Annotated in this window: 64 protein-coding genes, 1 pseudogene, 1 riboswitch and 1 other annotated feature (2 of these 67 only partly in view); of the genes and pseudogenes, 51 read left to right on the top strand and 14 right to left on the bottom strand. The window is 39.2% G+C overall.

What is annotated here, in order from left to right:
* The 12 genes from M3175_RS19705 to M3175_RS19650 form a co-directional block, all read left to right on the top strand.
* On the top strand, window positions 1–400 hold the 3' portion of the coding sequence (locus tag M3175_RS19705) for a ribonucleoside-diphosphate reductase subunit alpha (RefSeq protein ID WP_251522726.1). It extends 1886 nt beyond the left edge of the window; 400 of the gene's 2286 nt are visible here — the last part of the coding sequence; its start codon lies beyond the left edge, outside the window; the stop codon is at window positions 398–400.
* Window positions 401–420: 20 nt separating this feature from the next.
* Window positions 421–1467 (top strand): ribonucleotide-diphosphate reductase subunit beta, encoded by a 1047-nt coding sequence (locus M3175_RS19700; RefSeq protein WP_251522724.1) that lies wholly within the window; start codon window positions 421–423, stop codon window positions 1465–1467.
* On the top strand, window positions 1448–1918 hold the full coding sequence (locus tag M3175_RS19695) for a flavodoxin domain-containing protein (protein ID WP_251522721.1): 471 nt from the start codon (window positions 1448–1450) through the stop codon (window positions 1916–1918). Before M3175_RS19700 ends, M3175_RS19695 begins: the two co-directional genes overlap by 20 nt.
* Window positions 1919–2032: 114 nt before the next feature.
* Window positions 2033–3226 (top strand): sensor histidine kinase, encoded by a 1194-nt coding sequence (locus M3175_RS19690; RefSeq protein ID WP_251522719.1) that lies wholly within the window; start codon window positions 2033–2035, stop codon window positions 3224–3226.
* Window positions 3223–3891, top strand: coding sequence for a response regulator (locus M3175_RS19685; RefSeq protein ID WP_251522717.1), 669 nt, complete (start codon window positions 3223–3225; stop codon window positions 3889–3891). Before M3175_RS19690 ends, M3175_RS19685 begins: the two co-directional genes overlap by 4 nt.
* Before the next feature lie 148 nt (window positions 3892–4039).
* Window positions 4040–4975, top strand: a complete 936-nt coding sequence (locus M3175_RS19680; protein WP_251522715.1) for an ABC transporter ATP-binding protein — start codon at window positions 4040–4042, stop codon at window positions 4973–4975.
* A gap of 12 nt (window positions 4976–4987) precedes the next feature.
* Window positions 4988–6187 carry an ABC transporter permease gene (locus M3175_RS19675; protein WP_251522713.1) on the top strand — a complete coding sequence of 400 codons (1200 nt, stop codon included), beginning with the start codon at window positions 4988–4990 and terminating at the stop codon, window positions 6185–6187.
* A gap of 13 nt (window positions 6188–6200) precedes the next feature.
* A complete protein-coding gene (locus tag M3175_RS19670) occupies window positions 6201–7361 on the top strand; it encodes an ABC transporter permease (RefSeq protein ID WP_251522711.1) in 1161 nt (386 codons plus the stop codon).
* 362 nt (window positions 7362–7723) lie between these two features.
* The gene (locus M3175_RS19665) at window positions 7724–8395 is read left to right on the top strand and encodes a cobalamin B12-binding domain-containing protein (protein WP_251522709.1); all 672 of its coding nucleotides are present in this window, start codon (window positions 7724–7726) and stop codon (window positions 8393–8395) included.
* Window positions 8370–9485, top strand: coding sequence for a two-component system sensor histidine kinase NtrB (locus M3175_RS25095; protein ID WP_251522707.1), 1116 nt, complete (start codon window positions 8370–8372; stop codon window positions 9483–9485). Before M3175_RS19665 ends, M3175_RS25095 begins: the two co-directional genes overlap by 26 nt.
* Before the next feature lie 121 nt (window positions 9486–9606).
* Window positions 9607–9753 (top strand): sporulation histidine kinase inhibitor Sda, encoded by a 147-nt coding sequence (gene sda, locus M3175_RS19655; RefSeq protein ID WP_251522705.1) that lies wholly within the window; start codon window positions 9607–9609, stop codon window positions 9751–9753.
* A 153-nt stretch (window positions 9754–9906) separates the two neighbouring features.
* On the top strand, window positions 9907–11355 hold the full coding sequence (locus M3175_RS19650; RefSeq protein WP_251522703.1) for a PAS domain-containing sensor histidine kinase: 1449 nt from the start codon (window positions 9907–9909) through the stop codon (window positions 11353–11355).
* Between the two features lie 31 nt (window positions 11356–11386).
* On the opposite strand, the gene M3175_RS19645 is transcribed toward M3175_RS19650, so the two are convergent.
* The 4 genes from M3175_RS19645 to M3175_RS19630 all read right to left on the bottom strand — a co-directional run bounded on the left by M3175_RS19645 (window position 11387) and on the right by M3175_RS19630 (window position 16060).
* Entirely contained in the window at window positions 11387–11674 is a 288-nt protein-coding gene (locus tag M3175_RS19645; protein ID WP_251522701.1) for a YxcD family protein, read from the bottom strand.
* Complete coding sequence (locus M3175_RS19640; protein ID WP_251522699.1) at window positions 11662–12108, bottom strand: hypothetical protein; 447 nt, start codon at window positions 12106–12108, stop codon at window positions 11662–11664. The genes M3175_RS19645 and M3175_RS19640 overlap by 13 nt, the downstream gene beginning before the upstream one ends.
* 124 nt (window positions 12109–12232) lie before the next feature.
* Complete coding sequence (gene brnQ, locus M3175_RS19635; RefSeq protein ID WP_251522697.1) at window positions 12233–13567, bottom strand: branched-chain amino acid transport system II carrier protein; 1335 nt, start codon at window positions 13565–13567, stop codon at window positions 12233–12235.
* A gap of 50 nt (window positions 13568–13617) precedes the next feature.
* Window positions 13618–13860, bottom strand: a binding site (T-box leader).
* Window positions 13861–13987: 127 nt separating this feature from the next.
* Window positions 13988–16060, bottom strand: a complete 2073-nt coding sequence (locus tag M3175_RS19630) for a peptidoglycan D,D-transpeptidase FtsI family protein (RefSeq protein ID WP_251522696.1) — start codon at window positions 16058–16060, stop codon at window positions 13988–13990.
* A 321-nt stretch (window positions 16061–16381) separates the two neighbouring features.
* Between M3175_RS19630 and M3175_RS19625 the strand changes: the two genes are divergently transcribed.
* Both M3175_RS19625 and M3175_RS19620 read left to right on the top strand, forming a co-directional pair.
* Complete coding sequence (locus M3175_RS19625; protein WP_251522694.1) at window positions 16382–16603, top strand: DUF1659 domain-containing protein; 222 nt, start codon at window positions 16382–16384, stop codon at window positions 16601–16603.
* A 37-nt stretch (window positions 16604–16640) separates the two neighbouring features.
* Window positions 16641–16859 carry a DUF2922 domain-containing protein gene (locus M3175_RS19620; protein WP_251522692.1) on the top strand — a complete coding sequence of 73 codons (219 nt, stop codon included), beginning with the start codon at window positions 16641–16643 and terminating at the stop codon, window positions 16857–16859.
* Between the two features lie 70 nt (window positions 16860–16929).
* On the opposite strand, the gene M3175_RS19615 is transcribed toward M3175_RS19620, so the two are convergent.
* Window positions 16930–17418: a hypothetical protein gene (locus M3175_RS19615; protein ID WP_119706639.1), complete on the bottom strand. Its 489-nt coding sequence runs from the start codon at window positions 17416–17418 to the stop codon at window positions 16930–16932.
* A gap of 196 nt (window positions 17419–17614) precedes the next feature.
* Between M3175_RS19615 and M3175_RS19610 the strand changes: the two genes are divergently transcribed.
* The 9 genes from M3175_RS19610 (at window position 17615) to M3175_RS19570 (ending at window position 25134) form a co-directional block, all read left to right on the top strand.
* Window positions 17615–17983: a GntR family transcriptional regulator gene (locus tag M3175_RS19610; protein WP_251522691.1), complete on the top strand. Its 369-nt coding sequence runs from the start codon at window positions 17615–17617 to the stop codon at window positions 17981–17983.
* Window positions 17983–18879, top strand: a complete 897-nt coding sequence (locus tag M3175_RS19605) for an ABC transporter ATP-binding protein (protein ID WP_251522689.1) — start codon at window positions 17983–17985, stop codon at window positions 18877–18879. Before M3175_RS19610 ends, M3175_RS19605 begins: the two co-directional genes overlap by 1 nt.
* Window positions 18857–19606, top strand: a complete 750-nt coding sequence (locus tag M3175_RS19600; RefSeq protein WP_251522686.1) for a hypothetical protein — start codon at window positions 18857–18859, stop codon at window positions 19604–19606. Before M3175_RS19605 ends, M3175_RS19600 begins: the two co-directional genes overlap by 23 nt.
* The gene (locus tag M3175_RS19595) at window positions 19603–20289 is read left to right on the top strand and encodes a hypothetical protein (RefSeq protein WP_251522684.1); all 687 of its coding nucleotides are present in this window, start codon (window positions 19603–19605) and stop codon (window positions 20287–20289) included. Before M3175_RS19600 ends, M3175_RS19595 begins: the two co-directional genes overlap by 4 nt.
* A gap of 231 nt (window positions 20290–20520) precedes the next feature.
* Window positions 20521–22398: a molecular chaperone HtpG gene (gene htpG, locus M3175_RS19590; protein ID WP_251522682.1), complete on the top strand. Its 1878-nt coding sequence runs from the start codon at window positions 20521–20523 to the stop codon at window positions 22396–22398.
* 97 nt (window positions 22399–22495) lie between these two features.
* Complete coding sequence (locus M3175_RS19585) at window positions 22496–22747, top strand: YueH family protein (protein WP_251522680.1); 252 nt, start codon at window positions 22496–22498, stop codon at window positions 22745–22747.
* A 207-nt stretch (window positions 22748–22954) separates the two neighbouring features.
* On the top strand, window positions 22955–24232 hold the full coding sequence (locus M3175_RS19580) for a glycosyl hydrolase family 28-related protein (protein ID WP_251522678.1): 1278 nt from the start codon (window positions 22955–22957) through the stop codon (window positions 24230–24232).
* On the top strand, window positions 24229–24825 hold the full coding sequence (locus tag M3175_RS19575) for a class I SAM-dependent methyltransferase (protein WP_251522676.1): 597 nt from the start codon (window positions 24229–24231) through the stop codon (window positions 24823–24825). The genes M3175_RS19580 and M3175_RS19575 overlap by 4 nt, the downstream gene beginning before the upstream one ends.
* A gap of 6 nt (window positions 24826–24831) precedes the next feature.
* The gene (locus M3175_RS19570; protein WP_251522675.1) at window positions 24832–25134 is read left to right on the top strand and encodes a 4a-hydroxytetrahydrobiopterin dehydratase; all 303 of its coding nucleotides are present in this window, start codon (window positions 24832–24834) and stop codon (window positions 25132–25134) included.
* 15 nt (window positions 25135–25149) lie between these two features.
* On the opposite strand, the gene M3175_RS19565 is transcribed toward M3175_RS19570, so the two are convergent.
* Window positions 25150–26346 carry an MFS transporter gene (locus M3175_RS19565; RefSeq protein ID WP_251522673.1) on the bottom strand — a complete coding sequence of 399 codons (1197 nt, stop codon included), beginning with the start codon at window positions 26344–26346 and terminating at the stop codon, window positions 25150–25152.
* Window positions 26347–26542: 196 nt separating this feature from the next.
* On the opposite strand from M3175_RS19565, the gene M3175_RS19560 reads away from it, so the two are divergent.
* Both M3175_RS19560 and M3175_RS19555 read left to right on the top strand, forming a co-directional pair.
* Window positions 26543–27661 (top strand): NAD(P)/FAD-dependent oxidoreductase, encoded by a 1119-nt coding sequence (locus M3175_RS19560; protein WP_251522671.1) that lies wholly within the window; start codon window positions 26543–26545, stop codon window positions 27659–27661.
* A gap of 171 nt (window positions 27662–27832) precedes the next feature.
* The gene (locus M3175_RS19555) at window positions 27833–28171 is read left to right on the top strand and encodes a cupin domain-containing protein (RefSeq protein WP_251522670.1); all 339 of its coding nucleotides are present in this window, start codon (window positions 27833–27835) and stop codon (window positions 28169–28171) included.
* Window positions 28172–28206: 35 nt separating this feature from the next.
* Here M3175_RS19555 and desA read toward each other — a convergent pair whose 3' ends face one another.
* Window positions 28207–29259 (bottom strand): Delta(5) desaturase DesA, encoded by a 1053-nt coding sequence (gene desA / locus M3175_RS19550; protein ID WP_251522669.1) that lies wholly within the window; start codon window positions 29257–29259, stop codon window positions 28207–28209.
* Window positions 29260–29513: 254 nt separating this feature from the next.
* On the opposite strand from desA, the gene mscL reads away from it, so the two are divergent.
* From mscL to M3175_RS19530, 4 genes are all read left to right on the top strand, one after another.
* Complete coding sequence (mscL, locus tag M3175_RS19545; protein WP_251522668.1) at window positions 29514–29903, top strand: large conductance mechanosensitive channel protein MscL; 390 nt, start codon at window positions 29514–29516, stop codon at window positions 29901–29903.
* A gap of 130 nt (window positions 29904–30033) precedes the next feature.
* Window positions 30034–30465 carry a DUF4395 domain-containing protein gene (locus M3175_RS19540; protein ID WP_251522667.1) on the top strand — a complete coding sequence of 144 codons (432 nt, stop codon included), beginning with the start codon at window positions 30034–30036 and terminating at the stop codon, window positions 30463–30465.
* Window positions 30466–30634: 169 nt separating this feature from the next.
* Entirely contained in the window at window positions 30635–31174 is a 540-nt protein-coding gene (gene lepB, locus M3175_RS19535; RefSeq protein ID WP_251522666.1) for a signal peptidase I, read from the top strand.
* A gap of 81 nt (window positions 31175–31255) precedes the next feature.
* A riboswitch (Lysine riboswitch) is annotated at window positions 31256–31436 on the top strand.
* A 112-nt stretch (window positions 31437–31548) separates the two neighbouring features.
* Complete coding sequence (locus M3175_RS19530) at window positions 31549–32973, top strand: amino acid permease (protein ID WP_251522665.1); 1425 nt, start codon at window positions 31549–31551, stop codon at window positions 32971–32973.
* 167 nt (window positions 32974–33140) lie between these two features.
* On the opposite strand, the gene M3175_RS19525 is transcribed toward M3175_RS19530, so the two are convergent.
* The 4 genes from M3175_RS19525 to M3175_RS19510 all read right to left on the bottom strand — a co-directional run bounded on the left by M3175_RS19525 (window position 33141) and on the right by M3175_RS19510 (window position 36193).
* Entirely contained in the window at window positions 33141–33884 is a 744-nt protein-coding gene (locus M3175_RS19525) for an amino acid ABC transporter ATP-binding protein (protein ID WP_251522664.1), read from the bottom strand.
* A gap of 18 nt (window positions 33885–33902) precedes the next feature.
* Window positions 33903–34586 carry an amino acid ABC transporter permease gene (locus tag M3175_RS19520; protein ID WP_119706659.1) on the bottom strand — a complete coding sequence of 228 codons (684 nt, stop codon included), beginning with the start codon at window positions 34584–34586 and terminating at the stop codon, window positions 33903–33905.
* A gap of 14 nt (window positions 34587–34600) precedes the next feature.
* Window positions 34601–35392 carry an amino acid ABC transporter substrate-binding protein gene (locus tag M3175_RS19515; RefSeq protein WP_251522663.1) on the bottom strand — a complete coding sequence of 264 codons (792 nt, stop codon included), beginning with the start codon at window positions 35390–35392 and terminating at the stop codon, window positions 34601–34603.
* A 153-nt stretch (window positions 35393–35545) separates the two neighbouring features.
* Entirely contained in the window at window positions 35546–36193 is a 648-nt protein-coding gene (locus M3175_RS19510; protein ID WP_251522662.1) for a GntR family transcriptional regulator, read from the bottom strand.
* A 188-nt stretch (window positions 36194–36381) separates the two neighbouring features.
* Here M3175_RS19510 and M3175_RS19505 point away from each other — a divergent pair, with 188 nt between their 5' ends.
* The 5 genes and pseudogenes from M3175_RS19505 (at window position 36382) to M3175_RS19485 (ending at window position 40870) form a co-directional block, all read left to right on the top strand.
* Window positions 36382–37593: a cystathionine gamma-synthase family protein gene (locus M3175_RS19505; protein ID WP_251522661.1), complete on the top strand. Its 1212-nt coding sequence runs from the start codon at window positions 36382–36384 to the stop codon at window positions 37591–37593.
* Window positions 37594–37654: 61 nt separating this feature from the next.
* Window positions 37655–37747, top strand: a pseudogene (locus tag M3175_RS19500) (excisionase family DNA-binding protein); the annotation flags it as partial.
* Window positions 37748–38597: 850 nt separating this feature from the next.
* On the top strand, window positions 38598–39413 hold the full coding sequence (locus M3175_RS19495; protein ID WP_251522660.1) for a basic amino acid ABC transporter substrate-binding protein: 816 nt from the start codon (window positions 38598–38600) through the stop codon (window positions 39411–39413).
* Between the two features lie 81 nt (window positions 39414–39494).
* Window positions 39495–40151 (top strand): amino acid ABC transporter permease, encoded by a 657-nt coding sequence (locus tag M3175_RS19490; RefSeq protein WP_251522659.1) that lies wholly within the window; start codon window positions 39495–39497, stop codon window positions 40149–40151.
* The gene (locus tag M3175_RS19485) at window positions 40148–40870 is read left to right on the top strand and encodes an amino acid ABC transporter ATP-binding protein (protein WP_251522658.1); all 723 of its coding nucleotides are present in this window, start codon (window positions 40148–40150) and stop codon (window positions 40868–40870) included. Before M3175_RS19490 ends, M3175_RS19485 begins: the two co-directional genes overlap by 4 nt.
* A 186-nt stretch (window positions 40871–41056) precedes the next feature.
* Here M3175_RS19485 and M3175_RS19480 read toward each other — a convergent pair whose 3' ends face one another.
* Window positions 41057–42052, bottom strand: a complete 996-nt coding sequence (locus M3175_RS19480) for a D-2-hydroxyacid dehydrogenase (protein WP_251522657.1) — start codon at window positions 42050–42052, stop codon at window positions 41057–41059.
* Window positions 42053–42132: 80 nt separating this feature from the next.
* Between M3175_RS19480 and M3175_RS19475 the strand changes: the two genes are divergently transcribed.
* From M3175_RS19475 to M3175_RS19415, 13 genes are all read left to right on the top strand, one after another.
* Window positions 42133–42891 carry a threonine/serine exporter family protein gene (locus tag M3175_RS19475; protein ID WP_251522656.1) on the top strand — a complete coding sequence of 253 codons (759 nt, stop codon included), beginning with the start codon at window positions 42133–42135 and terminating at the stop codon, window positions 42889–42891.
* 16 nt (window positions 42892–42907) lie between these two features.
* Window positions 42908–43357: a threonine/serine exporter family protein gene (locus M3175_RS19470; RefSeq protein WP_251522654.1), complete on the top strand. Its 450-nt coding sequence runs from the start codon at window positions 42908–42910 to the stop codon at window positions 43355–43357.
* 78 nt (window positions 43358–43435) lie between these two features.
* Window positions 43436–43594 carry a DUF1540 domain-containing protein gene (locus M3175_RS19465; RefSeq protein ID WP_251522652.1) on the top strand — a complete coding sequence of 53 codons (159 nt, stop codon included), beginning with the start codon at window positions 43436–43438 and terminating at the stop codon, window positions 43592–43594.
* A gap of 180 nt (window positions 43595–43774) precedes the next feature.
* Window positions 43775–43978, top strand: coding sequence for a hypothetical protein (locus tag M3175_RS19460; protein ID WP_251522650.1), 204 nt, complete (start codon window positions 43775–43777; stop codon window positions 43976–43978).
* On the top strand, window positions 43975–45087 hold the full coding sequence (locus M3175_RS19455) for a GerAB/ArcD/ProY family transporter (RefSeq protein WP_251522648.1): 1113 nt from the start codon (window positions 43975–43977) through the stop codon (window positions 45085–45087). Before M3175_RS19460 ends, M3175_RS19455 begins: the two co-directional genes overlap by 4 nt.
* Window positions 45084–46673, top strand: coding sequence for a spore germination protein (locus tag M3175_RS19450; protein WP_251522646.1), 1590 nt, complete (start codon window positions 45084–45086; stop codon window positions 46671–46673). Before M3175_RS19455 ends, M3175_RS19450 begins: the two co-directional genes overlap by 4 nt.
* Window positions 46670–47887, top strand: a complete 1218-nt coding sequence (locus M3175_RS19445; protein WP_251522644.1) for a Ger(x)C family spore germination protein — start codon at window positions 46670–46672, stop codon at window positions 47885–47887. Before M3175_RS19450 ends, M3175_RS19445 begins: the two co-directional genes overlap by 4 nt.
* A gap of 85 nt (window positions 47888–47972) precedes the next feature.
* Window positions 47973–49115, top strand: a complete 1143-nt coding sequence (locus M3175_RS19440; protein WP_251522642.1) for a DEAD/DEAH box helicase — start codon at window positions 47973–47975, stop codon at window positions 49113–49115.
* Between the two features lie 72 nt (window positions 49116–49187).
* Window positions 49188–50654: an amidase family protein gene (locus M3175_RS19435; RefSeq protein WP_251522640.1), complete on the top strand. Its 1467-nt coding sequence runs from the start codon at window positions 49188–49190 to the stop codon at window positions 50652–50654.
* A gap of 64 nt (window positions 50655–50718) precedes the next feature.
* Window positions 50719–50856 (top strand): protein YpzF, encoded by a 138-nt coding sequence (gene ypzF, locus M3175_RS19430; RefSeq protein ID WP_251522638.1) that lies wholly within the window; start codon window positions 50719–50721, stop codon window positions 50854–50856.
* A 123-nt stretch (window positions 50857–50979) separates the two neighbouring features.
* Window positions 50980–51306, top strand: coding sequence for a PadR family transcriptional regulator (locus tag M3175_RS19425; protein ID WP_119706675.1), 327 nt, complete (start codon window positions 50980–50982; stop codon window positions 51304–51306).
* Window positions 51299–51859, top strand: coding sequence for an HAAS signaling domain-containing protein (locus tag M3175_RS19420; protein ID WP_251522636.1), 561 nt, complete (start codon window positions 51299–51301; stop codon window positions 51857–51859). Before M3175_RS19425 ends, M3175_RS19420 begins: the two co-directional genes overlap by 8 nt.
* Window positions 51856–52809, top strand: coding sequence for a DUF4097 family beta strand repeat-containing protein (locus M3175_RS19415; RefSeq protein WP_251522634.1), 954 nt, complete (start codon window positions 51856–51858; stop codon window positions 52807–52809). The genes M3175_RS19420 and M3175_RS19415 overlap by 4 nt, the downstream gene beginning before the upstream one ends.
* Before the next feature lie 64 nt (window positions 52810–52873).
* Here M3175_RS19415 and M3175_RS19410 read toward each other — a convergent pair whose 3' ends face one another.
* Window positions 52874–54409 carry an FAD-dependent oxidoreductase gene (locus M3175_RS19410; RefSeq protein ID WP_251522632.1) on the bottom strand — a complete coding sequence of 512 codons (1536 nt, stop codon included), beginning with the start codon at window positions 54407–54409 and terminating at the stop codon, window positions 52874–52876.
* Between the two features lie 140 nt (window positions 54410–54549).
* Here M3175_RS19410 and M3175_RS19405 point away from each other — a divergent pair, with 140 nt between their 5' ends.
* On the top strand, window positions 54550–55362 hold the full coding sequence (locus M3175_RS19405; protein ID WP_251522630.1) for an Fpg/Nei family DNA glycosylase: 813 nt from the start codon (window positions 54550–54552) through the stop codon (window positions 55360–55362).
* Between the two features lie 35 nt (window positions 55363–55397).
* On the opposite strand, the gene M3175_RS24995 is transcribed toward M3175_RS19405, so the two are convergent.
* Entirely contained in the window at window positions 55398–55532 is a 135-nt protein-coding gene (locus tag M3175_RS24995; RefSeq protein WP_276131168.1) for a hypothetical protein, read from the bottom strand.
* A 121-nt stretch (window positions 55533–55653) separates the two neighbouring features.
* Here M3175_RS24995 and safA point away from each other — a divergent pair, with 121 nt between their 5' ends.
* The 3 genes from safA to M3175_RS19390 form a co-directional block, all read left to right on the top strand.
* A complete protein-coding gene (gene safA / locus M3175_RS19400; RefSeq protein WP_251522628.1) occupies window positions 55654–56268 on the top strand; it encodes a SafA/ExsA family spore coat assembly protein in 615 nt (204 codons plus the stop codon).
* 206 nt (window positions 56269–56474) lie between these two features.
* The gene (locus M3175_RS19395) at window positions 56475–56819 is read left to right on the top strand and encodes a lmo0954 family membrane protein (protein ID WP_119706681.1); all 345 of its coding nucleotides are present in this window, start codon (window positions 56475–56477) and stop codon (window positions 56817–56819) included.
* Between the two features lie 23 nt (window positions 56820–56842).
* Window positions 56843–56871, top strand: the beginning of a protein-coding gene (locus M3175_RS19390; RefSeq protein WP_251522626.1) for a PspA/IM30 family protein. It continues 616 nt past the right edge of the window; only the first 29 of its 645 coding nucleotides appear in the window; its start codon is at window positions 56843–56845; its stop codon lies off the right edge, out of view.

Below are 56871 nucleotides of genomic sequence, written 5' to 3'. Positions count from 1 at the left end.
TCGTAATGGCTGGTTAATGGCGATTGCTCCGAATTCTTCTACGGCAAAAATTGGTGGCTCTACAGATGGAATTGATCCGTTGTACGCGGTTGAATATGCGGAGGAAAAGAAGAACTTTAAGTTCAAGGTTACCGCACCTGATTTGAACCATCGTACATACACGTACTACCGAAGAGCAAGGCATGAGCTAGACCAAGTGTGGAGTATTCGCCAAAACGCGGCCCGTCAACGTCATATCGATCAGTCTATCAGTTTTAATTTGTATGTGAGACATGATATTAAAGCAAAAGACTTGCTAAATTTACACATAGAAGCTTGGAAGCAAGGGTTAAAAACAACGTATTACGTAAGAAGTACGTCACAGTCAGAGATTGAAGAATGTGAAGCTTGCCATAGCTAAGCCTGAAAGGAGAAGTGACAATGTCAATCAACGCACCATTGAACAAGATTAAGCTGTTGAACCCAACTTTCCCCAATCGTTCAACAGGCATTATTAACGGGCAATCTTCGGGTCTATTAAACTGGAATGATATCGCCTACCCGCAAATGTATGATCTGTATCAAACCTTGCTGTCTAATTTTTGGAAGGCGCAAGAAATCAATATGCAAGATGATATTAAACAGTGGGATTCTTTATCCTCCCACGAAAAGGATATCTTCCTAAGAGTAAATACGCAGCTTGCGTCCCTTGATAGCCTTCAAACACCAACGATGAGTCAAGTGCTCGATTATGTGACGGATTCTAGTTTTAAGGCCATCTTTGCGGTCATTGCTCAGCAGGAGGCCGTTCATAACGAATCGTATTCCTATATATTAAGTTCCTTGGTTCCAGTTAGTGAACAAAATGCACGCTTCAATCAGGCAAAGGATGATCCTATCGTACAAAAGAGAAATCAGCTCATCCTGGATGCGTATGAAAAGTTCCGTTCCCATCCATCTGCTCAAAACCTTTATGAACTAGGAATTAACTCGATTATTTTAGAAGGCATCTATTTCTATGCGGGCTTTGCGTTTTTCTATAATCTGGCTCGTCAGCAAAAGATGTTAAAGACGAGTACGATGATTAGCTATATCCAAAGAGATGAGATGCAGCATGCGTATTTTATTTCTCAGTTTGTGCGCATAATGTTAACGGAAAATCCAGAACTAAATAACTCAGCAAACATTCAATATGCATACGATCGCATCAAAGAAGCGGTGGAGCTTGAGAAGGAATGGGCAGGAGAAATTTTAAAAGAGATCAACGGAATTGACCTGGAAGAGTTCGGACAATATGTGGAGTATTTAGCCAATAAAAGACTTCGCCAATTGGGTCTGAACCATCTTTATGGTGACCGTGACAACTCGATGCCATGGATTCAAGTGTTTAGTGACGAAATGATCAATGACACCAAGTCAGACTTTTTTGAGCAGAAATCCCGTACCTATACAAAGGTGACACAGTCCAATGGCTTTGACGAATTATAATACAAAGGTAGCTATTATTTATTCATCGATTACAGGGAATACGGAAGAATTAATGAACTTGCTTTTTAGCTATTTTCAGTCTTATTCAGTAAAAGTGACGAAGATTAAAATAGAGGATTTTGACTTGCAAACAATTAGTGAGTATGATGTTATCGTTATTGGAACATACACATGGGGGAACGGAGAAATCCCGGCTGAATTGAGATCACTGTATCACGAATTTGAACGTCAATATGTAGGTCATCTTGTTACGGGTGTCGTTGGTACAGGTGACCGCTTCTATCCTAATTTTTGTGGGGCGGTAGATGAATTTAGAGACATGCTTTATGTACATACTATCTTAACAGCTACAATGAAGATTGAATTAACCCCACAAAAGCAGGACCAGTATAAATGTGAGAAATTTGTCCGTCTCCTAATGGAGCGAATAAAAGGGCAACGAAGTGCATAAAAAAGCAGCGCCAGGGGTCAAAAACCTGGTGCTGTTTTTTTCTATAGATGTGAAGGCTTTTTTGAATTGCTTCTAGAATTTAATGGTAGGATGATCAAGTAAAGGGGTGATTACTTGTTAATTTATACCCGGGTCATTATGTTCTTTTTATTAGGTATGGTTTTCTTTAATGATGTGCCTAAAGATAACCTTTACTTAAAAGGATACGTTATTTTTGCTGTTATTGTTTTCGTTTGTAATCATTTTCTCATCATATCGGAGAAACATGTGAGAATTTCGTTTTATCTTATATTACTCGATGGGCTATTGAGCTTTTCGTTTGGGATATTCTTTCCTCATATGACATTGTATTTAATATTATTCGGAATAGTAGCCGTTACGTTAGCGATTCATGAATCGAGTAAAATTCGATTGTGGATGGGTTTCGCTATGTTTTTTCTCTCTTGGGGAATAGTCATGGTCTACAGTGCGAGAGTCATGGGGGATTGGGCTATCTTCGAGAATTTGATAAGTGGCTCGTTTGTTGGCTTTGGAGCAGTGGTAGGGAGTTTAATTCGAAAATTATATGATGCTCAAGAAACGATGGATGCTCAGTATAAACAATTAAATGAGTCGCACGTGGCGTTGACGGATGCTCACCAGCAACTACGCCTCTATTCTGAACAAGTAGAAAGCTTAACAACTATACGTGAACGAAACCGGATTGCAAGAGATATTCATGATACGGTGGGACATAAAATGACTGCCTTGATCGTACAATTGGAATTGGCTCGTGAGCTACTCAAGTTAGATTCCAGAAAGTCGGAAGATACGTTAAAGACCTGTGACAATCTAGCAAGAGGGGCCTTACAGGAGCTGCGATTTTCTGTGCGGACGCTTCATGAGGATGAGGGTGAGGAGTATAGGTTCATTCCAATGATACGGACGATGCTCAATGATTTCCGTGAGTCCACTCAGTTGGAAGCGAAGCTAAGTGTTTCTGGAGATCCTGTTGTCGTTCCTATATCCCTTCAACCAACTCTTATCCGTATCATCCAGGAATCAGTCACAAATGCTAAGCGCCACGGAGGTGCCACTATTTGCCATATCAAACTGAACTGTTCGGAAGAAGAAATATTATTAGTGATAATAGATAATGGGATGGGAACAGGATTGATTTCCAAAGGATTTGGATTAATAAATATGAAGGAACGCATTGAAGAGCATGGTGGGTCTGTTACCTTTGAAAGTAATGAAGGTGAAGGGTTCTGCGTAAAGGTGCAATTCCCATTATTAGAAAGAACATGGACTGCGGGGAAAAAAGTATGATAAAAGTCATTGTTGTAGATGATCAGCCACTTATTAGGGACGGACTATCAACATTGCTCGGACTTAGGGAGGAGCTTGAAGTAGTAGGAACTGCTGGCGATGGTGCAGCCGCATTTGAAAAAGTGAAGGAGCTTGGCCCTGACATTGTCCTTATGGATATTCGGATGCCAGGAACAAACGGGGTAGAGGGAGCAGGACTGATTACAAAATATACAACGGGCACAAAGGTCCTTATGTTAACGACGTTTAAGGATCATGATCTTATATTTGATGCACTTGAAGAGGGAGCGAGTGGGTACTTGTTAAAAGATATGCCTACAGATACCATCGTTCAGGCTATAAAGACCGTGTACTCTGGTGGGATTGTGTTGCCACCTGATAGTACTTCCCAAATGCTTAAAGAATTAAAGAAAACAAAGGAGCTTGAATATGGAGCTTGCTCGGAGGCACCTAAGGAAGTAGAAGAGCTAACCGAGCGAGAGTTAGAGGTGTTGCGTGAACTCGGTCTTGGACTAAGTAATAAGGAAATGGCTGAGAAGCTTTTTATCACAGAAGGTACGGCAAAGAATCATGTTTCTAATATTATAAGTAAATTAGGGGTAAGGGACCGAACACAGGCAGCAATATTTGCAGTAAGATATGGAATTACGACCTTTCATAAATAAGTGCACATGACTTTTAGCATATGGGTATAATCGAAGACCTTTTTACAGGTCTTTTTTTCATGATCTAATTTCTATCTTGAGCTACATGGAATGATTCCCCTTTATCGCTAAGATAAAGGATAGCTAGTAAAGGGAAGGAGTGACATGCATGCTTCAAGTAGAAAATGTACTGAAAAGCTATGATAAAAATAAGGTTGTCCGTGGGGTGTCCTTTCATGTCCAAAAAGGAGAGAGCTTTGGTCTACTTGGTCCAAATGGAGCGGGAAAATCAACAACAATAGGAATGATTTCAGGCATTATTACCCCTGATCAGGGAGAAATAAAAGTCGATGGTTTATCAATAAAGAAGAATGCATTGGACATCAAAAGGAAAATTGGTGTAGTACCGCAGGAAATTGCCTTGTATCCCACGTTGTCAGCGAAAGAAAATTTAGTGTTCTGGGGGAAAATGTATGGATTATCTCGGAATGAGGCAGTAAAGCGTGCTACTGAGGTATTGGAATATGTGGGATTAGGTGAGCGTGCAAAAGAGAAAATTGAAACCTTTTCTGGTGGTATGAAGCGAAGAGTGAATATTGGTGCGTCTCTTATGCACAAACCGGAACTTTTAGTTATGGATGAACCAACGGTCGGAATCGACCCCCAATCGAGAAATCATATTTTAGAAACAGTAAAAGAACTTAATAAAAATGGAATGACCATTATTTACACCAGTCATTACATGGAAGAGGTTGAATTTCTATGCAACCGTATTGGAATCATTGATAAAGGGAAAATGATTGCCCTTGGAACAAAGAAGGATTTGTTTCAACGTGTAGCAGAGGGAACGATCATAAAAATAAGTGTTAGTCAACTGGATGAGTCATTCTTAAACATAGTAAAGGAGATCGACGAAGTAGGGAAGGTCATTCCACACCCTGAGGACCTTACTATCGAAATATTTGTTACGAACCATCAAAAGGTAGTAGGTGAAATCATTACACTTGCTGTACAGGCAAAGGTAGATGTTCAGTCATTGGAAGTGAATGAACCTAACTTAGAGAGCTTATTCCTTTCATTAACAGGAAGATCTTTAAGGGACTAGGAGGAGAGAAAAGTGAAAAAGAGTCTTCTAATTGCCTGGAAGGATTTTACCATTCGAATAAAAGATAGAAAAGGATTTATCACCATGCTGTTAACTCCACTTTTATTAACGGCTATACTTGGGTTTGCTTTAAACTCGGTAATGGGTGGAGAAGGGGGATTCCCTGAAACAAAAGTAGGAATTTATATAAGTGATGACGATAAATTGGCAGAGAATTTTGTGGTGGATGTACTACCAACTTTTTCCTTCGTGACCATAAAAGAAAGTAAAAGTGAAGAAGAACTAAAAGATCTACTTACCGAAGGAAAAGTCGATGTTGGAGTCTCCTTTCCTGAAGAGTGGAGCAGTGGGAGTAATCAAGGGGCCTTAAAGAACGTTACCATACTAGAAAAACCGGATCAAAGAACCAAAACCACTCTGATTGAATCTATGCTGAAATCGTATAGTGAGCAGGTTCAAATACATGCAGTAACGACGAGGACAGTAATGCAGGACATAAGTGCCTCAGTTGCAGCCTCTACCGATGAAATAAATATACAGCAAGTAGCCTCAGAAATTCAGCTAGAGCTTCAATCCATAACTGGAGGGGAGCTAAAGCAAGTATCTATTGGTGAGAAAAACGTTGGATCGATGCAGTATTATGCGGCAGCGATGGCTGTGATGTTTGTAATGTTTAATATGACACTGGGGGCCAAATCTCTTTTACAAGAACGAACAACAGAAACGCTCAAACGTTTATCGATGACACCCACGGGGAAAGAATCGATTCTATTCGGGAAATTTTTAGGGACGTTATGGTTTGCTTGTATCCAATTTATGGTCTTTTTTGGAGCAACCTCCACCTTTTTTAAAGTGGATTGGGGCTCTAACCTCTACCAGGTGATAACGGTTGGTTTCTGTTATTCCTTTGCCGTTTCAGGACTATCTATGACGATCGCTGCGTTTGTGAAAGAGGAGAAAACAACCGACGTCATTAGTAGTATCGGTATACAAATTCTAGCTATTTTAGGAGGTTCCATGCTTCCCATTTATTTATTTCCAGAGGGACTGAAAACAATCGCTAGTCTGACTCCGAATAAATGGGCTTTAACAAGCTTCTTAGACATTATGTCGGGGACTACTTGGAGTGAATTGTTTCCAGCCATTTCAATTTTATTATCGTTAGGATGTATAACCCTCGCCCTTGGAACATGGAAGCTGAAAACAAACTAAAGGAGGGAGATTCGTGAGGAAGATTGTAACGATTTGTGGTGTTGAGTTAAAGAGATTATTAAAAAAGAAACAAAGCTATGTTGTTATGTTTTTGATGCCACTTCTATTTACGTTTATTTTTGGCGGTCTTTCTTCAGAGGAGAGTTCAGAAAAAACGAATGTATTACTTGTTGATCACGACGATTCATCTCTTTCAAAGGAATTTACACAGCAACTTAAAGAATCAAATCAACTTTTTACAATAGAGACGGTAAGTGAGAGTAAGATGACCCTTTTACTAGAGTCAAAAAAAGTTGCAGCAGCACTTGTTATTCCTCATGGATTTGAAGAGGAGATTAAGACAAAGAAGGAACCTGAAATGACATTCCTGACAATACCCGAATTTACTTCAAGTGACCCAATAAAAGAGGTAGTCGGAAACCAGTTAATGAAACTTCGCTTACTGGTTTCAGCTTCCTCCGAATGGAGTCGATATAGTGGGGATGAATGGTCGGTTATGTATGAAAAAATAGAATCTAACGTTAGTGAGACTTCATTTCAAATAAATAAAATCAATGTAGAAGAGAAACATTCCAATGCGACTAGTAATGGAGCATCAAGGGTAGCGCCAGGTTTTTCAATTATGTTTGTCATGATTATGATTATGAGTGTAACAGGAACGATTCTAGAGGCAAGGAGTAGTGGGGTGTGGTCACGTTTGCTGATTGCCCCAGCATCTAGATTTGAGATAGCAGTAGGATATCTGTTGTTTTTCTTTGTCATAGGATTTATTCAGTTCTGCATTTTGATTGTGGCTACTCATTATTTATTTGGAGTTCATTGGGGCGACCCTCTGGCAGTACTATTACTTATGGTGGCATTATTGTTAGCAGTCGTCGGAATGGGATTACTCATTGCTACCTTAGTAAAGACGGTAGAGCAACAGGCTGCCATCGGGAATGTTGTTGTCGTTGCCACCTGTATGATCAGCGGGGTGTATTGGCCATTAGAAATTACACCGGAATTTATGCAAAAAATAGCACAGTTTCTGCCGCAAACTTGGGCCATGAGTGGATTTACCGAACTACTAACTAATGGTGGGGGAGTAGTAGACATCATTGACACTATTGGTTTGTTATTCGGTTTTGCCGTCCTATTCTTAGTAATCGGAATGAGTCGAGTAAAGTTTGAGTGAAATATATAGGAGGAGAGGTCATTTGTTAAAACAAATGGCCTTTTTACATGTCTCGCTCCGACGGCTATGGTGTTGTTTACCTTGAGCACAGTCACAAGTGACAGGTGCAATAAGTGCGATCTTCGGTGTTTACTATATTTATAATTTGGGTATAAGTGAAAGTCTCTTTCATTTATGGCTTCAATAATAGCTACAGAGTTTAAAAGAGGGACTGCATTAATGTGGCAGTTCCTCCTTGGTGTTTTCTATAGACAAATGCTAATAGAATAATCTACTATTATAGGTATATTCATATGGATTAAAATTCAAATTTTGTTTGGAAATACCATTCTTTGTTGAGATAAAGAGTGAGGGTAACACAGATGACGGATAAGCAAATGAATGAGCTTGTTAGTTTTTTACTAGCAGGAGATGAAAATAGCTCTTGGAACTTTATATGTAATTTGATAGAAGAAAAAGATAGCTTCTTCTTTTTTGAAGATATCTTAACAAGATGCATGCGTTATATAGGAGAGCTCTGGGAAAATAATGAAATATCGGTTGCTGATGAGCATGTAGCTTCAAATATTTGTAACCTTCTTATTTCCCGATATAATCTTCAATCCAATAACGAAACAACACCTCTTGTTGTAGAAGGTAAGCCGAAAGCGATGTTGTTTTGTATACAGGGAGAAGAGCATTCAATAGGTATGAAAATGGTATCTTCCATCTTTAAAGAAAATGGTTTTGATACCAGATACCTTGGCGCCAATCTTCCTGTTAAGGATTCAGTTATTTACGCAAACATTTGGAGACCGGATGTAATAGGGATTTCTTTATCGATCATATACAATCTTCCTACTCTTTTAGAATGCTTAAAAGAACTTAATCAGTTAGATTATAATCCTGAAATTATTGTAGGAGGGAGAATCACATCCTTGTATCAATTAAAGAGTTATTGTCCGAGTAACGTTGTCGTGATAGAAGGTTTGTACCAATTGCGTTCGTGGCTTACAGGGAACAAGTTATGTGAAAGAGTATATGTATATAGTTGAAAAATCCTTTCAAACCTTTCCGTTTCCATTTTTTGTGGTGGATCAAGATTTTACGATTATAGGAGTTTCGGAAGAGACGCAACTCCAATTTCCTAATGCAAGGAATTTTCTCGAGCTTGTTGATTTAGGAAGTAGAAAGAAAGCAGAACGATTCTTAAAGCCGGTATTCGCAAAAACGAAAGTAGAACTGAATTTAGTAAGAAAGGATTTCAATCTTACTTTATTCGATGTGTATACACAGTGGGAAGATGGTAATCGTTTATATGTGTTTTGCATAGAAAAACAGGAAAGTATTCAGCAAATTCAAACCATCATTCGAAAATTAGAAACTCAATTAGAGAGTGAAAATCTTACGTTGCTAGAGAAACAAGAACAGCTTGAAACCACCTTAAAAAGGATGGAGCAAGTGGTTATAAAGCATGAGAACCTTTCGAGTCTTGGGAAAATTGCTTCAATAATAGCCGGAGATTTGAGAAAACCATTAGTCAGTATTCGAGGCTTCCTTCAACTGCTAAAGCCATATTTAATCGAGACCGGTAAAGACCATTATGCTGATATTGCACTTGAAGAAGTAGAGTATGCAAATAATTTAATTTATGAATTTGTTAGTTCTACTCGACCAACCATTCCGAACAAACAGCAAGTGAATGTACATAAGGTATTAACCGAAGTAATTCAAACTTCCCAAAATGAAGCCCTGAAGATAAACTGTGAAATCAAATATGTGAAGGAACAAATACTCCCTGTTCAGGAACTAGATCCAAAGCAGATGAAACAAGTCCTGCTCAATTTGATTCGAAATGCAATGGATGCGATTCAGGTAAGTCAAAACAGAGGGAAAGGGAGCATTATTCTTAGAACGAGACTTAACAAGAATACCATTGAGATCTCTGTAAAAGACAATGGTTCTGGTATGGAAGAGGATACAGTTAAACGGATGTTTACTCCTTTTTTTACAACAAAAGAAAGAGGAGCAGGAATCGGTCTATCTGTATGTCAAAAGATTGTCGAAAATCATGGTGGAATTATTGAGGTTTCGAGTAAACCTGGGGAAGGTACGAACTTTATCCTTGTTCTACCTTTAGTATAAACAACCTACGTAAGGGTGAAGAAACCATCTAATAGTATTTACGCTGCATGAAGACATAACTGTAATTATTAAATTCTTTTCGGATTGCAGCAAGTTTATGGAAAAAGGAGTATAGTAAGTTTTGAAGATATCAGACAAAGAGTTGATGGATGCTTATGCTGCAGCGTTGAAATTGGCTTTAGATAATGAATTTTTACAGTTGTTAGAGGAAGAAATAGACAAAAGAAATTTAAGACATTTAATAGAAAACTATTCAGTTAAGCAGTGATTGACCTTTTGCCAAATACTATTAGATAAACAAGAAGACCTTTACGAGCAGGTATGGCAGGTTAAATTAATGAGAAGTAAGTGCGATTCTATAAATTTGCTGGAGCAAACCTTAAAGGGAATCCGATAATTTTCATTCATAGGGGATAGGGAATTGACAGAAACTTACTTGGAATTACATGCATTGGATAAAGAATTATTATTTGAGGCATTTGCCCATGCCCCATTAGGAATGGTGTTGTTTGGGATAAATGGAGAGATTATGAAAACTAACTCGTCCTTTTGTCATTTTACAGGGTATTCAGATGAAGAAATCATTCAATTAGGGCTAAGGTATTTAATGTATGAAGAAGACTATGCAACGATAGATTCAAATTATCGAAAGTTAGTTGTTGGAGAAGTGGATGCTTTTCAATTAGAAAAGCGGTTTATACATAAGAATGGTGAAGTGATTTGGGGTTCAATCAGTGCCCATAAAGTTAGTACGTCTCAAAGTGATTATATTATTGGCCATGTGGTTGATATCACATCTAGAAAAAAGATGGAACCAGAAATGGAGAGGCTAAAATCCCAACTAGAATCGTTTATTGACCATCATCTAGATCCAATATTAATCTTTGACGAAAACGGTATTTTAACAAAAGCGAACACCGCGTTTGAAGAAGAATTTGGTTGGAATCTTCAGGAATTACTTGGAGTTAACATGCGAGATGCGAGATTTTTGGCAGATGAAGAAGAAGAGAAATTAAAGGAAAAGGTCCTTCGTGGAGAATGTGTAGAAGGCTATGAAACAACCGTTAATAAGAAAAATGGAATGATGATGGATGTAATGATTACAAGCTTTCCGATTAAAGACCATCAGGGGATTAAGAACGGGATTGCTGTTAGTTTTCGTGACATAACAGACCGAAAACATGCGGAAGAACTAATGATTCAGTCGGAAAAGCTTTCTATTGCTGGACAATTGTCAGCAGCGATTGCTCATGAAATTCGAAATCCGATTACGGCTATAAAAGGCTTTTTAAAGCTATTGCAAAACTCCAATGAAAAAGAGCTGTATTACGAAATTGTTGAGTCAGAAATAGCTCGTATTGAACTGATATTAAGTGAGCTATTATCACTTGCCAAGCCACAAAAAAACAATTTTAAAGAGACCGATTTACGCTTAACCTTAAAGCAATGTATGTCCTTATTAGATGCAGAAGCCAATATGAAAAGTGTTCAGATCGATTTAAAGCACGGAAGTCATCTACCCATTATTCATTGTGATGAGAACCAAATTAAGCAGGTGTTCATTAATTTTATGAAAAATTCCTTTGATGCCATGCCTGACGGAGGGTCGCTACATATTGAGATGGAAAATTGTATGCTGACTTCTGGGATAACCATTCGTTTCAAAGATACCGGCTGTGGAATACCGAAAGAGATCTTAGCCAAGATCGGGCAACCCTTTTATACAACAAAAGAAACGGGAACGGGCTTAGGTTTTATGGTAAGTAAAAATATTATTGAAGGCCACAGTGGCACCTTACATATTTCAAGTGAAGTAAACGTAGGAACAACGATTGAAATCGTCCTGCCAAGCTTTAGTAACATACAATAACCTCATCCAAATGTGGATGAGGTTATAATTTTTATCCAATATAAGCAAGAATTCCTTCATTGTCGTCTAAATGAAGCTTGATCGGAGCATATGGATCTCTTCCTAAGTATTCGTCGAGCCAAAGGCGTAATGCTTCAATTAAATTTGCCGTGATAAGCACTTGTTTTCGGTCATCTACAAACACTTCAGCTGAAAAGCCATAGTCATCGTCATACATCAGCTCAACTTCCACTGCTTCTGGATGTATTTGCTTTTTCCTCGCTGTATAAACACAAACAGCATTAATGATATCTTGTTCAGAAATAATTAGCTTCTCCATGGGTTCGTATTCTCTTGTTTCTTTTTCTTTTTAAGAGCGGTAAAAACCATGCGAATGATGTTTATTAAGATGATAATAGCAAACACATTTATCATGAATCCAAGGATAGAACCTAAGATCCCCATGTTTGCAAAAAGACTACCAAATAATAGACCAGCAAGTCCACCGATCATAAGCCCCTTCATCAGACCGCCGGAGAAGAATCCCTTATTTGCTGTTGATGTAGACTTAGTTGTAGTTGTTGAATCTGTCTTTTTATTTTGAAAGAATGAATTGTTGTTATTGGTAGTGGTATTCGTATTATTGTTAAAGCTTCTTTTTCCAGATTTATACGATTTTGCTTCCACTGTTGTGGTGTGATCTTGGAACACAATGTTTCCAACTGGTGAAAAAATGAGTGCTGCCATTAGCAAAGCTGATAGTAACTTTTTCATTCCTTTTGTTTTCCCCCTGTAATGTATATTTCTACTACTCTATTGTATACGAATGAAAGGGGAAAGGGTTTCATTTTTATTAAAATAAATAGAATGGAAAGAGAATCCATTCTATTATGAGACATTAAGACGCTTTTGTTTCTACTAGTTGGGATGGAGCAGACTTCTTTTCGAAAGCTCCAAGGAGCATTCCGATAGCTGTTCCAACTAAAGCAGGTGTAATCCATTCGAGACCAACAGAGGCAAGTGGGAGTGCTTTTGCTATCGATTGTAATAACCCTAGATTTACTCCAGCTGTGGTGAGACCACTATTAATAGCGAAAATACTAGTAAATAACATCGCGCTTCCATATACTTTACGAATATTTTTGTAATAACGACTAAAGAATGTCAGGACTGTTAAAACGATCGTTAGCGGGTAAGCAGTCACAAGGAACGGAACTGAAACTTTTAAAATTTGTGCAAGTCCCATGTTGGAAAGTGTAAATCCAATGACCGTAACGATAAGGGCCACTTTCCGATAACTTACTTTAGGCAGAAGCTTGGAGAAATACTGTCCACAAGCAACCGTAAGACCGACGACTGTTGTAAAACAAGCCAATGTGAAAATAACTCCAAGTAGTGCCTTACCACTTGAACCAAGTAAAAGTGTGGATACTGCTGTTAACAAATCCGTGCCACTAGCGTATAAACCTGTAGAAGCCATTTTTCCACCAATAAGTCCGAGACTTACATAAACTAGTGAGAGAAGAACTCCGGCTACAAGTGCTGCCTTCAATGTATACTTGGTTAATTGTTTCTTATCTGTAATCCCTCTTTGCTTAATCGCTGATAAAATAACAATTCCAAACGCGAGAGAGGCGAGAGCATCCATCGTGTTATATCCTTCGATAAAGCCTGTAGAAAAGGCATTCGCTTGATACTGCTCAGCAGGAGTTTGTAAATCACCATCCATATTCGTTAAACCGATGGTGCATAAAGTAACCATAGCCACGAGTAAGACCGGAGTAATCCAGCGTCCCATATATTGTTCCATCTTCGAAGGGTTTAAACTCACGACAAATACAAGGGCAAAAAAGACAGCAGAAAATACTAATAAAACGAAAGATGAATGGATGGAGCTACCTAAGAACGGCTTGACTCCCATTTCGTAAGCAACTGTTGCGTTCCTCGGAATGGCTAAGAATGGTCCGATAGAAAGGTATACAATTACCATAAAAATCGTACTAAACCAGGGATGAACACGATTGCCAATTTCTTCGGCACCATCTTTAACTAGTGAAACGGCAAGAAGCACAGCAAAAGGCAATCCTACACCTGTTAAAATAAATCCGCCAATCGCTAGCCAATAAGAGGTGCCCGCTTGTGCTCCTAATACCGGAGGGAAGATTAAATTCCCCGCTCCAAAAAACATAGAGAATAACATTAATCCGATAACCAAAGTGTCAAATTTCTTCATTTTCTTTTCCCCTTTTCTATTTTAGAAAAATAAAAAGACCCGCCCCTAATGAAAGGGACGAGTCTGATAGCTCGCGTTACCACCCTAATTCCGCTGCCAAAAAAGCAGTCGGCTCTTAGTCAACGTACCAACATACGTGATCCTTGTAACGGCGGAACCCGTCAAAGCTTACTATCGTTCAGCTTTGCATCTCGGAGATGATTTTCAAATTCAGCTTGAACATCGACTTTCACCACACGTCGACTCTCTTTAGTACAAGGGTTGAATCCTACTCTTCTCGTCATCAATTTGTAATATGTTTAATAATTTAACAAATGAAAAATGTTATGTCAATATATTTTGAACATTTATATTTTTACTAATTGGATGAATATATTTATTATTCTCTTTAAAACTCCCGCCACATTGCAGGAGTTCATCCTATTTCATCTGAAAATATGTATCTAGTACTCTTCGCCCGATGGTTAAGTTCGGGGAGGGGCCTGTGTCTCCTGTGTATACCCACGGAACAATGACGGCCATGGCTACTTCTGGGTTATTAGAAGGAGCGTAGCTGATTAAGCTCACATTCATTACTTCAGGTGGTGAATTCTTAGGGTACTGATCGCGATCCGGTCCATCGTAGAAGGATTGAGCGGTACCTGTTTTTCCTGCAGGGCTGTAAGGTGCAGAACCAAAGGCTTTAGCTCCAGTTCCAGAGGTCATGACTCTGCGGAAACCGGTTTGAACTCGTTCCACCCATTCGTCCTTCATGCTTACCCGGTTTAAGATATTTGGTTGTATTTCTTTGTAAATCGGGCCAAGCTTTTCACTAGTCGTCCCAGGCTCACGGATTTCTTTTACAATATGCGGCTGGATGCGATAGCCTCCATTTGCAATCGTGGCAGCATATTGGGCAAGCTGCATCGTTGTGTATGTATCGTATTGTCCAATAACTAGGTCAAGCGCAAAACCTGGCTTAGTAGAAGGTCCTTTAAATCCGGTCATTTCATTTGGGAGGTCTATTCCTGTTTTTGCACCTAAGCCAAATTGAGCAAAGGAATCTCTTATTTTTGAAAAAGTATCTGGAGCTAAGCTTAATGGACCATTTGGCACATACTGTGCTCCTCCAATTTTGATAGCGGTACGGAACATATACACGTTAGAGGATTGCTCTAAGGCATACAAGTCATTAATGGAGCCCATATTTCTCCAAGACTTTTTCACTGGAGTCCCTTTAATAGAAAGAGGTGCGTCCAAAAGGGGAGTACCTGGAGCAATGGCCCCGGTTTGGTATCCCGTAAGTACGGTTGCTCCCTTGACGGAGGATCCGACATTATAGGAGGTAGTAATGTTGCCAAGTGCGAAGTCCTGGATTTCTAAATTTCCGGTTTCTTCACTTCTTGCTAAAAGCTTTCCGGCCATGGTTAGGATTTCACCAGTATTAGGGTCCATTAGAACAACAAAGGCACGGTCAAGAAACTTTGTTCCGCCAAATCCTCGTTTCGTAGCGAGAAGCTCTTCTTCAAGGATCTTTTCAATCGCAAGCTGTAAGTCCATATCAATGGTAAGTATCAGGTCCTTGCCCCGCGATCCATCGGATACGGGCACCGTTCCTACGATATTGCCGGATTTGTCTTTTAAGTATTTGATTTTGGATTTATTTCCGCGCAGAACATCTTCATATTGATATTCCAGATAGCTTTTTCCGACACGATCATTTCTACTATAGCCACGAGAGAGATAGTAATCTAGTTGTTCGGCTGGTATTCCTTCTTCACTTGTTGTTGTTTTTCCTAATATGGTTTTTAAGGTATTTTCGAATGCATATGTACGTTCCCAGTCCGTAACCGTGTCTACTCCAGGTAAAAAGTTGAGATTCTCACTAACACTTGAAAATTCCTTATCTGTTACATCCACATTTTTTACGAGATGGGGCGTATACTCGTAACCACTTGCAAATTCACGGTAAATGGCGATAACTTGCATATCTTTCTCTTTTAGAGAGGCTAGATCTTCCTCGGTGATCCTATCTAGTAAAGTGTTGTAATATTTTTTGTTAAACTCTTTTTCACTTTCTGCAGCATCTCTCATTGCCTCTTCTTCAGCTTTGGTTATTTTCTCTTTTACTAATAAAGGATTTTTTAATATCCAATAATCCTTTTTGTCACGATCTCTCACTTTCTTTGTATCCATTTTGATGAGTTCAGAGAGGTTTTCTGCTGTTTTTAACATTTCCTCCTGACTGGCTCCCCAGTTTGTGTATGTAATCGCCTTTTGAGCAATATTGTCTACTATTATTTTTCCGTTCCGATCGTACATCTTTCCGCGTGGAACAGGCTGGCTCACCACAATTTCATTGGTCCTTTCGAGTTCTTCCTTGTAAGCTACCCCTTGGACCATTTGCACAGTGCCTAAACGCACAATTAGGATAACGAATAAGACAAACACAATAAAAAATAGGAGGTTTACTCGTAAGGGAACATGCCTCCGCTTGCTGGCTTTTTTCTTCATACACTTCACTCCTTAGAAGGGAACAATTATGCTGGTATATATTTCTATTTTTATCATAATCTATGACGTTCTTAATAACAACAAAGTTTCAATTTTTTGAATAATTAACAGGTTACTCACATGTTGTGGATATCTATTGTGAAAATGTTGTTAATAAACTGTATATAAGTCAAATAATCCACATTATCCACATTTTATAAACAAAGTTACCCACATTATCCACAGAATTGCGTTTTAAAAAGGATAAATAAAAAAAATTATAAACAACCTGTCCAAATCCCTCTTTTCTTTCTATATAGAAGGTGAGAGGAGGTGATAGAGATGGCACAGGCATTGATCATGGATACAAAGCTTAAAGTATTGTTTGAAAATGGACTGAACTCAAAAGGAGAAGTAATCATTAAAACAAAGACATTTAGTAATGTGCGTAAGGAGGCTACTGCGGATCAACTTTTTCAAGCGGGTCAAGCATTAGCAAGCCTTTGTTCCCTACCAGTAGTGAATATTGAACGAGCAGACAATTTTGAGTTAGTAAACGCGTAAGTGGAAATGGAGAAATGAATATTAGGAGGTGAGTAAATTGGCCAAAACATTAGAATTACAATTTATAACAGAAACAGGTGAAACAACCACTATTAGTTTGGAGTCCCCAAAGGAACCTGTGGATGCAGCTGCTGTGAAGGTGGCGATGGATCAAATAGTTGCTTCCAATGCATTTTATAGTGCGAAGGGACAGCTTGTTTCTCCTAAAGGCATTAGAGTCATTGAGAGAAATGTGACACCTTATGAACTAGCATAATAAAAGAGAGAGAGTCGGTTGAAATGGACCGACTCTCTTTTTCTATTGAAAGGTACTTGCGCTTTTCTTATTACATAACAATCTTACACCAAAGGACTTTGTCTTTAATCCGAACACCAGCTAATTTTCCGAACGGTATGTCTCGAACTACTTCGATGTCATTAAAGTTAATGGTGAGCTTGTTATCTTCGTACGTGACCCCGTCCGCATCCTTTAAGAGTTTCTTTTTCATAGATTCCTTTAAACTTGGCTTTAGGTCAACTACCTCAAACTGTATCCGTCTTCCTTTTGCCATGATAGGTTTCAATTCTAGTCGGAATGGAACAGGTACGAGCATTACCTTTGTATTTCCTGTTAAGACGAGATGTTCCCCTTCAAACGAACATTGTAAATTGGAGGTTCCTTCTAATGGCTGAAGATGTAGCAGACGGTTGACCAGCTCTTCTGACATACGAATAGGTGTACCCGTTGCAATTTTATCAAGCAGACTTTCCACCGTCCATGATTGATCTTTTAATTCCCCAAGCTTTCGCTGCATTGTTTCGAGAAACTCGTTCATGCGGTCTCCTCCAAGCTGTCATTTTTCTAGTTCGAATACATTCATTACATTATATGGACGGGAAAAATAAAAAATGAATAAAGTTACAAATTGTTAAATTTCAACAGTAAGTGCTTGATTTTTCCATTTTTATTATATATAGTACATTACATCAGTAATGTACTAACATACCATATGAATATAGGAGGTGAGGAACGTGATCTTAAACTCAAATAGTATGAAGCCTATCTATGTACAAATTGCTGAGTATCTAGAAGGGGAGATATTAAGCGACTCCATTCGATCTGACGAAAAGATTTACTCGCAATATCAACTGGCGGAAATGTTCAACATCAATCCTGCTACGGCTGCAAAAGGATTAAATTTATTAGCGGATGAAGTCATTTTGTACAAAAGGAGAGGGCTTGGCATGTTTGTAGCTGCAGATGCAAAGAAGATCATCCTCACAAAACGAACCAACACCAAACTGAAAGAGCTCATTGAAGAAACTGTTAGAGAAGCTCGACAATTAGGAGTAAGTAAGGAAGAGCTAATCAAGATGATTCAACAGGAGGGGGAGGAGTAATGAATATCGTTACATGCAAGAACCTGTCAAAAACCTATGGAAGGAACCAAGCTTTAAGAAGTGTTTCTTTTTCTCTCGAGGGTGAAAAAATCATAGGCTTGATTGGTCGAAACGGAGCAGGTAAATCCACTCTATTAAAACTGATGGCAGGCTTTCTTGAAAAAACATCTGGGGAGATAAACGTTTTTTCGGAAGAACCATTCCATAGCTTAAAAGTTTCGGCTAACAGCATTTTTATGAGTGATGAAGTAACATTTAATCCTGCTCTCACTGTAGGAGAAATTCTTAACGCAGCCGAAAGCTTCTATCCCAATTGGGATCAGGATTTAGCCAACCGGCTTTTAGACTATTTTTCTATATCGCCACATTCCTACCATGCTAGTCTGTCGAAAGGGATGAGAAGTACGTTCAACACGATTATGGGACTGTCAACCAGAGCCCCACTAACCTTATTTGATGAACCGACCACAGGAATGGATGCGGCGGTTCGTAAGGATTTTTACCGTGCTATTTTAAAAGATTATTTAGCCTTTCCACGGATGATCATCATATCCAGTCATCTGTTAAATGAGATGGAGGAACTTTTCGAGGAGATCCTGCTAATAAAAGAAGGAGCCGTTCATCTTCATGAAAGTGTGGAGAATTTGAAAGAATATGCGATTGGTATAACTGGAAGAACGTCCATAGTGGAAGAGTTATTGAAAAATGATGATGTCATTTTTCAACAAGCAGTTGGGATTGGTCAGAGCTATGCTGTCGTGAAACGTGGGGGAGATATAGAGCAGCAGGCAAAGTTGCTAGGACTTGAGCTGTCACCTGTTTCCGTTAGTGATTTATGCATGTATATAACTAGCAAGTCAAGGGGAGGGATTGATGATGTATTTGACAGAGAGTAATGTTCGAGACATTATTTTTAAACAGTATCGCTATAAGCTGCAGGCATATTTAGGGATTTTTACGTCTCTTATATTTATTCAAGTACTGGGGATGTTATTTTCATTTAGTGGAACGGGCTCAATGGGAGGTGGTTCTGACGCCTTTAGTTACGATGTAAGAACGTATAGTGGTAGTTTGATTGCCATCTTTACTTTAGTTTGGGCTTTCTCGCATGGAATCTCACTGACCACCAAGCAGCAGAGATATGATGACTTTAATTTTGTAACGACTCGACAGGTGAGCAATGTTGCGAATGGATTGTTTCTTGTGACTGCAAGTGGGACCGCTGCCATTACAGGGCTGTTAACAACTTGTGTTTTAAGATTACTTGTTACACAAGTTTTGAGAACACCTTCCGTTGCGGGAGTTCAACTTTCGGTGATAGATGTAGTTGAGGGATTAATAGGGTTTTTTCTATATATTCTATTGTTTGCGTGTGTTGGTTATTTTATTGGCATGCTTGCTCAAACGAATAAGATAGTCGCGTTTTTGCTGCCGGTGCTTCTTATTGGTGTTATTTCAATCCAAGTGTACTTAGGGGGAGAAGGGACATTATTAGTCGATATTGGTAGATTTTATGTTCTTGAGGCTTCGTTTCTTCTATTTACAATGAAGAGTGTGATCACCTCTGCATTATTTTTTCTAGGAGCCTGTATGTTAGGAAATCGTTTGGAGGTGGGGGTGTGATGTGGGCTATTATTCTACTAATCTTGGTAATTGCTGCAGTCGTGTCTCAACTGTCCGGTTCGAAAAAAAGGGCATGGATTGGAATGAAAACTACTCGAGTTATCCTTCTTGGTTACGTAGGTTTGCTGATTCTGCTTGCTGGCGCTTCGTTGCTTCTGCCAATGAATAACACTTCCATTAAAATGCTGTCTGAAGAAGAAGTGGAACAGAGTATGAAGCTTCAGGATCAAGTGATAAGTGAAGCGTATAGAGGTACCTTTGAAGAGGAGAACGGATTAGATGTTATCGAGAAGTGGACTTTGCCACTTACGAGTGATGAACTGGGTATTACTCCTATTAATGATTATTCCATTCAAGTGTTTATAGAGAAAAGTTCAGAGGTGGGGGAAGAAATTCAGATTACTCATTATGCGGGAAAAACGATTGTAGACGGAATGGATCTTACTGAAAAACGAGATAAGGTCCGAATAGAGATGCAAGGCAATGAACTTGAAATCAAAAATCCGTCGCATGTATCGGTGAAATTAGCTGAACTATCAACTGGTTTCCCATTTCAACAATTCTCTTCAGAAAAGGTGGAATGGTTTCAAAGTAACTCTTACGGCAACATTGGAATGGACGTATTGTATATAAAAGCTCCAATAGGTTTAAAAATAGAAGGTCAAGCACTTTACGTCAACTAAACTGTCCACCTCAGGCGTACAAATCCGCCAAAAGTGTCCACGAGCGGTGACAGACACCGCTCGTGGACAAAAAAGGGCATTTTGTCCACGGAAGGTGTCTGTCACCCTAATCTCACCTTAATCTGTTGACAGGGGTGGCTTTTGTGTGATATTTAAATAGTGATTAGCACTCTGACTGGTAGAGTGCTAAAGGGATTATAGAAATATTGATTGATGAGAGGGGATTTTTGAATGGAAAAAAAGCAATTCCAGGCAGAGTCAAAGAGATTGTTAGACATGATGATTCACTCCATTTACACACACAGAGAAATTTTTCTACGTGAATTGTTATCAAACGCAAGTGATGCGATTGATAAAATTTATTATCGTGCCTTAACAGACGAGAACATCACGTTTGACAAAGAAAATTATTTTATTAAAATTGCTGCTGACAAAGAAAGCAGAAAATTAACGATTACCGATACCGGAATTGGTATGACCAAAGAAGAACTTGAAAACAATCTTGGGGTCATCGCTAAAAGTGGATCACTTGCCTTTAAATCTGAAAACGAGCTAAAGGATGGTCACGACATCATTGGGCAGTTTGGTGTTGGGTTTTACTCTGCATTCATGGTGGCAGATGTGGTGACGGTGATCACCAAATCACTAGGAAGCGACACAGCTTATAAGTGGGAATCACAAGGTGCAGATGGTTATACGATTGAGCCGTATGAAAAAAGTGAAGTGGGAACGGAAATCATCCTTACCATTAAGCCAAATACAGAAGACGATAACTACGATGAATTTTTAGAAGAATATCGTCTCAAATCCATTGTTAAAAAGTACTCAGATTTCATTCGTTACCCAATTAAAATGGATACCACAAGCAGACGTTTAAAAGAAGGCAGTGAATCTGAATACGAAGATTATACAGAAGAGCAAACCATTAATAGCATGGTGCCAATCTGGAGAAAGAACAAAAACGAATTAACAACAGAGGACTACGAGAACTTTTACGCTGAAAAACATTACGGCTTTGATAAACCATTAAAGCATATTCACATTAGTGTGGATGGTGCGGTTCGTTATCAAGCAGTGTTATATATCCCAGAAAAAATTCCATTTGATTACTACACGCAGGAGTATGAAAAAGGGTTGGAGCTTTATTCAAACGGTGTTCTTATCATGAATAAATGCGCGGATCTATTACCGGACTACTTCAGCTTTGTTAAAGGGATGGTTGATTCAGAAGATTTATCTCTCAATATCTCAAGAGAAATGCTACAGCATGATCGTCAATTAAAACTCATTGCGAAAAATATTAAAAACAAAATCAAAGGCCAGCTACAAAGCTTGTTAAAAGATGACCGCGAAAAGTACGAAGCCTTTTTTCAATCCTTTGGTCGCCAACTAAAGTTTGGAGTTTATAGCGATTTTGGAAGCAATAAAGAGACGCTTCAGGATCTCATCATGTTCTATTCATCTAAGGAAAAGAAGCTGGTAACGTTAGATGAGTATGTGTCAAGAATGCCTGAGGATCAAAAGTATATTTACTATGCATCAGGTGAGTCAGTGGAGCGTATTGAAAAGCTTCCACAGACCGAACTGGTGGCGGATAAAGGCTATGAAATTCTCTATTTCACAGATGATATTGATGAATTTGCGATTCGTATGCTCATGAATTATAAGGAAAAAGAATTCAAGTCCGTCTCTAGTGGGGATTTAGGAATTGAAGAGCAAACAGATGAAAAAGAGTCAGCAGAACAAACGGAGAACCAAGAACTGTTTGAATACATGAAAACAGCCCTTGGAGAAAAGGTAAAGGCCGTACGTGTTTCCAAACGTCTAAAGTCACATCCTGTGTGCTTAACAACGGAAGGAGACGTGTCCATTGAGATGGAGAAAATTCTCCAAGCGATGCCAAATAACCAAAATGTCAAAGCAGACAAAGTGTTAGAAATCAACGTGAACCACGAAGTATTTGCTTCCCTAAAAGATGCATATGCTAATGACAAGGACAAGCTCACCTTGTTTACAGGGCTTCTCTACAATCAAGCATTGCTCATTGAGGGGTTACCAATTGAAGATCCCGTTGAATTTACAAACGATATTTGCAAAATTATGGTATAAGGCTATGAGGGCACTCAATATTTGGGTGCTCTTTTCTTTTTACCCTCAAAAAAAAGCATCCAATCACTAAATATATAGAAAAAGGTGGTGATATTGGATGATTTTTCAATTACCTATTCACTCTTCTGAAAAAGTGACAGATGTGTATATGAACAAATGTGATACCGACGGATATATTGTAGCAATTCCTGAAATCCACTGGTCTATCTTTTTGCCGGCAAATGGGTCGACGGATAGTCACTTCCAACATATTTTGCAATCATTAATGTTTCAATTATTTGAAGGAAATGCAGAAAGTTTAGCGAAGGACATTATAAAATTGTTAGAAAGGCAGTCCTTTAGAAAATAGAAATGCCTTTCTAAAATCTCCCATTCATTCCCCAATTTTGCACCTGATCCTTGTTATTGTATGAAAAGGTGTACTACTATGAAGGTATAAACTATCTTCACCTGGAGGTGACAGGTTCTGCTTCACCTAACAAAACATCATAATCCAGAGCAAAACCCTGAATTGATTCGGCGTTGGTCAAGATACTCCACCCCTTTGGATCAACTAATGGAAGAGACTGACGCTCTTTTTCGAAAAGTGGCAACCCAGCCTCTTCCTTCAGCCAAAGAAATGAAAACCACCGTAAATGAAAAGGGGGAGGCGATCCCCTCATGGCTACCAGATTTAGACATTGAATTACACAAACTTCAATGTGAAATAAAGAGTGAAAAAAATGTGGTCGATTTTGGAGCAATTGGGGATGGAGTAACCGACAATACAAACGCTTTTCGAAAAGCAATCGGACGTGGCAACTGTAAAATCATTATCCCTGAAGGTGTATATGTCACAAAAGGAATAAAACTTCCCTCCAACACGATCCTTAGGGGGGCAGGAAAGGGAGAAACAACACTTAAACTCCATGATGACGCTCTAAAATCAGCCATTCTTCTGACCAATAAACATCATATCAGTGGGAATCATCATATTTATGTGGAAGGAATGACCCTTGATTGGAATGTCGAGCGACTTCCAAGCGATGAAAAAACGGCGAGTGGAAATAATCGATCGAGTTGCTTAACATTTGCCCATGTAAAATATGGGTGGGTAAGAAAGGTGGAAGCGATTCATGCAGGGTTACATGCTTTTGACGTTTCTTCCACTCTTTACTATTACATAAAAGACGGATTCATTGGTCCAGGAAGAAGTGAGTATATCTGGCTGGATGAATGCAATGGATACGGCTTTGGAGATGACGGAATCACCACTCATCATAGTGATTATATTTTTATATCAAAATCACATATGTGTGATCCGAGTGGAAGAGCACATGAACACGGTTTTTCCAATTCCAATGGCATTGAAATAGATGATGGCTCCAGATATGTGTGGCTTGCGAACAATACCACAACTAGATGCTTTGGTGGAGTGGAAATCAAGGCTCATCACAATGCTTCAGCTGCTTCCCATGTCACCATTATTGGCCATCTGTCGGTTCATGATAATCGCGCCTTCAACTTTCGACATATCGGTCATCATAAAGGGGATGATCCAGAGTCAAAAACGGCCTATAACATAAAAGCCATGAATCTTGTTGCCATTGCTCCTATCTTTACTTCCTTGTATGAAACGTCAACTCCAAGAGCGATGGTAATTTCCGCATACCGTAATGTAGTGGTAAACCAGTTTACAGTGCTTGGAGACTCCACCTATGATTTTAAAGGACACCCTGTGATAGCTATTCAGTACCGAGCGAAACAGGTTCTTCTTCATAAAATCTATATAGACGGTTTTTATCATGCAGGTGGGATCAAAGGGGAATTTCACGAACTAGAGGAGAGAACATGAGAGAACAGGATTTTGATAAAAGTTTACAAATCGTCACAACGGGTGAACAACTCCAATTTTACAAGTCCTTGCAATTTCACCGGTATGAAGCTACCCCTTATTTGCATCTTCAACAACTAATTAGTGAGTATGAGTTCAAACCATCTGATCGGATCGTTGACTATGGTTGTGGAAAAGGAAGGTTGAATTTCTTTCTGTATCACCATACAGGAGCAACGGTAACGGGAGTAGAGATGAATGAGGAGTATTACCAGCTTGCCTTGGAAAATAGAGAACATTATCGGAAGAAGTATGGATCAGACCATGCTATTCACTTTTTCTTCGGTTTTGCAGAAAAATACCCAATTCACCAGAAGGATCAAATTTTTTACTTTTTCAACCCGTTCTCTATTCATATTTTTCGGAATATAATTCATCGTATCCTTCAATCGGTTGAGGAGAATTACCGAAATATAACGCTGATTTTGTACTATGCAAGTGAAGAGTATATCGACTTTTTAGAAAGCATGGGCATGTTTCAGTTAACATCTGAGGTCATTTGTTCAAAAGCAAATCCGTTTGAGAGATTTTCTATTTATGGCTTAGCTTTTTAAGGGGGAATGAATGTGGAGAAATTGCTTGAACAAGAAATCGTTACATATGTGGAAAATTTGCCTGGCTGGAAATGGGACGAGGGTAAATGGATTAGCAAAAGATACCGATTTCAAAACTATTTAACAGGTGTGTCCTTTGTGAGTGAGCTTGCTAATTATTCGGAACAGCGTAATCACCATCCGTTTATCTCAATTGATTATAAAGTAGTCACGATTAAACTTAGCTCGTGGAATGCGGGAGGTCTGACTTCGCTGGATATGGAAATGGCTAAGATCTTTGATGAGATATACGATCAATTTGTTGAATAAGAAAGGCGGGAGTGCTTATTGCGCTCTCGCCTTTTCTCTTCCAAATACGGTGTAGTATAGCAGTATCGCAATAAATACAGAAACAGCTGATGCTATGTAGATACTATGGTAATCTAGCCAGAAAGCGATTTGTCCGAAAAGAATCGCACCAATTCCTACCCCTAAATCGAAGAAGGAGAAAAAGGTGGCATTTGCCATTCCACGCCTGCTAATAGGGGAATTTTGTACACTCCACGCTTGAAGAGCTGGTTGTACGGTCCCAAAGCCTAACCCATAAATAATCGCTGCTAAATAGAGGATCGTGCTATTCGGAATCCAGGCAAGCAGAATCATGGCAGCCATAATCATAATCGAACCAGCCGGGAATACAAAGCGATGTCCTTTTTGATCATAGAGCTTTCCAGCAAAGGTTCTTGAGATGAGGAGAGCAATGGCATAAAGAAGAAAATACCATTCAATTCCTTCAATCCCTTTTTTCACTGTATATAAAGGGAGGAAGGAAGCGATTCCACCAAACGTAACAGTAATAAAAAGAAGCAATATCGAAGGGGGCAAGGCCGTCTTTTCATAAAGGTCGAGCTTTTTATACTTAGAAGTAGCTACTGGTTCGACGGGCTTAAATCGGATACGAGATGATAAGGCGATCGCCACTGCACCAAGTACTCCGCAAATCAAGAAGAGTTCAGTAAAGCTAAGATAGCCTACAAGCGCAAGTCCAAGGGTTGGACCCATGGCAAGGGCTAAGTTACCAGAAAGACCGTAATACCCCATTCCTTCCCCGCGACGTTTCGGTGGAATCAGGTCGGTCGCAATCGTACCAGAAGCAGTCGTGGAAAGTCCCCAACCTACTCCTTGAATAATTCGTAACATAAATAAGAAAACAAGACCTCCAGCAATTCCGAAAGCTCCCGTGGAAAAGACAAAAATCCCTAATCCAACAAGATAAATAAATCGGCGCCCTTTACTTTCTAAGGCATGCCCAGCGTAGGGCCGAATTAAAAGGGCGGAAAAAGTAAAGATTCCCACAACCACTCCAATCAGCTGGTCATTTCCACCAAGGCTCTCTACAAATAAAGGTATGGTGGGTAAAGTCATTTGAAAACCAAGGAAAACAAAAAAGTTTGATAGGCAAATGAGAATAAAATCACGCGTCCATATTTTCTCGGTGCCTTTTTCAGTAGGTGGAGCTTTTTCCGCAAGCGGTGTGCTCATTACCATCCACTCCCATTCGGGAATATCCCGTTTCTATAGTCTCTTCGTTAACCTAAATATATGTGAGATTTTACATAAAAATGGTCATAAATCTATTATAGACAATGACTTTTCGATTTACTATTTTTTTGAGTTTGAGAAGAAAATGAACGTTTAGTAATATTAATGGTATTAAAAAAGAAAAAAGGTGTTCATGATGGAAAGAATGATTGTACTAGGATCAGGAATATTAGGTGCTTCGGCTGCTTTTCACCTAGCGTTAAAAGGAGTAAAAGTGATTCTTGTTGACCGTGCGGAGGTGGGACAAGCAACAAATGCAGCTGCGGGAATTATTTGCCCGTGGATATCGCAAAGACGAAATAAGGCATGGTATGAGTTAGTAAAGCAAGGGGCGCGTTATTACCCGGAATTAGTTGAAAAATTGTCCTCTTATGGAGTAGGGAATACAGGATATCGAAAAGTGGGAGCGTTAAGCCTTCATTCAAATGAGGAAAAACTGAAACAAATGGCAGATAGGGCCATCAAACGGAGAGAGGATGCACCGGAAATCGGTGAAGTGAACATTCTATCCTATGAAGAAACAAGAGAGATGTGTCCTCTTGTTGCGGAAGGGTATGGAGCGGTGTATGTGTCCGGCGGAGCAAAGGTAGACGGAAGACTTATACGTGATGCATTAGTAAAGGCTGCTGTTCAGCTCGGTACAGAATACGTGAGTGGGAATGCTACACTCGTTTGTGAGGATCATGGAGTGAGCGGCGTGGTTGTTAATGGGGAGCGGCTAGAGGCTAATCGAGTGCTTGTCACGACAGGAGCTTGGGCACGAGAGGTGCTGGAGCCTCTTGGAGTGAATTTTCAAGTTTCGGGCCAAAAAGCGCAGATTGTCCATTTAGAGTTACCGGGTGTAGACACGTCACAGTGGCCCGTTGTCATGCCTCCGAATAATCAGTACTTATTAACGTTTGAAGCTGGTCGAGTGGTTGTCGGGTCGACGCATGAAGACAATAAAGAATTTGATACGAGAGTTACAGCGGGTGGGTTGAATGAAATTATCGGGAAAGCATTAGAGGTGTTTCCAGACTTAAAGGAAGCGACGGTAGTTGAAACAAGAGTAGGCTTTCGACCATTTACCCCTGACTTTCTACCCGTAATTGGGGCAGTTCCGGGCTTGGAAGGTGTTTTAGTCGCGAATGGTCTGGGAGCCTCTGGCCTGACGAGCGGCCCGTTTTTGGGTAGCGAGCTCGCGAAGCTCGCTCTTGGAGAGGAAACGGTGCTGGATGTGAGTCTCTATTCGGTGGAGGGTGCGATTGGGGATTGAGGTTTTGAGGATTGTAAATACGTTTGCAGGAACGGGAGTGAGCTCAGGTGATCGCAAATAATTTCCGCGTTTTTCCTCTACCTCTTTCTCAAAAAGATTGATTCAAATCACATCAAAACAAAACGGAACAAGATATGATGGATTCATAAAGAAGGAAAGGATCTGATCATAATGCAACGACAAAGCTTATCTACCTTTATCATATATAATGAAGAGAAATTTACGAAACGAGTGATTTTTAAAGAAGGGGAAAGTACGGTATTTGTATTAAACTTTTCGAAAAATCAAGCACTACCTGCTCATAAACATCCTGGAACAAATGTGTTTATTCAGGTGATAGAGGGAGAAGGAACCTTTCATGTGGATGGAGAAAGTTTGTCTGTTTCCAAACATGATGTGATTCATTTTACTGGGGAAGAGGAAATGTCCTTCGTGAATGGTGAGGGCAATACGAGCCTGTATGTGATGCTAAATAAGATTCCAGATGAAAGATATGTAAAAGAAATCTAACAAAAATGCTCACCTGACAAGGTGAGCATTCTTATTTATTTCTCCTCAGCTGTAGGGCGCTTTCCACCTAATTGCAGGCTAGCCTTTCCTTCTTCAAGAAGATGTTGAATGTCTTTGAATTTTACAAATCGCTTATTTACATCATCAAATAATTTAAAGTGTATGGACTCAAGGCTCGTACCTAGAGTAACGGTTGTTGCTTTTTGTAATGGCGGTGTAGATTCATGTGCTTTTTCCAGATTATAGTTAGGAACCTTAGGTGCTAGATGATGCACATGGTGAAAACCGATGTTTCCAGTTACCCATTGCAAGATCTTCGGAAGCTTGTAATAAGAACTTCCTTCAACAGCTGCCTTCACATAGTTCCACTCTTCTTCGTGTTCAAAGTAGCTGTCTTCATATTGATGTTGTACATAAAATAACCAAATTCCTAATGCTCCAGCAACAAATAGAATTGGCGCATGGACAAGAAGGAAGGCTTTCCAGCCAACTAACCAAATCATAAACGCATATAACACAACAATCGCAATATTGTTGAAATAAGTGTTGAGACGCTCTTTACGTTTAGCATCCTTTACATTGATTCGGTTGGTCACAAGGAACAAGAAGATCGGTCCTAGAACGAACATAACAAAAGGGTTACGGTACAGTCTGTATTGAAGGCGTTGAGCTGGTGTAGCAGCTAGATACTCTTCCACCGTCATTACCCAAATGTCACCAATGCCACGCTTATCTAAGTTCCCGCTTGTTGCGTGGTGAATATTGTGGCTTCTTTTCCACTGTTCATAAGGGAACATTGTAATAATTCCACTAATGTTACCAATAATGGCGTTTGCTTTACGATTTTTAAAGAACGATTGGTGGCAGCAATCATGGAAAATGATAAAGATTCGAATCACAAATCCAGCAGCAACAATTGCTAGTGGCAACGTTAGCCAATAAGAAACCGAGAGACTCGCGTATGCTAGGTACCATAAACCAAAGAATGGAATAAATGTGTTAATCATTTGTTTTACGCTTTTATTTATATCTGACTTTTCAAAAGGGACCACGCTTTTTCTTAATTCAGCTGTTTTTTGCTTGCTCATAAAAGCCTCCTACAAGGTTTTGAATTTATCTACTGTTATTGTAGTGTTTATGAGCAGGTCATGAAAAGGCATAAATGTATAGAGTAGGACATGACAAATGTCATGTTGCAAGAAAAATTTTAAAGGTAATTAATGGTAAACTCTTTAACAATTCGAAAAATGTAGACATCTTTACTTCATGAGCATATTTTTACATACGTTCCCTATTTCAAGATATACTAGTCTGTATACATTTGGATAGGAGGACATAAAATATGTGGCAGGATTTTAAGAAGTTTGCTTTAAAGGGGAATGTGATTGACCTGGCTGTCGGGGTGGTTATTGGTGGAGCCTTCAGCAAAATTGTTAGCTCACTTGTAGACAATATCCTTATGCCGATTGTAGGGCTCTTATTAGGCGGATTTGATTTTACGACGCTACAATATACATATGCTGATGCAACGATCAAATATGGTCAATTTGTACAAAATGTGGTTGATTTCTTTATTATTGCTTTTTCCATCTTCCTATTTATAAGATTATTACAGAAGTTTAGAAAGAAGCAAGAAGTAAAATCGGAAGTAAAGGCGCCTACAACGGAGGAAAAATTGCTTTCGGAAATTCGTGATATTTTAAAGGAACAGCAGCAACAAAAGGGTGTATAAAAAGAAGCGATTGCTATGAGGCAATCGTTTTTTTTTCGTTCGATTAGAGGTATGCTAATTTGTATACAAGTGCCTGTACATTAAGGTAAAATAAATTACCAACTAATCCTATAAATAAGGTGTGATATAGATGTTATCTGATGTTCGTACAATTCCCAAGCCACTTGTGCAGGTTAACCAATCGGTCATTGTATTATCTGTTATTCTTACTTGGGTGACAAATATGGAATGGATATTATTAATTCCTCTTCTTTCGGGTGTTTGTGGAGTTGTTTTTCGTATAAATCCGATCATGGAGGGAGCGAAGCGGTTTTTAAAAAAGGAACCATCAACGTATCTTCAGGAAGATTGGGAGCAGCAGCAGTTTAATCAAAAAATTGCCATTCTATGTTTAGGGGCAGGTTTTATGGGGTTTGCCTTCAATCTGCCAGTGGTAGGGTATCTATTTACGATCCTAGTCGCGATTGCTGCGACTGTTGCTCTATTAGGTTTTTGTATCGGTTGTTTTATTCATTATCAGTGGAAAATGTATCAGTATAGAAAATTCAAGAGTCAACAATAGGGATAAAGGGGTCAGCATGGGTGCTGACTTTTTTTTGCCTATTTCTAGATGTTTTTGGAGAATCTTGTCTAACGATTTATGGGCTATAAGTGAGCTTTGGTAACCGATGGTACTAAGTGATTATGATAAAATGTAAACAAGTTATTAAAGAAAAGAGGAGCAGAATAGAATGGGAGAAACTAAGAAGAGCCAAGAAATAATTAGCTGGGGTAAATCGGTGTTTATTGCTTTTGCTATCGTAGTCGTTGTTCGTACATTTGTCTTTGCTCCTTATATTGTGGATGGTGCCTCGATGGAACCGACACTTCACGATCAAGAAAAAATATTTGTTAACAAAGTCAATACACACAAAATTGAGCGTGAGGACATTGTGATTATTAAAGGAGAAGGCGAAAATTACGTAAAAAGAATTATTGGCTTGCCTGGAGATATGATTGAAATAAGGGATGATCAGTTACTAATTAATGGCGATGTTCACAGCGAAGAGTACTTAGACAGTAATCGTGAGCAAGCGCATGAACAAGGTAGTGTGTTAACGGGAGATTATGGGCCTACAATGGTTCCGGAAGGGCATTATTTTGTATTGGGTGACAATCGATTACGCAGTATGGACTCGAGGAATGGTCTCGGTTTTATTAAAAAGGAAAAGATAGTTGGAGTGAGTGAGTTTGTATTTTATCCATTTTCTGAAGTTCGATCGGTACAATAGTAATTAATCCCATTGACATAAAAACGTGCATGAATTATTCTAGTAAAGCATTTGAAATTTCATATGATCCTCATCAGCTTTCGATGAGGTAGAGGTTGCGAAAAATATTAGTAGGTTGGATAAGAGCAAGAGAAGCTCAATGATTCCAGTTGAAAGGAATTTTCGCCGAAGCACTATAATTTCTCTAACTATAGTAGCTGGGACTACATCGAATAGGTGTAGGACTGTCATAGCTGACTAGCTATGTTGAACTATCCATTGGCCTGATGCGGTTATTGTAAAACACACTGTACTCACGTTTTGGTGTGTTTTTTTATGTCTATTAGGCACCTCTATCTTTGAGATGGGGAATAATAATAGAAAGGAATATGATCATGGGAAAACAAACGAAGTTAGGTTTATGGATATTAACTGCATTAGTAGTTGGAAATATGGTAGGTTCGGGTATCTTTATGTTACCACGTTCACTGTCAGAAGCCGCAAGTCCGGCGGGGGTTATTCTCGCTTGGTTATTTACAGGAGCAGGGGTGCTTGTAACAGCGCTTGTGTTTGGGAATTTAGGAATGAGAAAGCCAAATTTAAATGGTGGACCACAAATTTATGCGAAAGAGCTTTTTAAGCCAAATTCTAAAGGCTCTGTTCTTTCTGGGTTCATGGCTACTTGGGGGTATTGGATTGGTAACTTAGCAGGGAATATTGCCATTATCACAACATTCGCTAGTTACTTATCAACGTTCTTTCCCCTTTTAACGAGTCAAGCTGAGTTATTTACAGTGGGTTCCTTTACGTTAAAGGTCGGAAATGCATTAACTTTTGCAGTTTGTTCGATTTTATTATGGGGAACACACTTTATCATTTTACGTGGGTTAGAAAATGCAGGGAAATTAAACTTTATTGCAACGGCGTCAAAAGTGGCAGGATTCTTTATCTTCATTATTGTTGCTTTGTTTGCATTTGAGGCTTCACATATGCTTCCTATGGTTGAGCCACGTGTCGATGAAAGTGGTGCTTCTGTTGGATTGATGGGTCAAATTAGCAATGCAGCGGTTGCTACCTTATGGGCGTTTATCGGTGTGGAGTCGGCGGTTGTTTTTGCGGGACGTGCGAAGAAGCAAATTGACGTTAAGCGTGCAACGATTCTAGGGTTGTTCATTGCGTTAGCTATTTATATTGGAGTAAGTACATTAGTTATGGGCTTATTAAGCCAAGAGGCATTAATTGCGTCAGACAAGCCATTAATTGATGCGATCGTCTCGGTACTTGGACCTGTTTCTGGAAAAGTGTTAGCAGGTATTGGATTAATCAGCTTATTTGGATCTACCATTGGTTGGGTGATGCTAAGTGCAGAGGTTCCGTACCAAGCAGCCAAGCAAGGTCTGTTTTTACCTTCCTTTTTAAAGGAAAACGAGAAGAATATTCCGGTTTTATCAATGATTATAACGAATTCCTTAGGACAGTTATTTATCTTCTCAACCATTTCAAATTCGATCTCTGCGGCGTTTGACTTTGTTATTTATATCGCAACTTTATCTTACCTGGTTCCTTACTTCATTGCTGCTGTATTCCAGTTAAAGCTAGTGATGACAGGTGAAACGTATGAAGGCCAAACAAGATCAAAAATAATTGACGGTGTCATTGCTTTACTAGCGACCTTGTATTCGGTATGGGTCATCTATGCGGGGACAGCAGACATCAAAACCTTCATGTTCGGAGTGGCTCTCCTTGCAAGTGGAATCTTCTTCTACAGCCCAGTTGCCAGAGCACACAACAAAAAAACACAAACCAAAAAAGCCGCCTAATTGCTTTGACATTGCTTTGACATTGCGGTGACAGACACCACAAAAAGACAAATGAGGCCAAAGTGTCCACGGAGGGTGTCTGTCACCGCTCGTGGACAAAAAGGGGTAAAGTGTCCTTCTGGGAAGGACACTTTACCCCTTTTTGTTATTTATTTTGGTATGCTTATTTAACGTGCGACTTTGTTTAGAAATTGCTGTGTTCTAGGATTGGTGGAGAGGGTGAAGATTTCTTCTGGTGTTCCTTTTTCAGCAATGATTCCTTGATCCATGAAAATGACTTGGTCTGCTACATCTCTAGCGAACTCCATTTCATGGGTCACAACAACCATCGTCATGCCTTCTTCAGCAAGATCCTTCATGACTTTTAATACTTCACCAACAAGCTCCGGATCAAGCGCCGAGGTGGGTTCGTCAAATAATAAGACCTTCGGATCCATCGCCATCGCTCTGGCAATCCCCACGCGTTGCTGCTGCCCACCTGATAGTTGATGAGGGTACATATCCGCACGGTCGCTCAGTCCTACCTTGGCAAGTAAATCGAGCGAACGCTTTTTGGCCTCCGCTTTTGAGCGTTTTAAAACCACGACTTGGCCTTCCATAATATTCTCAACAACCGTTAAGTGTGGAAACAGGTTATACGATTGAAAAACCATGCCTGTTTGTTGACGAAAGGAGGTCATTTGATTCGGTTTTAGCTTTGTTCCTGATTGAAACTGAAGTTCTTTTTCCCCGATCGTAATCGACCCTTGATTTGGAATCTCTAATAAATTTAGACAGCGTAAAAGGGTCGTTTTCCCTGAACCAGATGGGCCAATAACAACAGCTGTTTTTCCCTTTTCCACCTCTAAATTAATTCCTTTTAAAACATCAATGTCTCCAAAGCTTTTATATAAATTTTCTAGTTTAATCATAGCCAATACTCTCCCTTCCTACTTTGCTACGCTGCGGTCAAAGCGACGTTCAAGCATGGATTGAGCATAGGACAGCACCGTACTAAACATTAAATAAATAAATGCCACTTCAATATAAAGCCAAAGAGGTTCGTACGTAGCTGCAGCCACCTGTTGCCCTTTTTGAAACATCTCTGTAACGGTGATCGTTGCAGCAAGGGAAGTGTCTTTAACCAGGCTGATAAAAGAGTTTCCAAGTGGTGGAACAGATACTCTGATCGCTTGTGGGAGAATGATTCGTCTCATGGCTTGAGCCCGAGTCATGCCAATCGAATAGGCTGCTTCCCATTGCCCTTTAGGAGTGGAAAGAATCGCGGCACGAATAATTTCCGAGCTATACGCTCCTTTATTTAAGGTAAAACCAAGTACGGCTGCTGGAAAAGGATCAAGCGTAATTCCCACACTAGGAAGACCGTAAAATAGGATAAATAACTGAACAAGTAACGGTGTACCTCGAAAGATCCACACATAAAATTTTGCAATTGCAACGAGTGGCTTAATACCTGATATGCGAGCAATTGCTGTGAAAAACGCTAAGATAAGACCAAGTGTAAATGTGATTAATGTTAATGGAACCGTAAAATATAAACCAGCTTTTAAAATAGGAAAAAAGGAATCGCTAAGGATTCCTATAATTCGTTCCGCTCTTTCATCTAAGACCATTTCATTTCAGTCCTTTACTTCAATACGTCTTCGCCAAACCATTTAGTTGAGATTTCAAGGTATGTTCCGTCTTCAATCATGTCAGCTAATGCACCGTTAACCGCATCAACTAGCTCTTTGTTATCTTTACGGAATAAGAAGGCATTGCTTGTTACATCCGCTTCTTCGTCCACCTTTTTAATCGCAAGGTCAGGACGTTGCTTTTTTAAATCCAGGTAAGAAAGATTGTCGTTGATCGTTGCATCGATACGACCTGAAGTAATTAAATCAATGGCTTGATTAAATCCATCCACCACTGTGTTTGTTGCCCCATGTGCTTCTGCAATCTTACGGTAGTTACTGTCTAAAGATTGTCCTACTTTTTTTCCATTCAAATCTTCAAACGTTTTAATGTCTTCATTTGCTTCACCAACAACAAGTACTGCTTTTGAAGAAATATAAGGTTCAGACATATCATATTTTTCAAGGCGATCTTCGCGAATTGCTACTTGGTTCGCCACCATGTCATAACGCTTAGCATCTAGTCCAGCGATCATTCCATCCCATTTAGTTTCAACGAAAACAGGCTTAATATCAAGGCGCTTGAATACTTCTTCAGCAATCTCAATGTCAAACCCTGTTAGTTTGCCTGACTCATCATGGAAAGTAAACGGTGCATAAGTACCTTCTGTCCCGATGGTAATTTCACCTTTTTCTTTAATCTCTTCGTATAAGTTTGCTGCTGTTTCTTCATTTTCCTTTGCTCCACAAGCAGTTAAAGCTAGAGAAAGAAGAAGAGTGAACAGCACGAATAATAATTTCTTCATGTAAAAACCCCCACTAAGTTTATCGGATTAATTATTTAAAAACTATATTAGGTTAATATTTTCTTTCATATATGTCAAACATTTATTCTTATCTTTCACAGAAATGTAACTTATATGTAGGGAAAAAAAGAACAGGCGGTTAAGCCTGTTCCATTAAATCATGTCTACGTGAGTGATTTTCCAGTGTTCATGTTTAATCAGCTGCTCTAGTTTATCTGTATCTTTGTGCCTAAAATGTTGAACGATGTTTGCATGTTGCTCGTTCATTTGTGTGAGTACAGAAAATAGCTTATCTTCGTCTTTACTTAAGTAAATTTGTCTAACAAAACTGTTCTGTAACGATTGCAGCAGATCAATTAATGTTTCATTATTGCACTTTTCAATATAAACCTGATGAAATTCGTATTGAAATTTTTGATAATCAGAATAATTGCGCTGAGAAATCGCTTGGTCAATTTTTTCCACCAGCTCTTCCATCTTATGTAGGTCTTCATCCGTAAGAAGCTGTATAGATAAAGAGGCTGCTAGAGCGTCAAGAACAGCAACGATCTGGAACACATCAAGCTTATTTTTTATCGAGAGTTCTTTTACGATAAATCCTTTCCGAGGGAAAAATTCAAGTAAGTTTTCGGACGCAAGCTGTATTAAAGCTTCTCTTACAGGAGTTCGACTCACTTCCAATTTTTCTGCTAAAGCCACTTCATTTATTTTCTGATTAGGAAGCAAGTTTCCATTCTGAATTTCTGTAGCAATGTAATCATACACATGATCTTTTAACGATCGGTATCTTTTAAGAATCATCGGTTCCTCCTTACTGAAGGCTTGGTTATCTATAGCCTATTATACCTTAAGTAATAGAAGAGAAGAGTTCCCAGCCTATCTTAAAAAATTTTTCTTCATATTTGTTACAATATTCTGTATATTATACAATATACAATATACAATCAAGATGCAAAGTTTAACGATAAAAATGATTGAGGTGATTAGCTATGGTGAAACACAACTTTACGAATATAAAGGACGGAACAAAAGCGGTATGGGCAGGAGAAGAGGCATCTCTTGCTTTTAATGCCACCCAAGTGCCTGTCGTCTTAAGTGTTGCCTACAATTATGATGATATGGATGAATGGCAGGAGGTAGCAATGGGGTTAAAACCTGGCCATACTTATAACCGTATGACAAATCCAACCGTCGAAGCTTTCGAGGAAAAACTACGGATTCTAGAAGGGGCAGAAGCAGCAGTCGGCTTTTCTTCGGGGATGGCGGCCATTAGCAGTACGCTATATACGTTTTTACGGCCAGGAGATCGAGTCGTGTCAATTAAAGATACCTATGGAGGAACCAATAAAATTTTCACCGAGTTTCTACCCCATATTGATGTTGATGTGACGTTATGTACGACCGGAAATCATGAAGAGATTGAGGCGGAGGTGGCTAAAGGATGCAAGGTATTGTATCTAGAATCACCAACCAACCCGACACTAAAGATTACTGATATTGAACGAATGGTGAAGGCGGGAAAAGCGGTTGGAGCCTTGGTGATCATTGATAATACCTTTGCTACTCCAATTAATCAAAACCCTTTATTATTCGGGGTAGATATCGTAATCCATAGTGCCACTAAGTTTTTAAGTGGTCATGCAGATGCGATGGGAGGAGTGGTATGCGGTCCAAAAAATCTGATGGAAAAAGTGTATCATTATCGAGAGATTAACGGCGCCACGATGGATCCTTGGTCAGCCTATCTTATATTAAGAGGGATGAAAACATTAAAACTTCGTGTCAGACAGCAAGAAAAAAGTGCGATGGAAATAGCGTGCTATTTGAAAAATCAGAAGCATGTAGAGGAAGTGTTTTATCCCGGATTAGAAACACATCGTAATCATGATATTGCAAAAAAACAAATGAAGGGCTTCGGGGGAATCGTTAGTTTTGTATTAAAAGAGGAGATGGAGGCTATCAGAATTCTATTGCCAAAGTTACAGTATGCCAATAGAGCGGGCAATCTCGGGGCCGTGGAGACGATCTATGGACCAGCAAGAACCACGAGTCATGTGGAGTGTACCCTTGAAGAAAGGAAGGAACTTGGGATACCTGAAGGGCTCGTTCGTATATCGGTCGGAATCGAGGATACTGAAGATTTAATCGCTGATCTGGAACAAGCTTTCGCCCATCTAGAATCACAATTATCTTTAGAGTAATAGGTGAAAAAGGAGTAATTCGCTATAATAGCTTCATATAGATAGTGGGAGTGACGTATAAATGTACCTAACAGTAAAAGAAACGGCAGAATATTTATCAGTTTCGATTCAGTATGTAGAAAATTTAATTTTGCAGGGGAAAATTCGGGTGTTATAACGCAAATAATGATAAAAATAGGCGTGAAGCTGTAGTCCAATTAGTGAGGTTACAGAGATTACTGTTACCTCGCTAATTGAACTGCAAAATGCTGTGTTTTTTAATTACAAAACCACGTTTTTCTTTGGCTTTGCTCTCGTATAGGTAAGAGAATTTATAGGCGGAGAATTTCCGACTAATGTATATAGAGGAAGCTTAAGAAGCAGAAATAAGCGGAGGAATTCCGGTTAACTGCTCTAAATAAGCCAAAATACGAAGATTTGAATCACATAAGCGGAAAAACTCCGCTTATTCTTAAGGAAACGGGGGTATTTCCCAATTTAGTCGGAATTTTTCCGGTTATTTTTCAAACAGTGAAATCAACATCAGTTTTATAACAGTACCTGAGCTTAAATTTGCATTATACATTAGGTGGCACTTTTTAATATTCTTACATTACACAACAAAAAGCCCTGCCTTTTGCAGGCAAACATATTTTTATAAAAAGTGACAGGTATCTGAACACGTTAGGAGAATAAAAGATGTTTATTTTCCCTTTATTTGTATGATATTTATCATTTTTATGCAGTTGTCAATGAATATGTAAGATAGGTTTCCAATAAAAATGATAGGAAAAAAGTTAACCGAAGATATTTTCAAATACATAAAAGGGTAGGGATACCAGTACTTGCACGTTAATCTAGTAAAGTGATGATAAATTATCCTAACAAAGTTTTTGTTGTTGCATAAAAAAACGATAAAAGTTATAATAGTTTCATGTCAAAATATACTGAAAATTTAGAGTTGTAAGGTATTTGCTAGAGAAAGTATCAATGAAAAATAAAACTATTTTTAAGGGGGCAATGTAGTGAAAAAACTATCTTTATTATCATTTTTGTTAGTGTTTAGTATGCTCTTGGCTGCTTGTGGAACAAGCAATCAGAACAATGGATCGGATGAAGGAGCTAGTGAAGAGAAGAAAACATTACGAGTAGTAACAGACGCAGCTTATGCACCATTTGAATACATGGATGGCGATAAAATTGTTGGATTTGATGTTGACTTTACAAAAGCAGTAGCGAAAGAAGCTGGTTACGAAGTTGATATCGTACATGTAGGTTGGGATCCTGTTTTCGTAGAATTAGAGGATAGAATTGCAGACTTTGCTGTATCTGCCATTACAATTAATGATGAGCGTAAGGAATCATATGATTTCTCACACCCATACTTTTTATCAACAAATAAAATTCTTGTTCCAGAAGGCAGTGATATCAAATCGGCTGCTGACCTAAAGGACAAGAAAGTAGCGGTTCAAAACGGAACAACTGGTCAAGAAGCAATTGAAAGTGTACTGGGAGCAAACAATCCTAATATCAAAAAATTTGAAAATACTGTTCTAGCAATTATGGAGTTAAAAGGTGGCGGAGCTGACGCGGTTGTTGCTGATAACACAGTGGTTGAAGAGTACGCGAAAAATAACCCAAATGATAAGTTTGTAGTTGTTGAAGATACGGAAGCTTTCGCATCTGAGTATTATGGATTAATGTTCCCGAAAGATAGCGAGTTAAAAGCAGAATTTGATAAAGCGATTAACGCCATCTATGAAAATGGAACATATGCAAAGATTTACAAAGAATGGTTTGGTTCTGAGCCAGACGTTGAAGATTTAAAAGCACAACAATAATTGGTTACATGATTATTTAGGGCGTAACTCTTTCGCATAGTGTTACGCCATTTTTTTTCATTCTAGTAAAGGAGGAGTACGATGGACTTTCGGTATGATCTCATCATGGACTATGCGCCATTGTTTTTAAAGGGAACCTTGCTTACCCTTGGTTTATCACTAGCAGGAATTGTTTTTGGTACAGCACTTGGTTTGGCCATTGGGTTAGGAAAAATGGTGAAAAACAAGTGGGTGTCACTACCTTTTGACTTATATATTACGTTTTTTAGAGGAACCCCATTATTTGTACAGATCTTGCTTATTCACTTTGGTCTCGTTCCATTGTTTGCAGGAAAAACAGAACCAGTGACAGCAGCCATTCTTGCATTATCATTAAATGCAGGAGCGTACATTGCAGAAATCTTCCGAGCAGGAATTCAATCGATAGACAAGGGGCAGATGGAAGCGGCTAGAACACTTGGAATGACTCATTTTCAAGCAATGAGATATGTCATTCTGCCACAAGCGTTTAAGAGAATGATACCTCCATTAGGAAATGAATTTATTGTGTTAATTAAAGAGTCTTCTTTAGCAGCGGTCATTGCGGCTCCAGAGATTATGTACTGGGGACGAGCTATGCAAGGACAATACTACCGTGTATGGGAACCGTATATAACTGTAGCTATCATATACCTTGTGATCACATTAACCTTGAGCTTCTTGTTAAACCGTCTTGAGAGGAGGCTATCAACAGAATGATTAAAGTGAGTAACCTAAAAAAGTCATTTGGCCATAACGAAGTATTAAAAAACATTAATGCAGAAATAAAAGCGCAAGAAGTGGTCGTTGTAATTGGACCTTCTGGTTCAGGAAAGTCGACGTTTCTTCGCTGTTTGAACTTGTTAGAATCCGTAACAGATGGACATGTCTATATTGAAGGTGTGGACCTTACAGATAAAAGCGTGAACATCAATAAGGTAAGACAGGACGTGGGAATGGTATTTCAGCAATTTAATTTATTTCCACATAAAACAGTGATTGAAAATATTGTGATGGCTCCTGTGAAGGTGAAGAAAATCGATGAAGAAGTGGCTCGGCAAAAGGGATTAGACCTTTTACGAAAAGTAGGTCTAGAGGACAAGGCAAATGCCTATCCCGATTCATTATCAGGTGGTCAAAAACAGCGTGTGGCGATTGCAAGAGCACTTGCCATGGAACCCAAAATCATGCTCTTTGATGAACCAACCTCCGCACTAGACCCAGAGATGGTCGGTGAAGTTCTCGAGGTTATGAAACAGCTAGCCAAAGAAGGCATGACCATGGTTGTTGTGACACATGAAATGGGGTTTGCCAGAGAAGTTGGCGATCGAGTCATCTTCATGGACGGCGGTTATATTGTGGAAGAAAATGTACCTGATGAGCTCTTCACCAATCCGCAACAGGAACGTACAAAATCATTTTTAAGTAAGGTACTGTAAAAAGGATGTCCGACAGGGACATCCTTTTTTGCATAATTTGCTTTTACAAGAGACATAATAAAAAGGACTCGTAGCTCAAAGAACAGAGCAACCTCTCGTATCCCTGATACGGGAAGAGTCGTTTATGGGTTAAAGTCCCATCGAGTCGAAAACACAGGTTCGAATGAACCTGTGTTTTTTCTACATCTAATATCCTTTAATAAAATCTACTACGTTAATGGAAGGCTGCTCACCCTTCGCATATTGTCGTAAGTTTGGCAAAAAGATATCTTCTACCACTCGACGGTCATAATACTCAGTTGAACCCGAAGTGTGTGGTGTAACAATCACATTTTCCATTTCCCATAAAGGACTGTTCTCAGGGAGAGGTTCGACCTCAAATACATCTAATCCGGCCCCTGTAATTTCTCCGTTTTGAAGTGCCTGAATAAGATCTTCCTCTACAACAATTTCACCACGACCAATATTTACGAAGAAAGAACTTGGCTTCATTAGCTGAAATTGTTTCATAGAAAATAATCCCTTTGTATCCTTCGTTAACGGGAGGGTAGATACTACATAATCGCATTGTGGAAGGACCGTATCAAGTTCGGTTGTCACGTACATTTCATCCACATATTCCTCAAACAACCGGGAGTTTCTTACGCCGAGTACTTTCATTCCAAACGCTTTAGCAATCTTTGCTGTTTCTTTACCAATGGCTCCAACACCTATAATACCAATTGTTTTCCCGTGCATCTCAAGCTTAAGTCCAGCATGATGCCAGTGTTTTGAGGACTGATTTCTGACATACGTATGAATTTTCCTAGTCAGTGCAAGCATCAATCCGAAGATGGTTTCAGAAATGGGATAGGCATGAACACCATTCGCACTGGTAACCGTTACACCACGCTCATCAAGAAGTGGGAGAGGTAAGCTATTCACACCGGCACTCCAAGTTTGAACCCAGTTTAAAGTGGTGGAGCTGTCTAAAAGGTCTATTAGATCCTTTTTCCATCCTAAAATAATTTCCGCATTATGGATATGTTCTTTATACATTTCTTTTCCAACAACGATTTCCCAGTCTGGTAAAACAGCTTGTATTTCGTTAACATATACATGTTCCAGATTATGAGTAACGACAAGTTTTCTCAAGTTGTGGCACCTACTTTTTTGAAAATTTCGATATTCTAAATATACCATAAAAAAGTATTGACCCACTAATCTGAAAAATATGATAAAGTAGTCTTTACATTCAAAAAGTGAGCAGTAAGGTGATAAAAATGGAGAAAAATCAAGTCGTATACGACATTATGGAAGTATGTCTATTAGCAGGGAAAATCATGCTCCAAAGCGGGGCTGAAACGTACCGTGTGGAGGATACAATGGAGAGAATCGCCCGTGCTTTTGGGGTTAGAGAGGCGCATTGTTTCGTCACACCAACAGGAATTATTTTTTCAATCGAGAGCACAGAGCCTACCAAAACAAAGCTAGTGCGAATAACAGAAAGAACAACGGATCTTCATAAAGTTGCTTTGGTAAACGGGGTATCCCGCCGGATAACGAATGGAGAACTTAATATAGAAAAGGCCTTTCGTGCATTAACAGAGGTAGAGGAGTCGCAATTAACCTATTCGACAATCATCCAAATCCTTGCAGCGGCAATTGCGAGTGGCTGCTTTTTAATTATGTTCAATGGAAGTTGGATCGATTTTCTGCCGGCGTGTATTACGGGCGGGATTGGATTTACGAGTGTGATGTACTTTCACAGAGTCGTTCCGATCAAGTTTTTTTCTGAGTTTATTGGTTCGATTATAATCGGCATTCTTTCGTTTTTATTTGTCAATATGGGTATTGGAGTTGAGTTAGATAAAATTATAATCGGATCTGTTATGCCACTCGTTCCAGGTTTGCTTTTAACCAATGCGGTCAGAGATTTAATGGCGGGTCACTTGGTTTCAGGGATATCTAAAGGAGCAGAAGCACTGCTTACCGCTTTTGCGATCGGGTCAGGCATTGCTGTTGTATTATCATTTCTTTAAAGGAGGCGATAAGCCAATGTACATTCTTCAACATCTCCTATTAAGTTTTTTGGCTGCCGCCGCTTTTGGTATTATTTTTAACGCTCCTAAATCTTCATTAATACAATCAGGTTTTGTTGGGATGCTTGGTTGGATGATTTATATTCTTTTCACGATGAATGGGGCTGATGCGGTGAATGCTACGTTAATTGCATCCTTCGTTATTGCCGTGGCTAGTCAGGTGTTTGCTAAGCTGTATCGAACGCCGATTATCATATTTATCGTTGCAGGAATCATCCCACTTGTTCCGGGTGGAATGGCATATGACGCCATGAGAAACTTTGTTGAAAATGACTATAATATTGCGTTAGCACTTGCGGCAAAAGCTTTCTTAATTTCGGGTGCGATTGCGATGGGAATCGTTTTTTCTGAAGTAATTAACCAGCTGATTAGAAAGACGGCCATCACAAAAAAGAGCGAATCCTGATTCAAGGATTTGCCAAGTTGGAATCCGAATGTCCCTCGCTCTTTTTGCTTACCCTATTGATAGGGGAGGTGTTATGCGATGGCACAGGACGTTTTATGTGAGGTAAGTAATTGTGTGTACAACGAAGAAGGACAGAAATGTGGTGCAGAACAAATCTTCGTTGTCAGTCACCGTGGCAAGGAAGCGGATACGAGCCGTGAGACAGATTGTAAAACATTCGAACCTGAAGGGTTATAAAAACGAAAAACAGCGCGAGCGAGCGCTGTTTTTTTATGTGTAAAAAACAGAGTTTTCGGGATTTCCTTCCAAGGGAGCATAATTCACCCACTAATAACAAATGATATACAAAAGTGGAATGGGATTTAGTTTTTGTGATAAGGATGATTGCTGTTGGTAACCTTTTTATTTACTTTCATATTGATGGCGTCTATCGGAGTGATTACCATGTTTGATCTGTATTTATATGAGGAGACGCTTCTGTCGATTTTAGATGCGAATATTTTCTTTGAAAAAGGGACGAGTCAATGGATGTTGTATGTGAATTTACTATTCGGATTCTTCTACGGTATGGTCGTAGATTACCGATTTAGGAAAAGTAAAAAATCAAGTAAATCATCATGAAAAATATACTGGTTGAGAAGTTGTCCCTTTGGCAATTATTTATATTAATTTTTATTTTTGAAATTGGCAATGCCGCAGTTGTCAGCACAGGAAATGATGCGAATCAGGATGCTTGGATTGCGATTGGATTAGCGATGGTCTTTGGTATGGGGTTAGCCTTGATGTATTATTTTATGCTCTCAAGATTACCAGGGAAAAATCTCTTTGAAATCTTTCAATTTTGCTTTGGAAAATGGATGGGCGGATTATTAACGTTACTGTATATTTTGTACTTTCTTTATATTGCTTCTCGGGTTCTTCGGGATTTCTGCGAACTGATTGTGTCGTTTATTTTTGAAGAGACTCCCATTGAGTTTATTGCCATCACTATGGTGATTGTTATCGTTTATATGTTGTATTTAGGACTCGAGGTGATGGGGAGAACAAGTGAGGTATTCATGCCCTACTTCTTCTCCTTTATCATCATCATCGGTATTGCTGTATTTATTTCGGGTGAAATGGAATTTGAAAATTTGTTTCCGATTCTTGGTGATGGATTTAAACCGGTGTTAAAAGCTGTATTTCCACAGCTTCTTACCTTTCCCTTTGGAGAATTAATTGCTTTTACCATGATTATCCCTTACACATCAAAATTTAAAAAAGCCAAAAAAATCACCCTGCTTGCTGTCATGGCAAGTGGAATTATGCTTATATACAATGCTGTTTTACAAATTACCACTCTTGGTGTAGATATGAGAGCAAGATCGAATTTCCCGCTTCTATCGTCGGCTCGTGAAATATCATTATTGGAATTCATCGAACGGGTCGATCTAGTGGTTGTTTTCATCGTTATGTTTGGAATTATTATTAAGGTGAGTGTGTTTTTCTATGGAGCATTAAAAGGATTAGAGCTCATAAGCAATCGACCATACCGGATGTACGTGGTACCAATAGGAGCAATTATTGCCTTTATCTCAGTGAAAATTAGTGATAATTTTGCTGAGCATATTGAAGAAGGTCTAATTGTCGTTCCATTGTTTATGCATGTTCCGTTTCAATTGCTGCTTCCGCTAATGATCTTACCAGTTCTCTTATGGAAGACGAGAAAGAGCAAGGAGGGAAGAAAATGAGTATCTTTAGTTCGTTGTTTACAAGGAAAAAAAATAAGAACAAAGGAAAACCAACAGAGGAAGAATTATTTAAACAGCAGGATATTCCAAAGCAATATTATAGCCAAGTAGAAAAAAATAAGAAGCTTCTAGAAGAGCTATTTAAGGGAACTTTTGACTTTAAGTGTGAACCCATTAAAATTGGTGGGCATAAAGCGTATTTAACGTATTTAAGCACCATGACTGATAAAAATGAGCTATCAAATCGAGTGATTCAAGTTGCAACCAATCACCCTACCGGTATTTCTTTTAATAATATGATTGAAATGAGAGAACTGTATTTTCCTTCGGTTGATTTTAAAGTTGCAGAAAATTTTCATCGAGTGGTATGGGCCGTATTAAACGGAGAAGCTTTGATTATGGTGGACGGATTCAATGAAGCACTTTCATTAGGGATTGGATTGCCAGAGCAACGCGCCATTTCAGAGCCAAGCACCCAGACGATTATTCGCGGTCCGAAAGATGGTTTTGTAGAAGGGCTACCGGTAAATATTTTATTAGTCAGAAAGCGTCTGAAAAATCCTCGTCTTAAATTTGAAATTTATCAAATGGGTAGGGACTCAAAAACCAATGTGGCACTTGGGTATATCAATGACATTGCAAATGAAGATTTGTTAAAAGAAGTAAGAGAACGATTAAATAAGATAGATGTAGGTGCCTTATTGGATTCAGGAAATGTGGAAGAATTCATAGTGGATAAAACCATCACACCCTTTCCACTCGTGTACAATACAGAACGGCCTGATAGTATATGTGGGCATTTATTAGAAGGGAAAATGGCTATATTTGTCGATGGTAGCCCCTTTGTATTAACGGTACCTACACTTTTCGTTGATTTTTTTCAGGCATCAGAAGACTACTATCAGCCATTTATTATGTCAAGTTTTGTTAGACTCGTTCGATATTCGTCTTTCATGATTGCTCTCTTATTTCCATCCCTGTATGTGGCCATATCCACCTTTCATCACGAGCTGATGCCTACACAGCTATTGATTAGTGTACAAGCACAACGGGAGGGCGTTCCTTTCCCAGCTGTTATTGAGATCATCATTATGGAGCTTTCTTTTGAAGTGTTGAGAGAAGCTGGAGTTCGGATGCCAAGGGTGGTTGGACAAACCGTTTCAATTGTTGGAGCACTCGTTATAGGACAAGCGGCTGTCGAAGCGGGTCTTGTGTCAAATGTTCTCGTTATTGTCGTCGCTTTTACCGCCATTGCAAGCTTTGTATCTCCGATCTATAGCTTTTCCATTGCCACTCGCTTGCTTCGCTTTGTTGTTATATTTAGTGCTGCCTTTATGGGATTATACGGTGTTCTTCTATTCTTAATCATTATGGTTATACATCTAGTTAGTCTTCGATCCTTCGGTATCCCCTATTTGGCACCGGTGGCACCGTTTCAACCAAGAAATCAGGATGATGTATTTGTTCGTGTTCCGATATGGTTAAATAAGAACCGACCTTCATATTTATATCCAAAATCACCAGTGAGAAGTGAAGAGAATAACCAGCCAAGTCCTCCAGATCAGCCAGTAGGAGGACAAAAATGAAACTGAAAATGGCATTATCCATCTTGGGATGCGTTATTATATTAACAGGCTGTTGGGATCGAATTGAATTGAACGATGTTTCAATTGTAACAGGGCTTGCGGTTGATGAAGGTGAGAACAGTAAATATCGATTAACCATCGAGGTAGTGAATGCAAGTCAATTTTCTAAAAACCAAATGGGTGGGGAGGCTGCTCCGGCCTTAACTTTTACACTTGAAGGAAATACAATATCAGAGCTTCTTCATAAAATGAATATTGGAATTACAAGAAGATTAATCTTTTCTCACACGAGGGTATTATACATTAGTGAAGGCATCGCGAAGGAAGGCATTATTGAATTCATTGATTTCCTTGATCGAAGTGGTCAATTTCGTAATGACTTTAACATCATGATAACAAAGGGAGAAAAGGCGGAAGCATTTGTAAAAGTGACGTATCCGATTCAAAAGGTTCCTTCATTAAAAGTACACAAGCAAACACAATCCTTTAATAGAGAGTGGGGAGGAGACCCGGGAGTAAGACTGACAGATTTTATTTCTGCCTTAACCTCCAAGGGGCGGAACCCTGTGTCAGCAACCTTAGTGATTAAAGGGGACCCCAAAAAGGGAGAGAAATCTGAAAATAATATGAAGACGAGTGTAGATACACTTGTTGAAATGGACGGAATGGCAATTTTTAAAGATGATCGATTAATAGGATATTTGACTGTGGACGAAACAAGAAATTACTTCTGGACACAAAAGCTAAAAACAACCAGTATGAGTGTACCTTGCTCGGACGATGAAAAGAAACCTGAGGATGAGAAATATATGGCTGTAACAGTGACTGAAACCCATAATAAACTAAAAGTTGATTTTACGAATGGAAAGCCTGTGCTAAAGGTGAAGATAAATGGAGAAACAAGAATTGAAGCTACACAATGTTTGAATGATTTAACGAAAATTGATACATATAAAGACTTTGAAGAGAAAATCAATCGTTATGTGGCGAAAGATATTCAGGAAACGATTAAGAAAGTGCAAACAGAATTTGGTGTTGATATTTTTGGTTTTGGAGATGCATTTAATCGACAACATCATAAAGAGTACAAGAAGGTAGAAAATAACTGGGATGAAGTATTTGCACAGGCTGAAGTAGAAGTTGATATCAATCTTCACTTAAGAAGATCTGGAGTTAGAGGGAAAACCTTTATTTCAGAAATTCCAAGAGAATAGACATTGCTGGGTGTTTCAGCTAGTATTTATATAGGTTTATTAAGTGCGAGCTGATTATAATCAGCTTTGATTAAAGGAGAAGCATATGAGTACGACAATTGTAAACGAGCTACAACCATTTATACAGGATGTATGGACGAAAGAAGGATTTAAGGAATTAACGAGTGTTCAAACAAAGGCAGTCCCTTTCATCGCAGAAGGCAAAGATGTGATAGCGGAGTCGCCAACAGGAACGGGAAAAACTCTAGCCTATCTTCTACCGGTATTAAATAAAGTGGATCCAGAGAAACGAACGATTCAAGCAGTTATCCTAGCTTCCTCACAGGAGCTTGTTATGCAGATTCTTTCAGAAATTCAAAAATGGAGTGAAGGAAGCGGAATTCGTTCGGCCTCATTTATCGGAGGAGCTAACGTTAAGCGCCAGCTTGAAAAACTAAAGAAGCAGCCCCATATTATTGCCGGAACTCCGGGACGAATGATGGAACTAATTGCACAAAAGAAAATCAAAATGCATGAGGTAAAAACGATTGTCCTTGATGAAGGGGACCAGCTTTTAACAAAAGAGCATCTTCAAACAGTGAAGAATATTGTGAAGTCCTCCCAGGCCGATCGCCAAGTGGTTCTATTTTCAGCGACTCTACCGGAACATTCCGTGGCTTTAGCGAAGGATTTAACGAAGGATGCAGAGGTCATTAAAATTAAAAAAGATGAAACGATTGAGTCTGGTGCGGTTGACCATGTGTATTTCACTGCAGAACAACGCGATAAAATTAAACTGCTTGAAAAAATCTCGCGTTTGGAAGAAGCGAGTGTCCTCGTATTCATTAAAGATATCGGTAACTTAAATGTAGTTTCAGAAAAACTAGCCTTTCAAAATGTAAAAGCATCTGTTTTACATAGTGATTTAAACAAGGACAAACGTAAAAATGCTTTAAAGGATTTTCGAACAGGCAAGGTGAATATGCTGCTTGCTACGGATGTCGCAGCGAGAGGGTTAGACATAAAGGGCATTACACATGTGGTTCATTATGATTTCCCTAGAGATATCGAGCAATATGTGCACCGATCAGGACGTACGGGAAGATTTGGGGCAGAAGGTACGGTTATTTCTTTAGTAAATGAACGTGAAGAAAGAGATTTAAAGAAATTTTCTCGTGATTTAAAAAAGGATGTTGTAAAAAAAGTGTTTTTTAAAGGCCAAATGGTGGATGCAAATTCAAGAAAGTAAGTTACAAGGAGTGGGAGAGATTCCCACTCCTTGTTGTATACTAAAGATATATTTAAAAAAGGGGTTGGAGGAATGGAGAATCCACGTTTACATAAAGCTTATGAAGGATGGCTCGAAGAAGCTACGATCGATTTAATCCAGGATAAGTTGGCTTCTGGGGAAATCACCTCAAAAGAGCTTGTGACCATGTATTTGCATCGCATTCGTACCGTAGATCCAAAGATCAATTCCGTACTTGAAGTAAATCCTCACGCCATTCAGATTGCAGCAAGTCTTGATGCCGAACGAAAAACGAAGGGACCACGTGGCCCGCTCCACGGAATCCCGGTTCTGATTAAGGATAATATCGATACAGGTGACCATATGCATACAAGTGCGGGTTCATTGGCACTCGCCGATTCCTATGCAAGAGAAGATTCAAAGGTAGCGGCTCTTTTAAGAGAAGCAGGTGCAGTCATCTTAGGGAAAACGAATATGACTGAATGGGCTAATTTTATGGCTGAAGGAATGAAAAGTGGCTATAGTTCGCGTGGAGGACAGGTGTTAAACCCGTACGGACCAGGCCGTTTCGATGTAGGAGGATCGAGTTCGGGATCAGGTGCTTCCATTGCAGCTAACCTAGCTGTTGTTGCGGTGGGGACCGAAACCTCTGGCTCCATCTTAAGTCCAGCAAGCCAAAATTCTTTAGTAGGAATAAAGCCAACGTTAGGGTTAGTGAGCAGAAAAGGGATTATACCGATCGCCCATAGCCAGGATACGGCCGGTCCAATGGCGAGAACCGTTAAGGATGCCGTCTATTTATTAAGCGCTTTATCTGCTTGCGATGAAAATGATGCCGTGACGTTAACGAATACAGAGTTAGCTGAGATTGACTTCACTTCATTTTTGGATAATCAAGGGTTAAAAGGGTCTAGAATTGGAATCGCCCGTGATGTGTACTTTGGGTATTTAAATGATGAGCAGCTTCAGGTAATGAATAAAGCGATTAAAAAGCTGGTTGAACTTGGAGCCGAGGTCATAGACCATGTAGTTATCCCCTCAACAGGAAGAAAATGGAGCTATGATGTGTTAACGTATGAGTTTAAATCGGATGTGAATGCATACTTAAAGACAGTGGATGCCTCGGTAAAAATAAAGTCACTGTCAGATGTGATTCAGTTTAATAAAGAAAATGAAGAAACATGCTTAAAGTATGGACAAGTGGTTCTAGAGGAATCAGAGGCTACATCTGGAAAATTAACAGAAGAAGCGTACTTAAAAGCGCTTGAAGAGGATATGTACTATTCTACAGAGCAGGGAATCGATTATGTGTTAAAGGAGCACCAACTGGATACCATCGTGTTCCCGAATAATTTTGGAGCAGGAATTCCTGCAAAAGCGGGATATCCGTCGATTACAATTCCCGCTGGTTACACGAGTGAAGGGGAACCGGTTGGAATCACGTTCACCGGTACCGCCTATAGTGAACCCACTCTTATCAAAGTGGGTTATGCGTTTGAAAAAGCAACAAAGCATCGAAAACCTCCAGTATTCGAATAAGGAGGGACTTAGCTTCTCATACTACCTATGTAAGTATCCTCTTTTTAAAAAGGAGATGGTTTACATGGGAAGAACAAAGCTTGGAAATGCCAATGCGCAGCGTAATAACAACAGGAAGCAACCACAAACTAGCTCAGAGCTAGTTGAGTTTACAACAACAGAAAAAAAGGACATTCACCGTAACCGTCCGACGAATCAATAATAAAATGATGCTACCTTTTTTGGTAGCATCATTTTATTTTAATCAGTACCTTGCATTAATCACTACTGTGTATTAATATATAAACTGGAAGTACATGGTATTTATTTTTAGGAGGTGCCATTTTTGAATGTACAGTTTAAAAAAGGTGTATTAGAGCTTTGTGTGTTAGTTCTTATTTCAAAAAGAGATCAATATGGATATGAATTGGCACAAAATATATCAAATAAAATTGAAGTGGCAGAAGGGACGCTATATCCCCTTCTAAGAAGGTTAACAAAAGAAGATTATGTCACTACTTATTTAGCTGAGTCAACGGAGGGTCCCCCTAGGAAATATTATTCCATTACGCAAAAGGGATTAAATTATATGAATGAATTAGTAGTAGAATGGCAACAGTTCTCAACTGCTGTCTCACAGTTTATTGAAGAAGGGACGAAAACCATTGAGTAGAAATGAATTCTTGCAAACGCTTGAAAGTTTACTACACACTGTTCCTGAAGTGGATCGGAGAGAAATGTTATATGACTATGAAGAGCATTTTCAAATTGGAGTGGAAAATGGAAAGAACTTAAAAGAACTAACTGAAGAACTTGGAGATCCTTATGCTATTGCACGTGACCTGTTAGCTGATTACCATGACGGGAGATTAATTCCTGAAAAGAAAAAGAGAGGACTAGGAAGGAAAATTTTTATAGGGTTTAGTCTGTTTCTCTTTAATGGGATTTTTATTATTGCTCCGGTTGCAGCAATATTTAGTGTAATTGTTTCGGTTTGGGTAGTTGCACTTGCACTTACACTCTCCCCACTTGTTCTTATTACATCTTCTCTTCTAGGCTATAGCTACGAGAGCCTAACGGTTAATTTTTTCGCTTCACTAACTTTATTCAGTTTAGGAATGCTTATTGGAATTGGAATGTTGAATGTATCGAACTACTTTTATAGAACATTAGTAAGGTATAGTAGGTTTACTATTAGTGTGGTTCAAGGGAGGAGAACGGCATGAAGAAAATCGTGAGTGCATTATTTATCATGCTAGCCATTGGAATAGTGGGAACATTGGTTTCAGTTAGTGCATCAGGTGGATTTTCATTCGAAACGTATGAGATCAAAGATAAGTTAGTGCTTGAAAATCAAAAGTTGGAAAATCTAAACTTCCACTTTAAGTCTAGTGATGTCATGGTTGTTCCAAGCAGTGAAGATAAGATCACTGTTGAATTACACGGAAAGATAAGTAGAAAGCTAAAAAAAGAATTGTCGCTTGTAGCCGAGGAAAACGGAAATACAGTAGATGTTAAATTAATTGATCATAATCAACAAATAATAAACATCGGTATTCTTATATACGATACGAACATTCGTATACATGTTCCAGAAAAAGAATATAAGTCGATTACTGTTGTCACATCATCAGCAGATATTGGAGCAGAAAGTGTACTTGCAAAGGAATTACGTTTTACAACAAGTTCCGGAGATATCAAGGTTGAATCAAGTGATGCTAGGGAGTCTTTTGAAGTGAAAACATCAAGTGGAGACATCACCGTGGAGAAGACTAAGTCAAAGAATATTAACCTTACTTCGAGTAGTGGAGACCTTTTTCTAAAGGGAAGTCAAGCTACATCAATAAGTACAATAGCATCTTCTGGGGATGTAGTACTGTCGGATGTGGAAGGAGACTTGGAAACCATTACTTCATCAGGCGATATGTCAATCTCCAGTCAACAGCTAACGGGAGATATTACTGCAAAATCATCAAGTGGCGATGTAATTATTGAGTTCAAGGACAAACCAACTTCTATGAAGCTAGACTTCAAAGGAGAGTCAGGTAGTGGCATCATAGATATTAAGCAAATGAGTTATCAGGAAAAAGAAGAAGATCGTATCATTGGTCAACTTGGTGACGGCGAATACGAATTGAATGTAAAAACCAACTCAGGTGATTTTTACTTGAAATAGGTTATAGATGTTTTTTAAGTATGACCATGCCCCTAACAAAGGGGGCATGGCTCAATGATACGAATTAATCCAAATTTAACTTTTTCAAAGGCTCTACCGCAGGACCCTCGACAACTGTTCCGTCGTAAGTGTATCGTGATCCATGGCAAGGGCAGTCCCATGTCCGATCTCCGTGATTCCATTCCACCTCACAGCCTAAATGAGTGCAAGTTGTGTCCACAAGATGCAGACAACCGTCATGGTCGCGATAGGCACCGGCGCGCTCACCTTTCACCATCACCACTGCTCCTTCATCTACCTCCACCTCACCTGGCTCTTTTCCAACATACTCAAGCTTTCCTTTTACCAAATGCTTCGCAACATCCGCGTTAATCTTAATGAGCTTTTTGATATCAGGATCTGAATCAAAACGTTGAGGGGCATAAAAATCTCGGTACATATTTTCTTTGCCAAGTATTGTATCAGAAAGCAAAAGGGCAGCCTGCGTTCCATTCGTCATTCCCCATTTACGATAGCCAGTAGCAATATGAATATTGGAATTTTTCTCGGTGATAGGTCCAATATAAGGGATTTTATCTAATGTAATCATATCCTGAGCAGACCATCGGTACTTGTACTCTTTAATACCGAAAACATCATTAGCGAACTTCTCTAGCGCCATGTAATGCTTCATGGTGTCCACACCTTGTCCGGTTTTATGACCGTCCCCACTAACAAGAACAAGCTGCTCTCCGTTTTCTAGAGGGGTAGACCTTAACGAGCGAGTAGGTGAATCGGCGCTATAAAACATACCACCTGGAAACTCTTTTTGTGTTGTTACCGCAACGATATAAGAGCGTTTAACTTCAAGACGAGTAAAATAAAAACCCTTTTTATCAACAAACGGAAAATGAGACGCTGCAATCACATGCTCGCACGTTACTTTTTTTCCGTTTCTTAAAACCACCTTAGGTTGTGAACCTTCCTCTACATCTGTAGCCGTTACATTTTCATAAACGACACCACCAGATTCAATAAATTTACGTAGTAGTACATTCAAGTACTTGAGTGGGTGAAACTGGGCTTGGTCAGGCATCACAAGGGTAGACATGGATTTAATGTTAAAAGGAAGGGCTCCTTCTGTTAACTCCCCACGTATGCCGAGCTTTCGATAGGCATCTGCCTCCTCTTCCACTTGATACGCATATTGGTCAGAGACAGCATAAAGAATAGCCTCTTGGGGTGAAAAATCGCACTCGATGCTATGTTCATTTACCATTCGATTGATAAATTCAATAGCGTCAGTAGCACCCTGATAATACATCTTCGCTCGTTCTTCTCCAAAGTTTTGGAGCAATTCATTATAGATTAATCCATGCTGAGCCGTTATTTTTGCCGTCGTATGACCGGTCGTTCCATTTAGAACCCTCCCAGCCTCAAGAATAGCGACTTTTAAGCCTTTTTTTGCTAATAGATAACCAGCTGTTATGCCTGTAATACCAGCTCCAACAATCGCCACATCCACCTGGATATCCTCGATTAAAGAATTGTAAATGGGTAAATCCATGTCTCTCCAATAGGGTTCTGGAAAGCGGGGCATTTCATAGTCCTTCGTAGACATTGCCGTTCCTCCTCAAATCTTCTAGATGAACATAATTTTTCCAAGTGAGATAGAAATATGTATGGAATAAAGGACAAATTTCCAAGCCAGGCATGCGGTTTTGCACATACTAAAAGAAACCGAAGTAAGGAGGCTGAATCATGCCTGAATTACCAGAAATGGAGACGTATCGGAAGTTATTAAGTGAGCGTTTATCAGGGAAAGAAATCTCAAGAGTGACCATCAATCGTGAAAAGTCGATCAATTTGGAGAGTAAATCGTTTATCTCGAAAGTACAAGGCGCTAGGGTGGAAGCCATTCATAGAAGAGCCAAGCATTTGATTTTTAAATTAAGTACGGGAGACAGCTTGCTGCTGCACTTAATGCTTGGCGGTTGGATGTATGTGGGAAGTGAAAATGACCAGCCCAAACGAACCAAACAGGTGATTCTTTCTTTTGGAGAAATGGAGTTATATTTTATTGGCTTACGGCTAGGGTATTTACATCTATTATCAGAAGTGGAGCTTGAAAAGGAACTGGCCGATTTAGGTCCTGAACCGTTGAATGGGCACTTAAGCTATACCGCTTGGCAGGATTTAATCGGTGATAAAAGAGGGCGACTTAAAACCACTCTTCTTGATCAACAATTCATCGCAGGAATTGGGAATTGTTATTCGGATGAAATATGCTATGGAGCTCGGCTCATGCCCACCAAGCAAGCAGATACATTGGACGAGGCAATGCAAAAGGATCTTTATGAGGCGATTCAATCGGTACTGCAGAGAGCGCTTGGGTTTGGAGGCTATATGGACCAGCCTTTATATAAAGGCGATACCTTCACAGGTGGATATAATAAACATTGCTTTGTGTACGATCGAGAAGGGGAAACCTGTGAAAGGTGTGGAGGAACCATCTGTTTTGAAGAGGTATCCTCAAGAAAATGTTTTTATTGTCCAGGATGCCAGAGGGAATAAAAAAATGGCCCGATAGAGAGTCGAGCCACTTATTTCTATTCTTTTGGAGCGGGATCAATTCGATGTGCATCCTCTGAATCAAGTGCTGTTCTTAGATAATAAATAAACACACCACCAACAATTCCTAAGCAAATAGCCAATCCAACGGTTGTTACCCACATCAAACCCATAGAAATCCCTCCTTTACACACTATATGAAGGGAACGATGAATCTTTTCCAATTTGGAAACATTCTCCTTGATTTTTTTAGAGGAGGAAGATGAATTCTATTATTGTTAGGAGGTGGTATATATGCTTAAAAAGCTATTCTTAGGAATTGTTCTATTGCTGTCATTGGTCGTTATCCCTACAAATTCGTTCGCACAACAAGTGTATACGGTCCAACCGGGAGATAGCTTATGGAAAATTGCGGTTCGCTATCAAGTGGGATTGTCTGAAATTATTCAAATGAACCCACAATTCAAGAATCCAGCTCTAATCTATCCAGGTCAAAAGGTAAACATTCCGAATTATGATGCGACGAAGTCCATTGAAAATCAAGTGGTTCAATTGACGAACCAAGAACGTGCCAAGTATGGATTAAAGCCTCTGGTTGCGGACTGGGAACTAGCACGTGTAGCGCGTTACAAATCAGCTGACATGAGAGACCGAAACTATTTTTCTCACACAAGCCCTACATACGGATCGCCATTTGATATGATGAAAAACTTCGGAATTTCGTATCGTAGTGCAGGAGAAAACATTGCAGCTGGTCAACGAACACCGCAAGAGGTAGTGACAGCCTGGATGAACAGTGAAGGTCACCGTAAAAACATTCTGAGCTCAGGCTATACGCATATCGGAGTCGGATATGCACAAGGCGGATCCAAACAGCATTACTGGACACAAATGTTTATATCGAAGTAGGGCAAGTCGGGGGAAACTCCGGCTTTTTTATTTGAAATCCTCATCCATAACGAGTTTCCTCTGCCCAACGGCACCCTCAAACCCGCGATTTATCAACAGTCCTACCACCCACTAAGCCTCAAGTCGTATATGAAAATCAAGCTTAAGCTCGTTATGAGAAATTCGAAATCTAGGTAAGATGATATCAAGAAGGGAGGCAACAACAAATGAAAAAATTCGGGTTGCTTTTAATAGGAGGCATTGCAGCGTTAGTTTTATTAGCAAATCTTGGTCCATTGGTAGGGTTAGTAGTCAGCATGGCGATTCTGTACTTTGTGTTTAAACAGTTTTTAAAGACAGATTCGACGGGGATGAAAATTGGGTTAGGAATCTTAGGATTCATTCTCCTGATGGCATCCATCTCTAACGCACCGGCGATCGTTGGAATTGTCGCTGCTTATATTCTCTATGTGGTATATAAAAAATTTAATGAAACAAAAGTGAAAGAAACCGTTTCAAATGACCCTTTTCAAAACTTTGAAAAGCAATGGTCTGAACTAAATAAAAACTAATTTTAATAAGAGGAGAGATATTTATGTCAAACTTATTTACTCGATTAAAAAA

It is taken from the genome of Robertmurraya korlensis (genome assembly GCF_023715225.1).
Lineage (GTDB): Bacteria > Bacillota > Bacilli > Bacillales > Cytobacillaceae > Robertmurraya_A.
This window is presented reverse-complemented; position numbering and strand designations above follow the sequence as displayed.

Excerpts from the sequence above, each read along its gene's own strand:
- M3175_RS19700 (WP_251522724.1), top strand. The coding sequence starts at position 421 with ATGTCAATCAACGCACCATTGAACAAGATTAAGCTGTTGAACCCAACT.
- M3175_RS19695 (WP_251522721.1), top strand. The coding sequence starts at position 1,448 with ATGGCTTTGACGAATTATAATACAAAGGTAGCTATTATTTATTCATCG.
- M3175_RS19685 (WP_251522717.1), top strand. The coding sequence starts at position 3,223 with ATGATAAAAGTCATTGTTGTAGATGATCAGCCACTTATTAGGGACGGA.
- M3175_RS19680 (WP_251522715.1), top strand. The coding sequence starts at position 4,040 with ATGCTTCAAGTAGAAAATGTACTGAAAAGCTATGATAAAAATAAGGTT.
- M3175_RS19665 (WP_251522709.1), top strand. The coding sequence starts at position 7,724 with ATGACGGATAAGCAAATGAATGAGCTTGTTAGTTTTTTACTAGCAGGA.
- M3175_RS19645 (WP_251522701.1), bottom strand. The coding sequence starts at position 11,674 with ATGGAGAAGCTAATTATTTCTGAACAAGATATCATTAATGCTGTTTGT.
- M3175_RS19640 (WP_251522699.1), bottom strand. The coding sequence starts at position 12,108 with ATGAAAAAGTTACTATCAGCTTTGCTAATGGCAGCACTCATTTTTTCA.
- brnQ (WP_251522697.1), bottom strand. The coding sequence starts at position 13,567 with ATGAAGAAATTTGACACTTTGGTTATCGGATTAATGTTATTCTCTATG.
- M3175_RS19630 (WP_251522696.1), bottom strand. The coding sequence starts at position 16,060 with ATGAAGAAAAAAGCCAGCAAGCGGAGGCATGTTCCCTTACGAGTAAAC.
- M3175_RS19625 (WP_251522694.1), top strand. The coding sequence starts at position 16,382 with ATGGCACAGGCATTGATCATGGATACAAAGCTTAAAGTATTGTTTGAA.
- M3175_RS19615 (WP_119706639.1), bottom strand. The coding sequence starts at position 17,418 with ATGAACGAGTTTCTCGAAACAATGCAGCGAAAGCTTGGGGAATTAAAA.
- M3175_RS19605 (WP_251522689.1), top strand. The coding sequence starts at position 17,983 with ATGAATATCGTTACATGCAAGAACCTGTCAAAAACCTATGGAAGGAAC.
- M3175_RS19600 (WP_251522686.1), top strand. The coding sequence starts at position 18,857 with ATGATGTATTTGACAGAGAGTAATGTTCGAGACATTATTTTTAAACAG.
- htpG (WP_251522682.1), top strand. The coding sequence starts at position 20,521 with ATGGAAAAAAAGCAATTCCAGGCAGAGTCAAAGAGATTGTTAGACATG.
- M3175_RS19585 (WP_251522680.1), top strand. The coding sequence starts at position 22,496 with ATGATTTTTCAATTACCTATTCACTCTTCTGAAAAAGTGACAGATGTG.
- M3175_RS19580 (WP_251522678.1), top strand. The coding sequence starts at position 22,955 with ATGGAAGAGACTGACGCTCTTTTTCGAAAAGTGGCAACCCAGCCTCTT.
- M3175_RS19575 (WP_251522676.1), top strand. The coding sequence starts at position 24,229 with ATGAGAGAACAGGATTTTGATAAAAGTTTACAAATCGTCACAACGGGT.
- M3175_RS19570 (WP_251522675.1), top strand. The coding sequence starts at position 24,832 with ATGAATGTGGAGAAATTGCTTGAACAAGAAATCGTTACATATGTGGAA.
- M3175_RS19565 (WP_251522673.1), bottom strand. The coding sequence starts at position 26,346 with ATGAGCACACCGCTTGCGGAAAAAGCTCCACCTACTGAAAAAGGCACC.
- M3175_RS19560 (WP_251522671.1), top strand. The coding sequence starts at position 26,543 with ATGGAAAGAATGATTGTACTAGGATCAGGAATATTAGGTGCTTCGGCT.
- M3175_RS19555 (WP_251522670.1), top strand. The coding sequence starts at position 27,833 with ATGCAACGACAAAGCTTATCTACCTTTATCATATATAATGAAGAGAAA.
- desA (WP_251522669.1), bottom strand. The coding sequence starts at position 29,259 with ATGAGCAAGCAAAAAACAGCTGAATTAAGAAAAAGCGTGGTCCCTTTT.
- mscL (WP_251522668.1), top strand. The coding sequence starts at position 29,514 with ATGTGGCAGGATTTTAAGAAGTTTGCTTTAAAGGGGAATGTGATTGAC.
- M3175_RS19540 (WP_251522667.1), top strand. The coding sequence starts at position 30,034 with ATGTTATCTGATGTTCGTACAATTCCCAAGCCACTTGTGCAGGTTAAC.
- lepB (WP_251522666.1), top strand. The coding sequence starts at position 30,635 with ATGGGAGAAACTAAGAAGAGCCAAGAAATAATTAGCTGGGGTAAATCG.
- M3175_RS19530 (WP_251522665.1), top strand. The coding sequence starts at position 31,549 with ATGGGAAAACAAACGAAGTTAGGTTTATGGATATTAACTGCATTAGTA.
- M3175_RS19525 (WP_251522664.1), bottom strand. The coding sequence starts at position 33,884 with ATGATTAAACTAGAAAATTTATATAAAAGCTTTGGAGACATTGATGTT.
- M3175_RS19520 (WP_119706659.1), bottom strand. The coding sequence starts at position 34,586 with ATGGTCTTAGATGAAAGAGCGGAACGAATTATAGGAATCCTTAGCGAT.
- M3175_RS19515 (WP_251522663.1), bottom strand. The coding sequence starts at position 35,392 with ATGAAGAAATTATTATTCGTGCTGTTCACTCTTCTTCTTTCTCTAGCT.
- M3175_RS19510 (WP_251522662.1), bottom strand. The coding sequence starts at position 36,193 with ATGATTCTTAAAAGATACCGATCGTTAAAAGATCATGTGTATGATTAC.
- M3175_RS19505 (WP_251522661.1), top strand. The coding sequence starts at position 36,382 with ATGGTGAAACACAACTTTACGAATATAAAGGACGGAACAAAAGCGGTA.
- M3175_RS19490 (WP_251522659.1), top strand. The coding sequence starts at position 39,495 with ATGGACTTTCGGTATGATCTCATCATGGACTATGCGCCATTGTTTTTA.
- M3175_RS19485 (WP_251522658.1), top strand. The coding sequence starts at position 40,148 with ATGATTAAAGTGAGTAACCTAAAAAAGTCATTTGGCCATAACGAAGTA.
- M3175_RS19480 (WP_251522657.1), bottom strand. The coding sequence starts at position 42,052 with ATGGTATATTTAGAATATCGAAATTTTCAAAAAAGTAGGTGCCACAAC.
- M3175_RS19475 (WP_251522656.1), top strand. The coding sequence starts at position 42,133 with ATGGAGAAAAATCAAGTCGTATACGACATTATGGAAGTATGTCTATTA.
- M3175_RS19470 (WP_251522654.1), top strand. The coding sequence starts at position 42,908 with ATGTACATTCTTCAACATCTCCTATTAAGTTTTTTGGCTGCCGCCGCT.
- M3175_RS19465 (WP_251522652.1), top strand. The coding sequence starts at position 43,436 with ATGGCACAGGACGTTTTATGTGAGGTAAGTAATTGTGTGTACAACGAA.
- M3175_RS19455 (WP_251522648.1), top strand. The coding sequence starts at position 43,975 with ATGAAAAATATACTGGTTGAGAAGTTGTCCCTTTGGCAATTATTTATA.
- M3175_RS19450 (WP_251522646.1), top strand. The coding sequence starts at position 45,084 with ATGAGTATCTTTAGTTCGTTGTTTACAAGGAAAAAAAATAAGAACAAA.
- M3175_RS19445 (WP_251522644.1), top strand. The coding sequence starts at position 46,670 with ATGAAACTGAAAATGGCATTATCCATCTTGGGATGCGTTATTATATTA.
- M3175_RS19440 (WP_251522642.1), top strand. The coding sequence starts at position 47,973 with ATGAGTACGACAATTGTAAACGAGCTACAACCATTTATACAGGATGTA.
- M3175_RS19435 (WP_251522640.1), top strand. The coding sequence starts at position 49,188 with ATGGAGAATCCACGTTTACATAAAGCTTATGAAGGATGGCTCGAAGAA.
- ypzF (WP_251522638.1), top strand. The coding sequence starts at position 50,719 with ATGGGAAGAACAAAGCTTGGAAATGCCAATGCGCAGCGTAATAACAAC.
- M3175_RS19415 (WP_251522634.1), top strand. The coding sequence starts at position 51,856 with ATGAAGAAAATCGTGAGTGCATTATTTATCATGCTAGCCATTGGAATA.
- M3175_RS19410 (WP_251522632.1), bottom strand. The coding sequence starts at position 54,409 with ATGTCTACGAAGGACTATGAAATGCCCCGCTTTCCAGAACCCTATTGG.
- M3175_RS19405 (WP_251522630.1), top strand. The coding sequence starts at position 54,550 with ATGCCTGAATTACCAGAAATGGAGACGTATCGGAAGTTATTAAGTGAG.
- M3175_RS24995 (WP_276131168.1), bottom strand. The coding sequence starts at position 55,532 with ATGGGTTTGATGTGGGTAACAACCGTTGGATTGGCTATTTGCTTAGGA.
- safA (WP_251522628.1), top strand. The coding sequence starts at position 55,654 with ATGCTTAAAAAGCTATTCTTAGGAATTGTTCTATTGCTGTCATTGGTC.
- M3175_RS19395 (WP_119706681.1), top strand. The coding sequence starts at position 56,475 with ATGAAAAAATTCGGGTTGCTTTTAATAGGAGGCATTGCAGCGTTAGTT.